This window comes from Oceanobacillus kimchii X50 (assembly GCF_000340475.1).
Lineage (GTDB): Bacteria > Bacillota > Bacilli > Bacillales > Amphibacillaceae > Oceanobacillus > Oceanobacillus kimchii.
In genome coordinates, this window is the sequence record NZ_CM001792.1 from 1,254,001 (window position 1) to 1,311,671 (window position 57,671).

At 33.5% G+C, this 57,671-nt stretch carries 62 protein-coding genes, 1 tRNA gene, 1 pseudogene, 1 riboswitch and 1 other annotated feature (2 of these 66 only partly in view); of the genes and pseudogenes, 39 read left to right on the forward strand and 25 right to left on the reverse strand.

The window, feature by feature from the left end; translation table 11 throughout:
• Positions 1-268 carry the 5' portion of a globin domain-containing protein gene (locus tag C794_RS06660; RefSeq protein WP_017796352.1) on the reverse strand. Its footprint begins 119 nt before the window's first position, so only the first 268 of its 387 coding nucleotides appear in the window; the start codon lies at positions 266-268; its stop codon lies beyond the left edge, outside the window.
• Positions 269-360: 92 nt separating this feature from the next.
• On the reverse strand, positions 361-927 hold the full coding sequence (locus C794_RS06665; protein ID WP_017796353.1) for a CYTH domain-containing protein: 567 nt from the start codon (positions 925-927) through the stop codon (positions 361-363).
• 172 nt (positions 928-1,099) lie between these two features.
• Here C794_RS06665 and yjbM point away from each other — a divergent pair, with 172 nt between their 5' ends.
• From yjbM to C794_RS06680, 3 genes are read left to right on the forward strand one after another with little or no spacing between them, the layout of a single operon-like run.
• Positions 1,100-1,708 carry a GTP diphosphokinase gene (gene yjbM, locus C794_RS06670; protein ID WP_017796354.1) on the forward strand — a complete coding sequence of 203 codons (609 nt, stop codon included), beginning with the start codon at positions 1,100-1,102 and terminating at the stop codon, positions 1,706-1,708.
• Between the two features lie 21 nt (positions 1,709-1,729).
• Positions 1,730-2,533 (forward strand): NAD kinase, encoded by an 804-nt coding sequence (locus tag C794_RS06675; RefSeq protein WP_017796355.1) that lies wholly within the window; start codon positions 1,730-1,732, stop codon positions 2,531-2,533.
• A 1-nt stretch (position 2,534) separates the two neighbouring features.
• On the forward strand, positions 2,535-3,434 hold the full coding sequence (locus C794_RS06680; RefSeq protein ID WP_017796356.1) for an RluA family pseudouridine synthase: 900 nt from the start codon (positions 2,535-2,537) through the stop codon (positions 3,432-3,434).
• On the opposite strand, the gene prpE is transcribed toward C794_RS06680, so the two are convergent.
• Entirely contained in the window at positions 3,426-4,172 is a 747-nt protein-coding gene (gene prpE / locus C794_RS06685) for a bis(5'-nucleosyl)-tetraphosphatase PrpE (protein WP_017796357.1), read from the reverse strand. The two genes, C794_RS06680 and prpE, sit on opposite strands and share 9 nt — an antisense overlap.
• Positions 4,173-4,547: 375 nt before the next feature.
• On the opposite strand from prpE, the gene mgtE reads away from it, so the two are divergent.
• Together mgtE and C794_RS06695 are read left to right on the forward strand one after the other, a co-directional pair.
• A complete protein-coding gene (mgtE, locus tag C794_RS06690) occupies positions 4,548-5,927 on the forward strand; it encodes a magnesium transporter (RefSeq protein ID WP_017796358.1) in 1,380 nt (459 codons plus the stop codon).
• A gap of 185 nt (positions 5,928-6,112) precedes the next feature.
• The gene (locus C794_RS06695; protein WP_017796359.1) at positions 6,113-6,574 is read left to right on the forward strand and encodes a CotO family spore coat protein; all 462 of its coding nucleotides are present in this window, start codon (positions 6,113-6,115) and stop codon (positions 6,572-6,574) included.
• 45 nt (positions 6,575-6,619) lie between these two features.
• Here the strand turns inward: C794_RS06695 and C794_RS06700 are convergent, their stop codons facing one another.
• The gene (locus C794_RS06700) at positions 6,620-7,090 is read right to left on the reverse strand and encodes a CotY/CotZ family spore coat protein (protein ID WP_017796360.1); all 471 of its coding nucleotides are present in this window, start codon (positions 7,088-7,090) and stop codon (positions 6,620-6,622) included.
• 233 nt (positions 7,091-7,323) lie between these two features.
• On the opposite strand from C794_RS06700, the gene C794_RS06705 reads away from it, so the two are divergent.
• Positions 7,324-7,578: a hypothetical protein gene (locus C794_RS06705; protein ID WP_017796361.1), complete on the forward strand. Its 255-nt coding sequence runs from the start codon at positions 7,324-7,326 to the stop codon at positions 7,576-7,578.
• A gap of 64 nt (positions 7,579-7,642) precedes the next feature.
• Here C794_RS06705 and C794_RS06710 read toward each other — a convergent pair whose 3' ends face one another.
• The 6 genes from C794_RS06710 to C794_RS06735 all read right to left on the reverse strand — a co-directional run bounded on the left by C794_RS06710 (position 7,643) and on the right by C794_RS06735 (position 13,846).
• Positions 7,643-8,353, reverse strand: a complete 711-nt coding sequence (locus C794_RS06710; protein WP_017796362.1) for a YetF domain-containing protein — start codon at positions 8,351-8,353, stop codon at positions 7,643-7,645.
• Positions 8,354-8,469: 116 nt separating this feature from the next.
• A complete protein-coding gene (locus C794_RS06715; RefSeq protein WP_017796363.1) occupies positions 8,470-8,895 on the reverse strand; it encodes a GNAT family N-acetyltransferase in 426 nt (141 codons plus the stop codon).
• Between the two features lie 8 nt (positions 8,896-8,903).
• Entirely contained in the window at positions 8,904-9,416 is a 513-nt protein-coding gene (locus C794_RS06720; RefSeq protein ID WP_017796364.1) for a YjcG family protein, read from the reverse strand.
• 88 nt (positions 9,417-9,504) lie between these two features.
• Complete coding sequence (locus tag C794_RS06725) at positions 9,505-10,230, reverse strand: alpha/beta hydrolase (RefSeq protein ID WP_017796365.1); 726 nt, start codon at positions 10,228-10,230, stop codon at positions 9,505-9,507.
• Positions 10,231-10,320: 90 nt separating this feature from the next.
• Positions 10,321-12,126, reverse strand: coding sequence for an ABC transporter ATP-binding protein (locus C794_RS06730; RefSeq protein ID WP_017796366.1), 1,806 nt, complete (start codon positions 12,124-12,126; stop codon positions 10,321-10,323).
• Complete coding sequence (locus C794_RS06735; RefSeq protein WP_017796367.1) at positions 12,116-13,846, reverse strand: ABC transporter ATP-binding protein; 1,731 nt, start codon at positions 13,844-13,846, stop codon at positions 12,116-12,118. The genes C794_RS06730 and C794_RS06735 overlap by 11 nt, the downstream gene beginning before the upstream one ends.
• Before the next feature lie 566 nt (positions 13,847-14,412).
• On the opposite strand from C794_RS06735, the gene C794_RS06740 reads away from it, so the two are divergent.
• Positions 14,413-14,485 (forward strand) — tRNA-Val (locus C794_RS06740).
• Positions 14,486-14,694: 209 nt separating this feature from the next.
• On the opposite strand, the gene C794_RS06745 is transcribed toward C794_RS06740, so the two are convergent.
• Positions 14,695-14,973 carry a YrhK family protein gene (locus C794_RS06745; protein ID WP_017796368.1) on the reverse strand — a complete coding sequence of 93 codons (279 nt, stop codon included), beginning with the start codon at positions 14,971-14,973 and terminating at the stop codon, positions 14,695-14,697.
• Positions 14,974-15,210: 237 nt separating this feature from the next.
• On the opposite strand from C794_RS06745, the gene C794_RS06750 reads away from it, so the two are divergent.
• From C794_RS06750 to C794_RS06800, 9 genes are all read left to right on the forward strand, one after another.
• Complete coding sequence (locus C794_RS06750) at positions 15,211-15,396, forward strand: YjzC family protein (protein ID WP_017796369.1); 186 nt, start codon at positions 15,211-15,213, stop codon at positions 15,394-15,396.
• Between the two features lie 565 nt (positions 15,397-15,961).
• A complete protein-coding gene (locus C794_RS06760) occupies positions 15,962-16,525 on the forward strand; it encodes a GNAT family N-acetyltransferase (protein WP_017796371.1) in 564 nt (187 codons plus the stop codon).
• Positions 16,526-17,694: 1,169 nt separating this feature from the next.
• A complete protein-coding gene (locus tag C794_RS06765) occupies positions 17,695-17,949 on the forward strand; it encodes a hypothetical protein (RefSeq protein ID WP_017796372.1) in 255 nt (84 codons plus the stop codon).
• 50 nt (positions 17,950-17,999) lie between these two features.
• The gene (locus C794_RS06770) at positions 18,000-18,209 is read left to right on the forward strand and encodes a hypothetical protein (protein ID WP_017796373.1); all 210 of its coding nucleotides are present in this window, start codon (positions 18,000-18,002) and stop codon (positions 18,207-18,209) included.
• 225 nt (positions 18,210-18,434) lie between these two features.
• Positions 18,435-20,588 (forward strand): DUF4832 domain-containing protein, encoded by a 2,154-nt coding sequence (locus C794_RS20140; RefSeq protein WP_017796374.1) that lies wholly within the window; start codon positions 18,435-18,437, stop codon positions 20,586-20,588.
• Positions 20,589-20,851: 263 nt separating this feature from the next.
• Positions 20,852-21,181: a YolD-like family protein gene (locus C794_RS20145; protein ID WP_154648775.1), complete on the forward strand. Its 330-nt coding sequence runs from the start codon at positions 20,852-20,854 to the stop codon at positions 21,179-21,181.
• A 477-nt stretch (positions 21,182-21,658) separates the two neighbouring features.
• A complete protein-coding gene (locus C794_RS06785) occupies positions 21,659-23,041 on the forward strand; it encodes an SNIPE associated domain-containing protein (RefSeq protein ID WP_017796376.1) in 1,383 nt (460 codons plus the stop codon).
• Positions 23,042-24,229: 1,188 nt separating this feature from the next.
• Positions 24,230-24,568 carry a YolD-like family protein gene (locus C794_RS19760; RefSeq protein ID WP_017796377.1) on the forward strand — a complete coding sequence of 113 codons (339 nt, stop codon included), beginning with the start codon at positions 24,230-24,232 and terminating at the stop codon, positions 24,566-24,568.
• A gap of 146 nt (positions 24,569-24,714) precedes the next feature.
• Positions 24,715-25,557, forward strand: a complete 843-nt coding sequence (locus tag C794_RS06800) for a TraB/GumN family protein (RefSeq protein WP_017796378.1) — start codon at positions 24,715-24,717, stop codon at positions 25,555-25,557.
• A 629-nt stretch (positions 25,558-26,186) separates the two neighbouring features.
• Here the strand turns inward: C794_RS06800 and C794_RS20665 are convergent.
• The 3 genes and pseudogenes from C794_RS20665 to C794_RS20995 all read right to left on the reverse strand — a co-directional run.
• Positions 26,187-26,342 (reverse strand): hypothetical protein, encoded by a 156-nt coding sequence (locus C794_RS20665; RefSeq protein ID WP_017796379.1) that lies wholly within the window; start codon positions 26,340-26,342, stop codon positions 26,187-26,189.
• Positions 26,333-26,767: a GNAT family N-acetyltransferase gene (locus C794_RS06810; RefSeq protein WP_017796380.1), complete on the reverse strand. Its 435-nt coding sequence runs from the start codon at positions 26,765-26,767 to the stop codon at positions 26,333-26,335. Before C794_RS06810 ends, C794_RS20665 begins: the two co-directional genes overlap by 10 nt.
• Before the next feature lie 267 nt (positions 26,768-27,034).
• Positions 27,035-27,286, reverse strand: a pseudogene (locus C794_RS20995) (MmcQ/YjbR family DNA-binding protein); the annotation flags it as partial.
• A gap of 469 nt (positions 27,287-27,755) precedes the next feature.
• Here C794_RS20995 and C794_RS06820 point away from each other — a divergent pair.
• The gene (locus tag C794_RS06820) at positions 27,756-28,052 is read left to right on the forward strand and encodes a hypothetical protein (RefSeq protein WP_017796382.1); all 297 of its coding nucleotides are present in this window, start codon (positions 27,756-27,758) and stop codon (positions 28,050-28,052) included.
• Between the two features lie 138 nt (positions 28,053-28,190).
• Here C794_RS06820 and C794_RS06825 read toward each other — a convergent pair whose 3' ends face one another.
• The gene (locus C794_RS06825; RefSeq protein WP_017796383.1) at positions 28,191-28,799 is read right to left on the reverse strand and encodes a peptidoglycan-binding domain-containing protein; all 609 of its coding nucleotides are present in this window, start codon (positions 28,797-28,799) and stop codon (positions 28,191-28,193) included.
• A gap of 320 nt (positions 28,800-29,119) precedes the next feature.
• Here C794_RS06825 and C794_RS06830 point away from each other — a divergent pair, with 320 nt between their 5' ends.
• Positions 29,120-30,610, forward strand: coding sequence for a glycine betaine uptake BCCT transporter (locus C794_RS06830; protein ID WP_017796384.1), 1,491 nt, complete (start codon positions 29,120-29,122; stop codon positions 30,608-30,610).
• 102 nt (positions 30,611-30,712) lie between these two features.
• Here C794_RS06830 and C794_RS06835 read toward each other — a convergent pair whose 3' ends face one another.
• The 3 genes from C794_RS06835 to C794_RS06845 all read right to left on the reverse strand — a co-directional run bounded on the left by C794_RS06835 (position 30,713) and on the right by C794_RS06845 (position 34,848).
• Positions 30,713-32,071 (reverse strand): FAD-binding oxidoreductase, encoded by a 1,359-nt coding sequence (locus C794_RS06835; RefSeq protein ID WP_017796385.1) that lies wholly within the window; start codon positions 32,069-32,071, stop codon positions 30,713-30,715.
• Between the two features lie 82 nt (positions 32,072-32,153).
• On the reverse strand, positions 32,154-33,530 hold the full coding sequence (locus C794_RS06840) for a YjiH family protein (protein WP_017796386.1): 1,377 nt from the start codon (positions 33,528-33,530) through the stop codon (positions 32,154-32,156).
• A gap of 13 nt (positions 33,531-33,543) precedes the next feature.
• The gene (locus C794_RS06845; RefSeq protein ID WP_017796387.1) at positions 33,544-34,848 is read right to left on the reverse strand and encodes an aspartate aminotransferase family protein; all 1,305 of its coding nucleotides are present in this window, start codon (positions 34,846-34,848) and stop codon (positions 33,544-33,546) included.
• Between the two features lie 532 nt (positions 34,849-35,380).
• Between C794_RS06845 and C794_RS20825 the strand changes: the two genes are divergently transcribed.
• The 12 genes from C794_RS20825 to C794_RS06910 all read left to right on the forward strand — a co-directional run bounded on the left by C794_RS20825 (position 35,381) and on the right by C794_RS06910 (position 45,976).
• On the forward strand, positions 35,381-35,539 hold the full coding sequence (locus C794_RS20825; RefSeq protein ID WP_017796389.1) for a hypothetical protein: 159 nt from the start codon (positions 35,381-35,383) through the stop codon (positions 35,537-35,539).
• 1 nt (position 35,540) lies between these two features.
• Positions 35,541-35,795 carry a hypothetical protein gene (locus C794_RS06860; RefSeq protein WP_017796390.1) on the forward strand — a complete coding sequence of 85 codons (255 nt, stop codon included), beginning with the start codon at positions 35,541-35,543 and terminating at the stop codon, positions 35,793-35,795.
• 603 nt (positions 35,796-36,398) lie between these two features.
• Entirely contained in the window at positions 36,399-39,230 is a 2,832-nt protein-coding gene (locus tag C794_RS06865; RefSeq protein WP_017796391.1) for a LamG-like jellyroll fold domain-containing protein, read from the forward strand.
• Positions 39,231-39,321: 91 nt separating this feature from the next.
• Positions 39,322-39,747 (forward strand): MaoC family dehydratase, encoded by a 426-nt coding sequence (locus C794_RS06870; RefSeq protein ID WP_017796392.1) that lies wholly within the window; start codon positions 39,322-39,324, stop codon positions 39,745-39,747.
• 31 nt (positions 39,748-39,778) lie between these two features.
• Positions 39,779-40,990, forward strand: a complete 1,212-nt coding sequence (locus C794_RS06875; protein WP_017796393.1) for an amidohydrolase — start codon at positions 39,779-39,781, stop codon at positions 40,988-40,990.
• A 20-nt stretch (positions 40,991-41,010) separates the two neighbouring features.
• A complete protein-coding gene (locus C794_RS20370) occupies positions 41,011-41,148 on the forward strand; it encodes a nucleotidyltransferase domain-containing protein (protein ID WP_017796394.1) in 138 nt (45 codons plus the stop codon).
• A gap of 11 nt (positions 41,149-41,159) precedes the next feature.
• Complete coding sequence (locus tag C794_RS06885) at positions 41,160-42,005, forward strand: DUF2268 domain-containing putative Zn-dependent protease (RefSeq protein ID WP_017796395.1); 846 nt, start codon at positions 41,160-41,162, stop codon at positions 42,003-42,005.
• An 18-nt stretch (positions 42,006-42,023) separates the two neighbouring features.
• Positions 42,024-42,608: a GNAT family N-acetyltransferase gene (locus tag C794_RS06890; RefSeq protein WP_017796396.1), complete on the forward strand. Its 585-nt coding sequence runs from the start codon at positions 42,024-42,026 to the stop codon at positions 42,606-42,608.
• Positions 42,609-42,644: 36 nt separating this feature from the next.
• Positions 42,645-43,394, forward strand: a complete 750-nt coding sequence (locus tag C794_RS06895; RefSeq protein ID WP_017796397.1) for a sugar phosphate isomerase/epimerase family protein — start codon at positions 42,645-42,647, stop codon at positions 43,392-43,394.
• A 105-nt stretch (positions 43,395-43,499) separates the two neighbouring features.
• Positions 43,500-43,712, forward strand: a binding site (T-box leader).
• Positions 43,713-43,755: 43 nt separating this feature from the next.
• Positions 43,756-44,292, forward strand: coding sequence for a GNAT family N-acetyltransferase (locus C794_RS06900; protein ID WP_017796398.1), 537 nt, complete (start codon positions 43,756-43,758; stop codon positions 44,290-44,292).
• Between the two features lie 3 nt (positions 44,293-44,295).
• Positions 44,296-44,853 (forward strand): GNAT family N-acetyltransferase, encoded by a 558-nt coding sequence (locus C794_RS06905; RefSeq protein ID WP_017796399.1) that lies wholly within the window; start codon positions 44,296-44,298, stop codon positions 44,851-44,853.
• A 139-nt stretch (positions 44,854-44,992) separates the two neighbouring features.
• A complete protein-coding gene (locus C794_RS06910; protein WP_017796400.1) occupies positions 44,993-45,976 on the forward strand; it encodes an MFS transporter in 984 nt (327 codons plus the stop codon).
• Positions 45,977-46,286: 310 nt separating this feature from the next.
• Here the strand turns inward: C794_RS06910 and C794_RS06920 are convergent, their stop codons facing one another.
• The 5 genes from C794_RS06920 to C794_RS19770 all read right to left on the reverse strand — a co-directional run bounded on the left by C794_RS06920 (position 46,287) and on the right by C794_RS19770 (position 50,172).
• Complete coding sequence (locus C794_RS06920; protein ID WP_017796402.1) at positions 46,287-47,285, reverse strand: pectate lyase family protein; 999 nt, start codon at positions 47,283-47,285, stop codon at positions 46,287-46,289.
• 411 nt (positions 47,286-47,696) lie between these two features.
• Entirely contained in the window at positions 47,697-47,885 is a 189-nt protein-coding gene (locus tag C794_RS20670) for a hypothetical protein (protein WP_139136357.1), read from the reverse strand.
• Between the two features lie 143 nt (positions 47,886-48,028).
• Positions 48,029-48,154: an IS3 family transposase gene (locus C794_RS20375; RefSeq protein WP_260048392.1), complete on the reverse strand. Its 126-nt coding sequence runs from the start codon at positions 48,152-48,154 to the stop codon at positions 48,029-48,031.
• A gap of 358 nt (positions 48,155-48,512) precedes the next feature.
• Positions 48,513-49,724, reverse strand: coding sequence for a CynX/NimT family MFS transporter (locus C794_RS06925; protein ID WP_017796403.1), 1,212 nt, complete (start codon positions 49,722-49,724; stop codon positions 48,513-48,515).
• 199 nt (positions 49,725-49,923) lie between these two features.
• Positions 49,924-50,172, reverse strand: coding sequence for a hypothetical protein (locus C794_RS19770; protein WP_017796404.1), 249 nt, complete (start codon positions 50,170-50,172; stop codon positions 49,924-49,926).
• Between the two features lie 119 nt (positions 50,173-50,291).
• Here C794_RS19770 and C794_RS06935 point away from each other — a divergent pair, with 119 nt between their 5' ends.
• The 3 genes from C794_RS06935 to C794_RS06945 all read left to right on the forward strand — a co-directional run bounded on the left by C794_RS06935 (position 50,292) and on the right by C794_RS06945 (position 51,605).
• Positions 50,292-50,591 carry a hypothetical protein gene (locus C794_RS06935; RefSeq protein ID WP_017796405.1) on the forward strand — a complete coding sequence of 100 codons (300 nt, stop codon included), beginning with the start codon at positions 50,292-50,294 and terminating at the stop codon, positions 50,589-50,591.
• Positions 50,588-51,127, forward strand: coding sequence for an HAD-IIIA family hydrolase (locus tag C794_RS06940; protein ID WP_017796406.1), 540 nt, complete (start codon positions 50,588-50,590; stop codon positions 51,125-51,127). The genes C794_RS06935 and C794_RS06940 overlap by 4 nt, the downstream gene beginning before the upstream one ends.
• 101 nt (positions 51,128-51,228) lie before the next feature.
• Positions 51,229-51,329: riboswitch (SAM riboswitch) on the forward strand.
• Between the two features lie 75 nt (positions 51,330-51,404).
• Positions 51,405-51,605, forward strand: coding sequence for a Fur-regulated basic protein FbpA (locus tag C794_RS06945; RefSeq protein WP_017796407.1), 201 nt, complete (start codon positions 51,405-51,407; stop codon positions 51,603-51,605).
• Between the two features lie 89 nt (positions 51,606-51,694).
• Here the strand turns inward: C794_RS06945 and C794_RS06950 are convergent, their stop codons facing one another.
• A complete protein-coding gene (locus C794_RS06950; protein WP_154648742.1) occupies positions 51,695-52,024 on the reverse strand; it encodes a hypothetical protein in 330 nt (109 codons plus the stop codon).
• Between the two features lie 126 nt (positions 52,025-52,150).
• Between C794_RS06950 and C794_RS06955 the strand changes: the two genes are divergently transcribed.
• The 6 genes from C794_RS06955 (at position 52,151) to C794_RS06980 (ending at position 56,626) form a co-directional block, all read left to right on the forward strand.
• Complete coding sequence (locus C794_RS06955) at positions 52,151-52,669, forward strand: GNAT family N-acetyltransferase (RefSeq protein ID WP_017796409.1); 519 nt, start codon at positions 52,151-52,153, stop codon at positions 52,667-52,669.
• Between the two features lie 13 nt (positions 52,670-52,682).
• Entirely contained in the window at positions 52,683-53,402 is a 720-nt protein-coding gene (locus C794_RS06960; protein WP_017796410.1) for a class I SAM-dependent methyltransferase, read from the forward strand.
• 27 nt (positions 53,403-53,429) lie between these two features.
• Positions 53,430-53,759, forward strand: a complete 330-nt coding sequence (locus C794_RS06965) for an HIT domain-containing protein (protein WP_026133747.1) — start codon at positions 53,430-53,432, stop codon at positions 53,757-53,759.
• A gap of 155 nt (positions 53,760-53,914) precedes the next feature.
• Positions 53,915-54,916 carry a ZinT family metal-binding protein gene (locus C794_RS06970; protein WP_017796412.1) on the forward strand — a complete coding sequence of 334 codons (1,002 nt, stop codon included), beginning with the start codon at positions 53,915-53,917 and terminating at the stop codon, positions 54,914-54,916.
• 397 nt (positions 54,917-55,313) lie between these two features.
• Positions 55,314-55,940, forward strand: a complete 627-nt coding sequence (locus tag C794_RS06975) for a DUF998 domain-containing protein (RefSeq protein ID WP_017796413.1) — start codon at positions 55,314-55,316, stop codon at positions 55,938-55,940.
• Positions 55,941-56,092: 152 nt separating this feature from the next.
• Positions 56,093-56,626, forward strand: a complete 534-nt coding sequence (locus C794_RS06980; RefSeq protein WP_017796414.1) for a GNAT family N-acetyltransferase — start codon at positions 56,093-56,095, stop codon at positions 56,624-56,626.
• A gap of 47 nt (positions 56,627-56,673) precedes the next feature.
• Here the strand turns inward: C794_RS06980 and C794_RS06985 are convergent, their stop codons facing one another.
• Positions 56,674-57,671: the 3' portion of an MFS transporter gene (locus C794_RS06985; RefSeq protein WP_017796415.1), read on the reverse strand. 190 nt of this gene lie beyond the right edge of the window; the window shows 998 of its 1,188 coding nt (coding positions 191-1,188); its start codon lies off the right edge, out of view — the gene reads right to left on this strand; the stop codon is at positions 56,674-56,676.

Genomic DNA, 57,671 nt, shown 5'->3' on the forward strand with positions numbered 1-57,671 from the left:
CATCTCTTCGTGTTGGTGTAATGGGAAAGGGAAGGTGTCTCCTACGTAACATTGGATGACCTCTTTCTTCTTCATATAGTCTAGGGCCACCGAAAAATTGCGTGAGAAACAGCATTTGTCTCCTGATCGTTTCTGTTAAGTCATCTGGAAATATTGGTTTTAAATCTGGATGATCATTAACTCTTGTATAAAATGCATGAACAATATTATTCATTGTTTTATAGCCACCAATGGCTTCATAGATAGTACGATGTTCAATCTGTTCCATAACAATTCTCCTTGTGTAACTATTGTAGCAACCCAGTTATGGTTGTTCAACCAATCTGATCGAGGAATATTTCTCCATAATTTTTGTCAACGTTACATTTGATGGAAAAAACGCTCTATTTTAGAAGGAGTTTGTCGAATAGGTATATGATATTTATTTAATAATCCATGAAATACTTTTTCCCCATGTTCTTTTGTCGCAGATTCTAATTCTAATTCGAAATCCTCTATACCTAAATAGTTACTATGATCTAAGACCAATTGAGTGCCATTAAATTCAATTTCCATTCGATTTGTAGTAAGATATCCAGCATAATTAAGACTTGTAGGTGAGATATTCATTTCACTTAATTGTTTTGTTGTATGTGGCTTTTGTATTATTTCACCGTGTATCCATTTTTGGAATTCTTGTTCCGTTAAATCATCATGAGTTTCTAATAATCCATCTTCATGTGGTTGTTTTAAGGTTAATTGATACTGCCCTTGCTTCTTTCTAATTCGTAAAGCTGATCCATGTTTCTTTAAATCAAAATTTTTTGTTTCAAAATAATAGTTCGTTTGTTTAACAGATGAGGTTGGGAACGATAAATCCTGCTGCAACTGGATAAATTCATCCTTGGTTAATAAGTTTTTATATTCAATTTCGATTTCTTGTGACATCTTCATTGTTCTCCTATTCGTAGAAAGCTTATATCTATTATGGCTAATAACAGTTTTCAATGCAAAAAATAACTATCATCGTTATTAAATAGCAGGGGATAGTACTTGTTGATTATTTTGATTATGATAAAATAGGATTGGCAATTATTAGAATACGTTTAGGGTGATAACCATGAATTGGGAATCAACACTTGCTCCATATAAGCAAGTAGTCGAGGAATTAAAAGTAAAGTTAAAAGGGATGCGTTCCCAGTATGAAAAAGAGTCAAGTCATTCACCAATTGAATTTGTAACAGCGAGAGTGAAGCCAGTACCAAGTATCATAGAAAAAGCACAAAGCAGAGGTATTGCTATAGAGAATGTGGAAAGAGAAATGCAAGATATTGCTGGTGTAAGGGTTGTTTGTCAATTCGTTGATGATATTTATACGATTGTAGATATGCTACAACATAGAAATGACTTTGAAATTGTTGAAGAGAAAGACTATGTATCCCATAAAAAAGATAGTGGTTACCGGTCATATCATATGATTATTAAGTATCCAGTAGAAACGATACATGGTGAAATGATTGTATTGGCTGAGATACAAATTCGAACGTTAGCAATGAATTTTTGGGCAACGAATGAGCACTCATTAAATTATAAATATGATGGAAAGCTGCCATCTAAGGTTAGATTGCGATTACAAAAGGCGGCTGAAGCAGCCTTTAAATTAGATGAAGAAATGTCTAAAATAAGAAGTGAAATTCATGAGGCACAAAGAGTGTTTCATCGTAAATAATAGTCGAAGGAGAAATAATAAATGAACTTTAAAATTGTCTCAAAAGGTGATGATCGTTCAGAAAAAATAAAAGCAATGATGCGTCAATATTTATCCGATTTTGGATTAGTTTATGATAAGGAAGCCCCCGACTTAGTAATTTCTGTTGGAGGAGACGGTACATTCCTGGAAGCATTTCATCGCTATGTTCATCGATTAGAAGATACAGCTTTTATAGGGATACATACTGGGCATTTAGGTTTTTATACAGATTGGACTCCAAACGATGTGGAAAGACTGATCATAGAGATTGCAAAAACTCCTTTCCAAACAGTGGAGTACCCTTTATTGGAAGTAATTATTAGAGGAAAGTCAGGCGGGAAAGAAGATCGCATTCTTGCTTTAAATGAAGCAATGATTAAAACAGCGGATGGTTCGTCTGTGGTCTTTGATGTGGAGATAAAAGGTGAGCATTTTGAAACATTTCGTGGAGATGGAATCTGTATTTCTACACCCTCTGGAAGCACTGCATACAATAAAGCACTTGGAGGTGCAATTCTGCATCCATCGTTAGAAGCAATCCAAATAACAGAGAATGCATCCATTAATAATCGAGTTTTTCGTACTATCGGTTCACCTCTTATACTGCCAAAACATCATACTTGCTTCTTAAAACCAATGGTAGATAGCAGCTTTCTAATTCAAATTGATCACTTTACAAAGAATTATCAAAATGTAAAATCGATACAATGTAGAGTAGCAAAAGAGAAGGTACGGTTTGCTCGCTTTAAGCAGTTCCCGTTTTGGAATCGGGTTCGAGATTCCTTTGTATCGGAGGAAGATTAACTTGATTTTACGGTGGAAAATCAAGAAGAATGAAGAGGGTATGTTGATTAAAACATATTTACAACAAATCCATCATTTTTCTAGAAGGTTACTTGTTTCTTTGAGGAAGGAACCAGGCAGCATACAAGTAAACGGAACTTCACAATGGGTAACTTATAAATTGCAGAGCGAAGACATTCTAAAAATAGTATTTCCTAATGAAAGACATAGTGATGTGATCACACCGGAAAAATTACCTTTAGACATTATTTATGAGGATGCGTACTGCCTTGTAGTAAATAAACCTGCAGGACAAGCATGTCTACCATCTATGAACCATCATAACAATACGCTAGCAAATGGATTAACTTATCATTATCTAGAAAATTCGATACCTTCTACTGTTCATATTGTTACCAGGTTAGATGTGCAAACGTCTGGCCTGGTTTTAGTAGCAAAGAATCAATATATTCATTCTTTGTTTTCACAAATGCAAAAAGAAGGAAAAATTCAACGTGTATATGAAGCGATTGTTCATGGAGAAATAATCCAAAAGTCAGGCATCATCGATGCTCCTATTGGTAGGAAAGAAGGATCGATTATTGAGCGTACGATTGACGTAATCAATGGCAAACATGCTATAACAAACTATACTGTGGTACGCTCTGATTATAGAGCTTCACGATTAGAAATTAAATTAGAGACAGGGAGAACACACCAAATAAGGGTACATTTTCAATACCTTGGCCATTCTTTATACGGTGATGATATGTATGGAGGAGAAAGAGACATTATACAGCGCCAAGCTTTACATTGTAAGCAAATTACAATGTTGCATCCAATAACAAATGAAAAAATACAGCTTGACGCAAATATTCCACAAGATATGGGAATCTTATTGAAACGATTAAGGTTAGGTTGATTCGCCAAAATGAGTAAATTTGTCACTGATAAACGGTTGTTTAGAGGGGATGGAGACAAATTCATCTTCTGGAAATTGATAAGCCGTCAACTTATTTCCGAATACACAACCAGTATCAATATTTATTGTATGATTTATAATACGTGGTTCAAGTACAGGAGTATGTCCATATACAATCCATATATCACCGTGATAATGTTTGGCCCAATCGCGGCGAATTGGTTTTCCCTTTTGATCGAATTCTCCTGTAATATCCCCGTATAACACAAATGTTTTTGTTTGCTTATCTTCTTTTCCGATTAGATGCTCCGGTATACCTGCGTGTGCGATTATTACATTTATATTTTTAAAGTGAAGGTAAAGGGGAGCATTCTCATAGAGCTCCATAAATTTGATTTTTATGTTGTGTTGTTTTTCTGCTGATAAGCTACGAAATTCTGCTGTTGTTGTCTCCAATCCATGTTTTTCCATTACTTTATTTCCTAGAAAGAAACGGTAGAGCTTGTTGCAATGATTGCCTGGGATGTAATAGGCAAGTTTTTCTTTTACAAGTTGATAAACTAATTCTATTACTTTTATTGAATCTGGACCCCGGTCTGTAATATCTCCTACAAAGGCTATAAGACGATTATCAGCATGCTGATATGTACCATTTTTCTTTCGATATCCTAATTTGTACAGTAATGCTTCTAGTTCTTCTAAACAACCATGTACATCACCAATAATATCAATTTTCATATCACTAATCTCCCTATAAAAAATTTGACGGTAAACGTTACTGTGTTTTAATCTATAAAAGTTGGTATTAATTTCATAATAGCTATTTTTATATTTGAATCAATTTTATAATTAATACATTTGGTATAAAATCCGAATGTTGCGTTGTTTGATTTTCGTTACAGAACATTATTATATAACCATTACAAAATGTTCGTATTTAATAAAACTTAGCGATTATGAAATTGATTCACTTAACTGTTTAAAATTGGTTTATACTATATATTCTTATATTAGCATCGTCAAACTTCTATGTCTTATGCTACTTTCTGTTTGATTTTTAATCAACGGGGAAAAATACACTTATGCAGTGTGAAGGAAACTGGGGGGATAACAATGAAACAAGAGCGTTATGACACTCAATATGAAGAACAATTTCAAGAGCATATTGAAAAAGTGAAAACAGCCCTTCAACAAGGGCAAATTGAAGTTTTTCGTGAAGAATTTTTAGACATTCATCCTTATGATCAAGCAATGTTTTTTAATCAACAGGATGAAGAGGCAAGAGGGCAGATATATACGTATTTATCTCCTGAAGAAATGTCAGAAATACTCATAAATATTGATCTTGAAGATGTAACGGCATTTTTTGAGGAGATGGATCCGAGGTATGCTGCGATGATTTTTGCGGAGATGCCAGCCGATGATGCGGTGGACATTTTAAATGAATTGGATAAAGAAAAAGTAGCGAGTTATCTAACAATTATGGATCAAGAGAGTGCGAATGAGATTAAACAATTACTGCACTATGAGGAAAAAACCGCTGGTAGTATTATGACCACAGAATATGTTTCCATTTACAACGATATGACCGTAGCGGAAACCATGCGTTTATTGAAAACAGAAGCACCAGATGCAGAGACTATTTATTATCTGTTTGTTTTGGATGGAAATAAACGCTTAGTAGGTGTACTTTCCATTCGGGATTTAATTATTGCTGATGATGAAACTAAAATTGAAGAATTAATGAGTACAAAAGTGGTTGCAGTATCTGTTGCTAAAGACCAAGAGGACGTAGCGCAAATGTTTCGTGATTATGACTTTCTTGCACTACCTGTTGTAGATTTTCAAGACCACTTGCTCGGGATAATCACAGTTGATGATATTTTAGATGTTATGGAAGAAGAAGCAAGTGAGGACTACTCGATGCTTGCTGCGATGTCTAATACAGATATAAAAGATGACAATGCATTTCGTTCAGCTAGGAAACGATTACCTTGGTTAGTAATCCTACTGTTTTTAGGAATGCTTACAGCCAGTTTGATTGGAAGGTTTGAAGATACATTAAACCAGGTCGCTGTATTAGCCGTGTTTATTCCATTAATCGCTGGAATGGCTGGTAATTCTGGTACGCAAGCTTTGGCAGTTGCGGTACGCGGTATGGCTACGGGAGATTATGATAGTTCTGTTAAATGGAAGTTGGTAGGTAGAGAAGCAATTACCGGATTAATTACTGGAACAGTGTGTGGAAGTATTTTAGTATTAATTATTTATTTATGGCAAGGGAACTTGTATTTAGGATTTCTAGTGGGATTCTCGATTATGGCATCCTTAGTTGTTGCAACGTTGGCGGGAACGTTAATTCCAATGTTTATGAACCGACTCAATATTGATCCGGCTGTTGCATCAGGACCTTTTATTACGACGATTAATGACTTAATTTCCATTTTGATTTATTTTGGAATGGCAACGACATTTATGAGTTATTTAGTATAATGTTTTTTAAAAAAAGACGAGCACTTCCTTTCCATAAGGGAGTGCTTTTTATAAAGATTGCATATTTAAGGATATTCTCATAATTACATTAAACAGCTCTTGTTTATGTACTATTGGGTATGTGCACACAAATCATTTCTAGGTACATATACTAATTAGAGGATGAATGAAGGGAGTATAAAATAATGTCAAAAAAAGAATATGCAAAAGAGCCGTTGCTTTATATTCATCAGCCAGAATTAAATCAGCCAAAAGCCTCGATGCAACATCATTTTATAGGGAATCGTAGAGAAAGTGTGCAGCCTGCAAATGAGACGAAAGAATCCATTACTCCTAGAAAAACAAGGGGTGGAAGACAAGTAAATGCATCGGCAAATAACGAAAATTTTAATCAAAAAAACCATGAACTGAATAGTGAAAAAAAACAATTTAAAGAAATGTCTATCAGCGAAAAGATTGATTATTTCGTCGGCCGTTCGGAGTACGCACCTCCAATTAATTGTTTGGTAATTACTGATCGAAAAAAATATCGAGGGGTAATTTTAGAAATGACAAATGAAGAAGTGAAATTTCGTCTATCTAATCGAAAAAGTAGCATAAAAATCAATTATGAGGATATAAAGGATATTCAATTAGTAGGATTCTAAAAAAACACCATTCAGATGTTTTCTGAATGGTGTTTTTGCTTCTTATTAACGAAATGCATTGATTGCTGGTAAGCAAGTTACATGACAGAAACAATCTAAATCTACAGTAATACAAATGCCTGTAGCTTCTAAATCATGTGTGCTTTGTTCAGTTGGATCTTTTAAGTGATCATATCCACAGCTTTCTCCGTCACTGAGTAGCAATTCAAGAACTGCGCAATTATCTTTATCTACTTTTTTGACACGGAAGATGAAGCTAGAAAGGATATCGCCAATTTTGCTTCTGTGTTCACGAACAGCACCAAATCCTTTGAATGGTTTACAATCCTTGCAATATAGGATAACTGGAACTGTATCTAAACCGTTAGAGGTATCGTTCTCACCTAGCAAGTCGTTGATGGATTGATCACAGCTCGTATCACAGCAATTTTCTACAATGTCATTTTGAGCGTCAACAATATCTTTTAAAATATCTGCTACGCAACTTCCCGTATCGTAATTTTTTCCACAACCCATGAAAAATATCTCCTTTCGCAATTTGAATTTACTTTCCTTATAGGATATGTGTCATAGCATGGATGGTGTGGGCATATATAAGAAAAACTGTGAGTATGACTAGAAATATAAAAATAAATAATTGATTGGAGTTTGTTTTTTCAGAAAAGAGGGTATATTTTTTATACAACAGTCAATTATTAATGAGTCTATACGTATAATATATATAATTATGCTGAGAAAGGAGACTTGATATGGCTTATATTCTTCCAATCGAACATTACCAATATCAAGATTATCAGCAACGAGTGTCACAGGTGAAAATGAATAGAAATTATATTGAAGGTCCGTTTAAAGTTTTGTTAGATCAAAAACATCAAGAAGTTGCTGCGAGACATGAAGGATTACACCCCTCTGTTGATGATAAACACAAAGTATCACCGTATATTTCCAGTGAAGAAATAAGTCTATATACAGGAAAAGGAAGAAAATTTAACGATTATGTATAGCTATTGATAAATAAAAAAGTACCTTATTCTACTATGAAGATAGAATAAGGTACTTTTTTTGAGGTTAGTCCGCATCCCATTTTTGATGATTACGATTTAAATAGGGAAGAAGGAAAAGAGGTTTGTCCTTGATATACTCTGCATAAAATACATCCTCTATCCGTTCATAACCCTCTTTTTTAATCTGTTCCGATAACCATTCTATACTGAGATTTTTTTCCTTTAAATTATCCATTATTACTTCACCATCATTAATCAATGTTGTTGATAAATCGACTTCTGTTGCACTCAATTTTAAATCTTTTCGAGTAGGCATTTGATAGTCCGATTTTTTTAAAATCGATAATGTGCCATTCGCTTCTAAAACGGCAAATTCAACTTCTTGAATAGAAAATGTATCCTTTGTACGAAGTAAATGCTGTAACTGATTAATATCTAGTTTGTTTTTCTTCATAGTGTCTCGAATTAACTTCCCGTTATAAATTACAATGGAAGGAAAACCCTCTAACATGTGGCGAGTGTGCTTGTATTTTTGTGAGATAATTTCTGAGGTATACATAATTACTGCATAAATGGTAATAACGAATAATATATCAATGATTCCAGCATTTTGATCAAATAGAGCATTTCCTACTAATTCTCCAAGTAATAATGCTGCAATAAAGTCAAAGGGAGTTATTTGTGATATCTGCGTTTTCCCAAGAATTTTAGTAACAAGAAAAAGTGCAACAAAACCAATCACCATCTCAAAAAACATGCTGAAATAACCACTCATAATGAAATCTCCCTTCACATATGCATTCAATGCTTAGTGTTACCGAAAAAGTAATAATCATGTAAGGAAGAATAAAAAAAACAGGGAACCAGTTAAATCACTGATTCCCTGCATTATTATAAGTTTTTTAGCATCGTTACATGCGGAATTCCTGCATCCATAAATTCTTCTGATATCACACGGTAGCCTAATTTCTTATAGAAATTTAGTGCGTGAGTTTGCGCATTTAATTTTGCCTTATGATAATTTTGATGTTTTATTTCTTCTTCCATCGCGTTTATCAATTGTTGGCCAACAGATTTTCCACGATGATCTTTTAAAACACAAATTCTTTCTAATTTGCCATAACCATCATCTGTATACCTTAAGCGACTTGCTGCAATAGCAGTATCATTCTCAAAGGCTAAAAAATGAGTAGCAGTAGCATCATGCTCATCTAACTCTTCTTCAGCTGGTACTTCCTGTTCTTCTACAAATACAACCATTCGAATATGATATGCTTGTTCCAATTCTTCTCTTGATTCTGCAATTTTAACTCTCATGCTGAAAATTAATCCTTTCCTAAAACGAATGTTTGGTACACTGTCCAAGATTCGTTGTCCAATTGATACAGTAGTTGAAAACGGTCAACGTAATCTTCCAAATTAAAACCTTCCATTTGTAATCTTCCTAAGATATCGGAAAACTCATCGTGCTCCAATTCTTGAGCAATTGTGATATGCGGTACAAATGGATGCGTCTGATTATCATCAAATTTACCTTCATGTAATTTTGAATGCAAGTCATTAAGCTCTTGAATTGGTTCTACTTTGAAATAAATGGTATTTGTTACTGGCTCAAATGTACTTACTTTATTAATTTGAATATGAAAAGGCTCTGTTTCTTTTGCAATCTTACGAAGTTCCTCAACTGTTTCATTTAATGTTTCTTCGTCAGCTTCAAAAGATTCTTTTAATGTTAAGTGAGGTGGTATTAATGAATAACGTGGATCATATCGTTTTCTTAAAGCGTTAGCTTGATCTTGGATTGATTTAGATGGAAATATTGCAATACCGTATTTCATAATGTAACCTCCTATAGCAATTCGTTCTTTAATTAATAATCAGAAATTGTTTTTTATAGTATAGCAAAAATATACGATAAATAGAAACTTATTCAAATAAACTCGTTAATAATCGTTTCATGTCTTTTTGCCAATACTTCCAGGTGTGTTCACCTTCATCTAGTTCATGGTAGAGGTAAGTAGCACCTTTTTCTTGCAAAATGTCATGAAGTCTGCGGTTTGGTGTTAAGAAATCAGCCCGGTTTCCATCTGTCATAGAAACATCTGTTTCAGCTGTACCAATAGTATGATATATATCGATAGTTGAAAGATTATCAATTTTATCAACTGCTTCCAGTACTGTATCATCTACATATGGAGACTGCATAGCGATTTTTCCAAACGTATTTGGGTACTGAATAGCAGTCATCAGTGCTAATGTGCCAGCTAGAGAGTCTCCAATTAGACTACGTGATCTACCCATATGATAAGTAGGAATTATTGAATCTAATAAAGGTACTACTTCATGGACAAGAAACTTTATATAAGCTTTATTCTGTTCACCAGAAGGATGATATTTTTTTCTTCGATCATATTTATCCTTGTAATGAATACCAACAAAAACTGTATTATTTATTTCTTTTGATTCATGTAATCGATCACTTAAAGTCGCTACTCTACCCATTTGGAAATAATCATTCCCGTCTTGCATGATACAAATATCATATTTGTATAAGTCAGAAAATGATTCTGGCTGATAAATTTGTATAGACATCGATTCATGTAGATAATCGCTATCCATTCTTTTTTCAATCATTTTCCCTTTTCTTCCCACAATTTCCACCTCTGCCTCAAGATTTTGTTTAGTATATCGATAGTCTATCACCGATGACAAATACTGTCACTTAGAATAAGGTAGAAGGTATTAGCTATGTAGCTCATAGTAATACCCCTTTTGTTTCATTAGACTATTGTGATTTCCTTTTTCAATGATTTTCCCATTCTTCATCATCATGATTATATCTGCTTCGCGGATGGTATTTAAACGATGCGCCACAACAAAACTTGTTCTACCTTCCATAAGTCTTTTTAGAGCTTCTTGAATTTTAATCTCTGTGATTGTATCAATATTACTGGTTGCCTCATCCAAGATCAGAATCTTTGGCTCCGCCAGTAATGCTCTAGCTATAGTAAGTAATTGTTTCTGCCCTTGGCTTATGCCACTTCCATCCTGATCAAGAATCGTATCAAATCCTTTTGGTAAATGAGAAATAAATTCGTAAGCATTGGCGTTTTTTGCTGCTTTTTCAACTTCGTGGTCACTAGCAGTTAACTTTCCATATCGAATATTTTCTCTAATGGTTCCATGGAATAAGAATGCATCCTGTAATACAAAAGCCATATGACTTCGAAGGCTGGAACGCTTAATTTTCTTAATGTCCAAACCATCTAAAGTAATCAATCCACTATCATAATTATAGAAGCGGGAGATAAGGTTTATAATTGTTGTCTTTCCTGCGCCAGTGTGTCCCACTAGAGCGATTGTTTCTCCTGGACTAGCTTCAAATGAAATGTTGTCTAATGTTTTAGTGTTTTCGTATCCGAATGAAACATTGCTAAACACGACATGACCATTGGTGTCATTTATAGTAATGGCATCTTTTTCATCTAATTCTTCTTGTGTTTCATCCATAACGTTAAATACACGCTCTGCACCAGCAATGGCTGATAACAACATATTAAATTGATTTGATAATTCATTAAGCGGACGAGTAAATTGTCTAGCATATTCTGTGAATATTACGATAGTACCAACGGTTACTAAGGAAGTATCTGAAACAATTACCAATATACCGCCTACTAAAGCAATTAAACCAAAGCTTAAGAAGTTTAACATATTCATTACTTTTGGAATAAAACCAGAAATAGTTAGAGCCCAGAAACCAGTATTTTTTAAAGCGTTATTTCTTTTTTCGAATTGATTAGTAACGTAATTTTCTTGAGAATAGGTCTTCACCACGTGTTGTCCTGAAACAATTTCTTCTACATAACCATTTACTTCACCAAGGTGCCTTTGTTGCAACTTATACAATGGACCTGTTCTCCTAGTTATCCAGCGCATCGCAAAATACATTACCGGAATGATTGACATTGCTACTACTGTAAGAATAGCGCTCAAATATAGCATGACAACCAATGTACCTATGAGAGTTAGTACGCTTGAAAAAATCTGAATAACGGATTGGTTTAAGGTATTGTTAATGTTATCTATATCATTTGTTAAGCGACTCATCAATTCTCCGTGTTGGCGTTTATCAAAATAGGAAATTGGTAAGCGGTGAAATTGTTCAAACAAATTTTTTCGTAATGTATGAACTGTATTTTGAGCAATTCCAACCATCCAAAAATTTTGTAGAAACAAGGATACAGAATGAATGATATAAACGGCAATTAGAGCAAGTAATAAATACCCGAGTCCGTTAGCTTCTTGTGTAATAATGAAGTTATCAATTGCTCTTCCTACTAAGAAAGGGCCAAGTAACGCAAATATTGAGCTAATTAGGACCATTAGTATAACGAGCGTAAGCATGCCTTTTTCTATTGCTATATATTGCCAAATTCGTTTAAGCGTCGCGCCCATATTTTTGGCTTTTTTTTGTTGATCTGCATTTACACTCGATATATCAATTCTTTTATACTGAAAAGGTGCCTTTAAGGAACTATTTCGCATGATGAGCCTCCTTTTCAAATTGTGATTCAGCAATGGATTGGTATAGCTCTGATTTATGAAGCAACTGTGCATGAGTACCAATATCTAATACTGAACCGTAATCGAGTAATAAGATTCGATCAGACTTTTTTGCCGTCGATACTTTTTGGGTTATGATAAACACAGTACAATGATAACTCTCCAATGCTTGTAAAAATCGAGCTTCGGTTGCTAAGTCCAGAGCACTTGTACTGTCATCTAACATTAGAATTTTAGGTTTGCGAATTAAAGCTCGTGCGATCGAGATACGTTGTTTCTGACCACCCGAAAGATTTACCCCTTTTTGACCGACACGTGTTTCATATTTTCCTTCTAATTGCATAATGGTGTCATGAATTTGAGCGTCTTTAGCAGCTTGAATTACATCATCCATCGTTGCTTCCCGTTTTCCCCAAGCGATGTTATCAAATATTGTTCCTGTAAATAATAATGGGCTCTGAGGCACATAACCAATGCTGTCACGTAAATTTGCAAAAGAATAATCATCTAATGGTAGATCATCAACATAAATGGTTCCTTTTGTCGGGTCATATAACCTCGGCATTAATTGAAATAATGACGTTTTTCCAGAACCAGTTGCTCCGATAATAGCCATACTTTCTCCAGGATTAACGTTGAAAGAAATATCTTTTAACGAGGGTTGTTTTGCATTAGGATATGTAAATGAAACATGGTCATATGTTACTTTTCCGTATTTGACCACTTCTTTATCATCTGATGAAGCTTGTTGTTCTTGTTCATTACGCAATGTTAACACTTCTTCGATACGATTTGCAGATGCTTTCGTTCGTGAAATCGCCATTATAATGAAAGAGAACATAGAAATTGCCATTGATACTCTTAGTGCATAATTTACCATCGTCACTACTTCACCGACATTAGCTTGACCCGCAATAGTTTGTGCATTCCCAAACCATATAATGAAAATTAAGCTCACATTCATTACAAGTAGAAGTATAGGACCTGTGGATTCAATAATACGAAATGTTTTCTTGGTTGCATCAGCTAGCTCAGTATTCGCAATTCCAAATCTATCCTCTTCAAAGCCTCTGCGTGAAAATGCTTTAATTAATCGCATTCCAGCAAGGTTTTCCTGCATGACTCTATTTACGTTATCTACATTCCCTTGGACTTTCGTAAATAACTTACTCGTAATCTTCAAAACAAATAATAAGAAGATAACAAGCAGGGGAACGGTTACTAAGAATATCGCTGCTAATTGTGCATTTACAATAAAAGCCATGATAACTCCACCAATTACAGTAAGTGGAGCTTTCGCCATAATACGTAATGCCATAAAAATCGTATTTTGAATTTGGCGGATGTCATTAGTGAATCTGGTTACTAAGGCAGATGTCGGATATTGATTTAAATTGGCGAAAGAGAAATCTTGAATCTTTTCAAACAGTTTTTGACGAATATCATATCCATATGCAAAACTGACATGGGAGGAAATAAAGGAATTAATGATTCCAGAAACAAGTGAAAGTAAAGCCAATCCAATCATGATACCGCCCCAAAAACCAATATTGCCTAAATCTTGGTTCTCAATGCCTTGGTTAATCATGAACCCTAAAAATAAAGGAAGCAGCAATTCTACAGCTAACTCAACCAACATTAGTAGAAATGCTACAATAGAAGGAACTTTATAAGGTTTTATAAATGAAAAAACATTTCTCAATAATTATCCACCTTCAATTTCAGATAAAAAACAATTTTTTACTATTATAAGACGATAAAGCTTTATTATCCAGTAATTTATTTCGGTATGCGAAATTTTTATAAATGATCTTGGATATTTTTAATATGATGATATAAGTTGAAATTAGAACAAAAAATAGAGTGCTTGCGAATAGATGAACACGTTCAAATATTTTATAAGCACTTTCTGTATTTACCCAGAAAAAGACTTTTTCAATCCATTATATATTTTGATTCAAATTAGTGATAGGACTTGAGGTTACTGACAGTACTTGATTCGAAAAAATTCATCGGGACTTCGTCCTATGATAATGAAGATGAAATGTATTAAAAATTCTACTTTTTAGAAACACTTGATGAAAGTTGTATAAAAAAATAAAAGTTAGTATTTGTATATGGGAGAATTAAAGAATGTTAGTTATGAATAACACGAGAAATGTATTTGTACAGTAGTCAAAGGTGAAAGTGAACGAATAGGTGTGGAGAAACAAATGCTTGTCATAGGTAGATAGAGCGGGTATAATATTTTGTAGTTACATATTTTATGATTCCGTAGCTCAGCTGGGAGAGCGCCACCTTGACAGGGTGGAGGTCGTTGGTTCGAGCCCAATCGGAATCATCCTTAATAACTATTGATATAAAAGGCTTTCTCTTCTTTATGAAGGAAAGCCTTTCTTCTTTGTATATCCAAAATGCCGACATTTTGCCGACCAATTCCTATATTTTATTGGTTTTTGCTGTTTCCTAAAAGTGCATTATCTAGTTTCTGTTGCAATTTTATCTGCTTCTTCGATAGCATGACCATAAAAATTCATAGTTGTTGAAATATCACTTCCTTCTGTAAATCCAAGTTTTTCTTAGTATTTTCAGTAAAGGTCGAATGGTTAGAGATAGACTTCCTAATAAGTATGCAACATTTCCATAGAAGTCTGTAATAGCGAAAAAGTTTAATATGCTACCTGTAACGAAAAATATTCCTACTAATACATCTCCTATTAATTGTAAGAAATTATATTTTTCTTGAAAGTAAACTTCTAGTGATTGGCTATATATGCTAAAGTCTTGTTTATTTCCTTCTTTATAATTTTTTATTCTTGGTATTTGCATATATGTAATCTTCTCCCAATTTTTGCTATATTAATTCCCTTAAAATTCAAATTTTTACTCTACCTCAAGAAGGAATCATTCTATAGTCATGAACAATTAAGTATGAATAATTAAAGATATTATGACGTACGAACTAATTTTAATTTTTTTAGTTTATTTGAAGAAAATAGTGGAATACATTTTACATAGAAAAGTTAGTTTCATAGCTTTTCTAAATAATTTAGGAGGTGGAGAGACATGGCTAACAATCAAACTTACAAAACAGGAGAAAAAGCACCGGAGAGCGGAACATTTAAAGTTAAAAGTTTAGTGAACGGCGGATCAACTAATCAAGATAATACTGAAATTAGAGTTGAAGAAGGCGAGCAATTTCCTCCTTCTCCATCTAGTAATGAAGCTGCCAATTGGGTAAAAGTATCATAAAAAAGAAAAAGCCCTCCTATGGGGGGCTTAATTTCAAACTTTAAGTCTACGTAGTATTGCACCAATCCCAAACAAAACTAATACCCTAAAACCACGATTAGCTACTTCACTTAAAAAACTATTCCATTGGAGTATTTGATTTACGTTTAGATGAGGATTAGCATTCATAGAAGCAATATACCTATATGTGATATCACCAGTCGAATAAATTAGATATATAAAAGCAAAAATTGTAAAAATGTTCGCTATATTTATTAATCGCTTGTTTTTACTATTATCCATTATTTTTTCCTCTACATTTTCCCAAACTCATTTCATTTTAGCTCATTTTCTCTTATCACACAAATCCAAAGGGGAGCCTACCCTATTAACTGAGTAGGTTATTCACCATAAGATCCCATAAGGTCTGTATTTTCTTCTAAGTTCTTCTTGGTTAATATTATTAAATGAATAGTATCATATACCTACGGCGTCTATTTCTAATAAATCTATTTCATCCCACTCTTTTTTGTGTTAACTTTTATGAAATGTAGTTGTATAATTACTGATAAGAGGAGTATACATAATGGCATTAAGATTAGAAAAAATAACAAAAGATTTCAATGATATCAATAAACTTAAGAGATTATTTATAAAAGCATTTCCGAAGAATGAGAGGTTGCCACTTTGGTTTCTTTTAATGAAAGCTGACAAAGATTTTGTTGATTTTATAGGTTTTTATGATGAAGATGACTTTATTGGGTTTACTTATTTAATAACTAATAAGGATTTGACATTTGTTTTGTATTTGGCAATTGATAGTAGTCAAAGATCAAAAGGGTATGGGGGAGCAGTACTTTCGAAGATTAAAGAACTGTATCCAAATAATCGTCTAATTCTCAATATAGAGGCTATCATTTCTAATTCTCAAAACTATGAACAAAGAGTAAAAAGAAAGAACTTTTATATAAAAAATGGGTACGTCAATTCTGGAATCATGTTAAAAGAAAACAAAGATTATTTTGAAATTATGATTAATCAAAATGAATTAATCGAGAAAGAGTACTCTGAATTAATTCAAAGATATTCGGGTATATTCTTTATGTTTGTTAAGCCTAAGTTTATACCATATATAAATGATGAAAATTAATATCCAAACTTTTTTGAAGCTCAACATATTATCAGAATAGTATTACAATATAATTAATTTCTAATAACCTTTTTCATCCCACTCTTTTTAGTAGGTCTTTTCTGTAACGAAATAATTAAATATGACATATCAATAAAGTATAGGTTTACCCTACCTTAAAAAGTTCTTTAATATGTCACAATAGAATAACTATTGCATATATTGTGTTGTATGGCATAAACCTTTTTTATTATTAAATTCAAAGTTTACTTTGCCCTGGCATATAAAGCTAGGGCTACATATGTTGTATATATTGCTAATTGTTGATGATACTATATACAAAAGAAGAAATAACTTCCAAGTTAGTCCTTTTACTCCGCATATAAAACTTGTGGAGTTTTTTTATAACTAAAAATAAAAAATGATTAAGTATAATTTAGGTAATTTATAAAACAATAGAAAAGAATTATTTTAACCTTTAAAAATTTGCCTCAAACTATTTCTAATGCACTAAATAACCCTATGGCCCAACAAATGACTCAGCCTTTACAAAGCATGACTAACAATCAGAGCGGTCAACAATTGGCAGGTGCAGCTAAAAGTGGGACAAACAGTATGCAACAGCAACAAATGAATAATAACGCTCAATAACATTTTAATGATTTTTTTAACTATAATTTTTTAGCAAATACTTTCAAATGGTGTTCTTCTGATTTCTAGCTTCAGTTTTTCCATTTCTAACTTTTTTTGGGCTGTCAACCAAAAATTGTATGTAGTTAGGATTGAAATTACTGAGGCTATTATTTTAGCTAAGCATTCCAATTTTTTCATGTACACCTTTTTATTTTTTGGTATAATTAGAACAAACGTTTGTAATAAACATATAGATGTAAATAAAAAATCGGCCTAAAAGGCCGATTTAATTTTAAAGAAAAAGAAGATAACTTATATGAATATATTAATAAATAATAGAAAATACAGATTTTTCAAACGTTGAATAAGTTACTGAACTTGTAAATCAGATTCAGGAGTTAGGTTAAAAAAATTGTTAAATACGCAGAGTCACTACTTCCCAAAGATATCACAGCATCGAATTGTGATGTTTTTTTAAACCAGACAGAAGCCAATGTGCTTTCCCTATAAATAATCCTTTTCCACATTCCGTTATAGGAAGTTGGAGGGGGGAAAGCATGGAAATAGCAGCAGTAAAAGATTATATTTTAGCTTCCTTATATCAAGGGAAGAATCCAGCTTTTGTTGATTTTGGTGTAGAAAAAGAAACGTTTGCGGAAGCAGCGGAAGGTTTAGTTGATGACGATTTAATAGAAGATATTACCTTTAACCCATCATGTTTACAACATGATGGGTTGTTTGTATATGTACGTTTTTATGTCGAGACGTTAGGGGGACGAGTATGCCAGAAACCAAGGAGATGGAAGAAATAAAGGAGTTTATAACGTCCGTACAGATGTAAAAGTTTACAAGGTTGAGTTAAATGGAAAATAGATCAATTACGGATATGAAGAAAACCGCAGAGAAAATAAAAAAGAGTGCTGCAGATTATCGTTCCAAGGAGAACGAAAAAGATATCGAAACCATTCAAAATAATAATAGGCGGTTAATGATTGCCCTAATCACCATGATTGGGGCTTTTGTATTTCAAATTTTGTATTTCTTATTATCATTTGTATTGGAGCTTAATTGAAAGGGGGGTGAAAAGTATGGATAAAGCTACAACTATTCGTACTATTGCGCTTACTATTACTTAGGTTAATATGTTGTTTCCAACTATGGATTACAACCAATTCCAGTTGTGAGTGAAGATTACAAAATAGTCTAACGAATTTCTAAATGAACTAAAGATATTGTCCTGTGTTCCGATATTTAAACTATAAGGGTGTATAGTTAAAAAAACTAAATGGAGGTTAAGATGAAACAGAGTACAAAAATTGTGAAATATTTCTTAGTTCTTGCTTTACTAATTACTTTAGCGGTAACACCTACAAATCTAAAAGTAAATGCCGTCCCTTTAGAAACCAATACAGTAATCGATGATTTTGAAAACTATACCTCAGATGATGAGTTAAGAACAGCCTATAAACTTTGGTCATCATCTGAAGGTAGTGGTGTCGATTGGTCTTTAAGCCAAAAACATGCTCATGATGGGGCAAACTCTATGCGTATCGTCCCGATTAAGCCTTTAGATGATTGGGTATCCTTAGCTTACAATTTCCCTGCGCGTGACTGGACAGATTCTGCTGGTATTTCATTTTGGATACATAACGATGCGGACGAGCCATTAGCATTTAACTTGGATGTTAAATCCGAATCAAAGACATATGGTCAAGAAGGAACTTTTAAGGCGTCCCTAAAAGAAGAAGGCGATGCATCATGGGAAGAGCATACTTTTAGCAGTATGTTGTCTGTTCCAGGAAATTTCACTGGACTTGTCCGCATTTCTTGGGATCAATTTACACAGAAAGCGTGGCAATGTCTACAAAGTTGTGAAAATGAGCTTAACCTGGGTTTAGTCAGTGGGTTTGAATTAGGCTATAGTCCACAGGCTAATTCGAAGAATGAAATTTATATAGATTCTATTGGTCTATGGGGTACTTCCGAAGGCGGTGCGGGAGGGATTTTAGCACCTGTATGGGCAACTCCTTCAAATACGTTTAATCTGAATTATACACCGGCACCAATAGATAACCCATTAAAAGGATTTTTACCCTTTAGTGAATCGGCATCATGGCGAACTGACTATAATCAGATACCTTACAGTTTGGAGTATTTCTATATACCTTTGAAGTATATAATGACAAACTTTAATGAATACGATTGGAGCAAGCTAGAGGCTAAAATCGATGATATCGCCTCAAGAGGAAATCAGGCAATTTTTAGAGTATACCTCGATTATCCAAATAAGCCAACAGGAATCCCTTCGTTTTTGCTTGATCTCGGATTGGAGACAAGAGACTACTCTTACTATAGCAATGGGGGATCTAATGGTACGAGTATGGCACCTGATTATAATGATGAGAATCTAATAACCGCCTTGTCACATTTTATTGAAGCCCTTGGAGATAAATATGATGGTGACCCAAGGATTGGTTTTATTCAAGCTGGATTAATTGGATTTTGGGGTGAATGGCATACTTATCCGCAGAATGGTACAACTTCACTTGGAAGTTGGGACGGTGAACTAGCTGAACACGAAAATGGCCGTGCAACTGATTGGATGCCTAGCTTGGCCAATCAAGAAGCTATTATGCAAAAGTTTAATGATTCCTTCGATGAAACAAAAATACTGGCACGCTATCCTAGTGAATTTAATCGTGACCTGAGTATCGGCTATCACGATGATTCTTTTGCTTTTCAGACTTTGCCTTCTAGTCTAGGAGGGGAAGACTGGCACTTTGTCGGGCGACTGGAAGAAAATCAAGTTATGAACAAATGGAAAAAAGAGCCAATCGGCGGAGAAATGCGTCCCGAAATTCAAATGGATATGTGGGATAACGATCCACCTCAATACTTAGGTGATCCAATTGAAGGGGCTCAAGGAGAAGATTATTATAAAAGCGTGGAGCTAACTCACGTTTCCTGGCTGAAAATTCAAAACGTTTTTCAAATACCATTAGAAGAGGATGCACTCGAACGAGCGCGTGAAGGTTCACGTCGTTTAGGTTATGAATATTTTGTACCGAATGCCTATATGAACGTGGCTAATGGTCACTTGCAAGCAGCGATGGAAATTCAAAATACAGGTGTAGCTCCTTTCTATTATGATTGGAAAGTGGAAATCGCAGCAAGAGATGAAAACGGAAAAATTGAAGAGTGGACGACAGATTGGGATATATCATACATCTTACCGAAGGAGGACGGAACAGAAGAAAATAATGGGGTTCTGATGGAGTGGTCTGGTGACATTTCGCAACTAAGTGAAGGCAGCTATGATATTTTAGTTAACGTTGTTAACCCTTTATCAAATATGAACTCGAATGCTAAGACATTCCGTTTCGCTAATGAGGAGCAGGAAGAGAACGGGTGGCTGAACATTGGCCAAATCGAGATAAATGTTTCCCGTTGAAAATTAGGAGAATTGTGTAACCGCGCTGCCATTCTTTTAATAACTACCGAGCGTGGACCTGGATGATAATGTAATATAACTTCAAAAATTCGTTATGTAAAATACGACTTTTAACGAGGTGGTATTTTTAATGGATAAACTTACATTAAAAAATCATGTTTACTTGGAACATTATTTTGGTATAACAAGAACACACGTTCTGTAAGTGGAGTGAAGTATAAAAGGGTAGTGTGAATGATCGAGGTTCAATCAAATGGACTGCTATGATGATGCCAGAACATATAGAAATGCTAAAGGATTTGAAGAAGGAGCAAGTTAAAGTGAAACCCATAATTGATGAGCAAAAACAAGAAGAAATAAATTTTCAATTAAAAATGGGATTTAAGGATAACTTGTTAGTGGAAATTAAATATTATGAGAATGGGCATTTCTTGACATTTAAGGGGTATATTCAAAAAATGAACTATGAGAATAAACTGATTGAAGTAACTGAGGAGATTTATGAAAGGGAATTTATGAGGATAAAATATGAGGATATATTGGATGTTTTTATTATATGGGGTTTTCTTTTTGAGCGGAATATTCTTCTTTAATAGTGAGTGAAAGTATGAATCCTGACAAATTAGAAATGAATGCTGTCGCATACAGTATAGCAGAATACATATTATTAAATTTAATACCAATATATAATGCTAAGATTCCAAGAAAGAGGTAGCTTAATACATAATAAAATCGAAATCTTTTCTTCTTTGATAAGATAGTAATAATTATAATTGTCAAAAGCAGTATAGAAAAAGTAATTAACTCCATTCAACCACTCCTTTATACTGCAATAATAACTTGATATTGATGAATCCACAATATGTATTAAACAATCTTAATCAGTTATTTACAATAACTAAAATTAAAGAAGTAGCTATAAAAATTCCTCTCATGAGTAATTAAGGTAGTCTGACTAGAGGTAACCAACACTGCATAGGTAATAATGATTAGTTATTCACTTGATACTATTTAAATGTTAGGTCAAATGGAATATAATACTAATAAGACTTGAATAGGGAGGGGATTTTTTGAAGTTGAAATGGTATTTGCAAACATGGTTTATTAGTTTATGCTTTACTTTATCAATTTTAATTGTACCACTGATTTTAGGAATCATTCTATTATTATTACATTATAAAGAAGTGAAAAAACAAAGTGAATTTTTTAATAATGATGAAAGATACCAAGCTGCCAATTTAGAAAAAACAGTACAGAAATTAGAAAGAGAAATTGAAAAATTAGAAAAAGAAAAAGAGGATAAAACATTAAAATTTGACAAACAGATGGAAGATAGGAAGTCTGAATTAGAGGTGGTTAAAAAAGAAATTATTGATTATGAAGAAGAAGTTGCTATGCAGTCATTCGGATTTCATGATTATAAATATGTATTTGGTAGTTCAGAACTTTATAAAGCAAAATTAAATGAGATTCGACAAAAACAAAAAGATATGGTAAAAGATGATATCGCAACCGAGTCCAAAACGTGGACTGTAGATGGTAATAAGAGAAAAGGTGAGTCATTGCGAAAAGAAAACGTAAAACTTGTTCTAAGGGCATTTAATCAAGAGTGCGACACGGCAATTTCTAAAGTTAAATTTAATAATTTGGAAATAGTTAAAAAGCAAATATTAAAAGCTTTTGAACAGTTAAATAAAAATAGTAAAAATAAAGGTGTAATGATAAAAGTTGAGTATTTGGATTTAAAATTTGAAGAGTTAATACTATTTCATGAGCACCAAGTTAAAAAAGAAGAGGAAAGAGAAGAGCAGAGACAGATTAGAGAACAAATGCGTGAGGAGAAAAAGGTTCAAGACGAGATTAAAAAAGAGCGCAAAAAGCTAGAAAAAGATGAAAAACATTTTACTAATGCTTTTGAGAAGTATAAAAAGCAACTTGAAGAGGCAAATACAGAAATTCATATTGAAATTGAGAAAAAGATGGCAGAAATTAAATTGCAACTTGAAAAGATAAAAAAGGAAAAAGAAGTAGTTGATTATAGAGAGCAGAATGCAAGAGCGGGGTATGTGTACATAATCTCAAATATTGGCTCTTTTGGTGAAAATATATACAAGATTGGTATGACTAGAAGGCTAGAACCTATGGAAAGAATTAATGAGTTGGGTAGTGCTTCAGTTCCTTTTAATTTTGATGTGCATGCAATGATATTTTCTGACGATGCCCCAGACCTAGAGAATAAACTTCATAAGGCTTTTATTAATAAGCAAGTAAATAAAGTTAACACTAGAAAAGAATTTTTTGATGTCACATTAGAAGAAATTGTTGAGGTAGTTGAGAACAATTTTGATAAAACTGTTGAATTTACGAAAATTGCAGAGGCTGAAGACTATCGCAAATCGTTAAAGATATCTGAGGGGAAAATTGATGAGGGTACAAATGTAATAGCGTCTTAAATTATTGGTAAGCCCCCACAAAAGTGAGGGCTTTTTTGTTTTATTTATTTCAGTCAATGATAACCTGCTAATTTTTTCTTGCTGTTCTTACAGAAAATACCGTCAACTGCATCCTAAAAAAACAATGAAGTATCTTGCGATAAATGAGCTCTATGGATATTTTATTTAAGGATTGTTTAATTATTTAGTGGTTCCTTTTTTACAAAGGAACCACTTCTTATATTGTGAAGTCTTTTTCTGAGTACATGTAAATATATTTTTAAAGCTTTTTTAAGTATATTGTAAAACCGATACTTATGATAAAGTAATACACACCTAGAATACCCAAATTGTCAATTAAAGTTGTTGAAAATGGATTTCCGCTTACAAAGGTTTTCCAAAGTATAGAGACTAAGCTAAACATAATAGGAATGGATAAAAAGAATCCAATAAAATATATCTTTAAGTTAGAGTTCATAATTATCACCTATCTAATAGTATTTATATTTATCTAATACACTTGGCAGAGTAATATGCGAAAGATGCTGTTAAGATCTAAACTTTCAAAGCATCAACCGCCATGCAAGATTTCTAACTAGCCATAAGAATGATTTCTCCATTATAGGAAGATAGTTTCTCGTTCACTATTATTTTTTCTAATTGACAAAAATTTTCACTATCTCAAATCTCTATACATAAAAACTAATAAACTTTTAAACCACTTACTTTCAAAATGCTTCTTTCCCCAAAAAATAGCTAAGGGGAGTTTTATTTTTTATTCTTTTTCTTTGAATCGAATAAACCAAATGCAACTGCAACAGCTATAACAATACCAACCCAACTACCAATACTCATAACTAACCTCTCTTTCTAGTATTCGTTTTTTAGTGAATTTACTTAAAAATCTTTCTGCAGCACGTCCAGTAATTCGTCTGCCAATTCGCTTACCTACTTTCCTTTCTTCACAGCCTCAACATCATTTCAAATACGTAAAAACTTGTATATGTTTGATTTTAAAACCATAATATCCTCTTATATTTTCTTTTCTAATTTAACTTCATTCCTTATATGTTGATTTATTTCCTATTCTAATGAGTTGTTCACATAGGAGCAAGCGAATTTTAACAGGATTTCCACTTTTTTCGTGTTTACACTTGTTATTATATTGATATAATGAGAACAAACGTTCGTTAAAAGGAGAACAGGAACATGAGTATTAATGACAGAGGTAAAATAAAATGGACATCTATGATGATGCCTGAACATACCGAGATGTTAAATCAATTAAAAGTAAAACAAAACAGAAAGAAGAAGCCTATACTTGATGAACAACAATTAGAAGAAAACGGATTTCAATTAATGATGGCACATAAGGACAATCTTTTAATAAATATAAAGTACTATAACAATTATGATTACCATAATACCAAAGGTTACATTGATAAGATCAATTACCAAGATCAATATATTACTGTGGTTGAAAAGGTAGGCTTAGAGCATGAATTAAAAATAAATTTTAATGCGATTTTAAAAGTTACTATTCTATAGAAAAGGCCTTATTCTCGAAGAATGCCTAGTTTCGGCTAGGTTATACATCGATTTATTTGACTTTACTGATTAATTGCACTACGTTGATAATGAGTTATTAAGGATAATATAAGGTTTTGAAGAGTACCAATAGGGATGGTGACAAAATGACGTATGATTATGATGGAAATGGTGGATTGCTATGGAAGATAGTAAATGGTGAGACAACTCTGTATGTACAAGGGATTATTCATGTAGGGCATGAGGATTTCTATCCACTTGCAAATGCAACTGAAGAGGCATATGATAGTGCAAATGTAATCCTTCCTGAAATTAATGTAGTAGAACCTGAAGTCAATGCAGAAGAAATCAATAATTTGGCGTTATTTAGTGAAGGTATGAATTTGGATAAAGTGTTGTCACCGAAGTCTTTAAAAAAACTTTCAAGTATTTTAGAAGCGCAGGAGTTATCTCTAGAGAACTTTAATAAATACCAACCTTGGTATATAGAAAGTATACTAGGGGCATTCATCAGGGAGAAAAGCGATTTAAGACCTGAGTATGGTGTTGATTTATATTTCCTTAAACGAGCCTTAGAAGATGGTAAAGAAATTATTGAATTAGAAACAGTAGAAGATCAATATAATGTTTTTAGTAGCTACAATTTAGATACACAAGTCAAAATGTTAGAACATACGATAGAAACATTTGAACAACAAGCTGATTGGATTAACCAATTAGGATATAGCTGGGTACACAGTAATAGTAGTAGCAGTAAGGAAGAGCTAATTAATATTGTAACGAATGATCTTAATCGTGCTGATGATGAATATCACAAAGAAATGAATGACATTCGTAATATTAATATGGTAAACAAACTAGATGAAATACTACAGAGTGATAGTGGAAAGACCTACTTTGTAATAGTCGGTTCTGGACATACTGTAATTGACCCAAGTTTTCCAAGTATACTTATAGAAAAAGGATATAATGTTAAAAGTATCTATTAACACGATGAAATAGATTAGAAGATATGATACTTAAATATAATTTTGGTGAGCCACTTGAATAAGAGTGGCTAAAAAATGTTCAAATTGAATCTATTGATGTAAATTAAAAAATCGCCCTAAATGGCCAATTTAATTTTAAAGAAAAAGAAGATAACTTATATGAACATATTACCTACAGTCATAGAATTAATAGATAATAATAAGATAATATAACTACTGCAGTAAGAATAATGGCCTTTACTCTTTTTTAGCATAAGTTACTATAATTGTTAATTATTTATTACAATATCAGTCCCATTACTACGATTGTCCACTCTTCGAGTCCAATCGGGATCATCCTTAATATCAAGTGTTTTAGACTCTTGGTATTTTTAATTTGTCTAATGGAAAGGTTATGGAATTTACACCAAAAGTGGATAGTGAAAATAATAAATAATACTCCTTAGCTATATTTGGGGCTAAGGGGGTTTAAAGGGGTAATCTGCAATATACTGATTACATTCTCAATTACCGGATATGCAAAAAGCACCTGCAAAAAAATTCTTTAATTTTTCAACACTACTTATAAACACTACTTACTTGTAGATTGTTTTCTAATGTCAAGAAGATGATTAGTTATCAGGTCCTTTTTAACTCATAAAAATTTTTATAATGGCATTAATAAGTGATTCATGTAAATTAAAATAAGGTGTAAGAAGTCGAATCAGCAAAGGAATAAAAATTGCCACGCTATCGCCAATTAAATATACAGAAAAAAAAATAGAGGTAGCAATTGCTACCCCCATTTTTTAGTCCACTCCATTAAATACTCTTGTTTATTGGTTTGTTCATCTTTTAATTCTTTCTTTATAATGAAACCGTTCTTTTCGTAAAAACGTACTGCCGATAAATTTTCTTTATATACTTTCAACTGAATTTTATTTCTTTGTTTTTTTTCAAAGTTCAATAACTCTTTCCCGGCACCATTATTTTGATATGCTACGTCGATAAAAAGCGCTGCTAAATAGTCATCTACCATCGAAATAAATCCTACAATTTTATTTTGATTAGTTATAACATGCGTTTCCGACATCGGAATATATTTTTCCTTCATCTCTTCAATTCGTGATTTCCAATAAACAGAATCAATAAAGTCGTGTGCTTGTAATGAACCTTTGTACCAAATGTCAATCAAAATATCAATATCATTATCGTTATACGCTCTTATCATAATGTCCCTCTTTTCCGTATGCCTGATACTTCATAATTTGGCCATGGCACATCCAGTAATGTGTCCGACAATTTGCTTGCCTACTTTTCCTTTCTTACAGCATCAACATCGTTCAAATTCTAAACATTTTGTATATCTTTGATTTTAAACTCATAATGCCCCTCTTATAATAAATCATTAATCCAATTTAATTTAAATTCTATGAAGAGAATGATTGGTTATTGTTACTGTTCCAAAGAGAGCTGATGTTTTATAAAATAACGGAATTCAAGAAGTTAATTCATAGCTTTCTTCAATTAGCCCCTTAATATCATCTAAATTTTCTGTGTAATCCAAAACAATACTTACCCAGTTATTTTTATCCATGTGATATGCAGGAAAAACATTTTCTAATTCTCTTAATGATCCTATCATTTCTTTTCTTACTTTGACATTTAATACATTAATTTTTTTATTGGCATTAATTCCTAATTTATCTTCAGTGATATCCATAATTAGGCCAAACCATTTTCCGCTATCCTTATGTCTTAAAGCGGCAAAATTTGAATATTTTTCTCAAGGATAATCTGGTTCAACTTTATACTTATTTTGTGTATATTTGAAAACATCTTCTCTACTTATCATTTTATTAAATCCCTCCAATGAAATTATTCCTATTATCAATTCTTTCTAAACTTAAGGGATATTTATCTATGGCATAGGTATACAAATTAATTTTAGTACAATCTGTGTTTTCACTTAATCATCATCTTTTTGATATCAATGATTTTATTTTCTCAATAAAATAAATGAAAGAGCAGCACTTTGATATGCTGAATATTAAACGCTGGAATATGAATAATGCAGTTAAACTATAATGACAATAAACAGATATTTTTAATCATTTGCTTCGGGAAGTTTAACTCATTATAAAACATTAGATTATTGCCATTTGTGACGAGATAATTAATAATTTTGATGAACAATTTAATGAAAGGGGGAAACATTCTTGAACAAAAAAATTATTCATATCGTTAACATTACGTTAGGTGTTATTATCTTTGGAGGAATAGGTATATTTCTTGCATGGTTATATTTAACCTTTGAGACAACAGATGTTATTCCTATCAATCTCCCGATAATGATTGTTCTCTTTATTTTATGGTTAACTTTTTATATACTTCAGCTTAGATACCCAACAATAAAACTATTTCTCTTTTTCTTCATAATAGAAATTTTACTACTTACATTTATTTATATTCAATTATCAGGTCAAGTTAGTTTTGAAATCTTCGGGAATAACTAAATAATATCAACAGAAACATGTAAGATGAGATAACTGTCATATTCTAATAGGTTATATCCAATATGGATAAAACATCAAATTTTTCAATTGATTTATAAAAAGCAGAGAACACCCACAGATATTCTCTGCTGCACTATCTTATTTACTCATCGGTTCCGATAAGATAACTTCTCCATCACTGTATACATTATAGAAGCCTACCGTTCCAGTACCTCCATCTTCAATCATGGATTTACTAGATGCTTTTAGGTTGTAAAAAGTTCTTCCTTCTTTATCTACATACAGTTCACCATTACTGCTGAAAATTAGGTCGTCATTGTTTAATTCTTCTTCAGCTAGAAAAATCGCGTAATCAACAGTAAACATATCTTGACGCTCTTCAGCTAATAAGGTTGTCCAAGCCTCTTCACCAACAATTCCATCAATCATTAGTTCATGTTCTTTTTGAAAATTCATTACTTGTTGTTCAGTCTTGCTACCAAATATTCCATCGACATCTGTCTCAAATCCGAAATGATTTAACTTCACTTGTACTAATTCTACCTCTAATCCTACACTATCTACTTTGAGTGTGGGTTGATGCTCGGGTGCAATGTCCAAGATTGGTTCAAGCTTTTCAGGTACCTCAGAATTAGACTGCTCCGTTTGCGATGCTGGATGGTCATTAGAGGCCTCTACTTGTTGAAAGTAAAGTGGTGTAAACGTCAAAGCAACAGCTGGCACAATCGTTAACCATTTCTTTTTCATTATGATAGATCCTCCTTTAATTATTTGGTGCATTACTTCAGTTCCACCTCCAAATAAATTTAAACAATTTTTTAAATCTACAGGCAAAGTATATAAATAAGAAAAACGCTAATATACGATGTATAGAAGCGGTTTTTTAATGCTTGCTTCTTTAGTGATCGGTTTATAAACTGACGGTATTTATGACTATTATAGTATTAATTAACCAAGGGGATATTAAAATATCATGCCAAATAATGGTTTGATTGTATAACGGGTCGGGTATTAAATAAGATGCCTATACATAAAAAAAAGAAAAGTAATAAAGAAGAGGTGTATGGATGAAAAGTGTTACGAGTGTTTTTTGGTATTCATTAGCATTGTGTATTATCGTAGTCCTGTGGGGGTCTTATGCTCCAAGCAATCTAGAAGGATTTACGTCAGACGTTACAACATTTATATCGGATACCTTTGGTTGGTATTATTTAATAATAGTCATGCTAATGTTGATATTTTGTGTCTATCTTATATTTTCTAAATATGGAAAAATTAAATTAGGCAAAGAGAATGACAAACCTGAATTTAGTTTATTGTCTTGGTTTGCTATGTTATTTAGTGCTGGAATGGGGATGGGTTTAGTATTTTGGACTACTGCAGAACCTATTTCACATGCATTTACTAGTTCTCCTGGTGCAGAACTAGGATCCGAACAAGCGATTAACGATGGATTAAAGTATTCTTTCTTTCATTGGGGAATACATGCGTGGGCAGTTTATGGAATTGTAGCATTAGTTTTAGCATATTTTAAATTTTATAAAGACACTCCAGGGTTAATAAGTGCGACATTGGTTCCATTATTCGGTAGAAATAGTATGCAAGGACCGGCTGGGAAAATTATTGATACTCTAGCAGTCTTTGCTACAGTTGTCGGTGTTGCAGCAACCCTTGGATTCGGTTCTGCACAAATTAACGGGGGATTATCTTATTTATTTGGTACTCCGAGTACTTTTTGGATGCAGTTACTAATATTAGTGATTGCGACCATTCTATTTATTTGTTCTGCATGGTCAGGAATCGGTCGAGGGATAAAGTATTTAAGTAATATTAATATGGGGCTTGCATTTGTACTTTTACTCATGTTATTTCTAATCGGTCCTACGCTATATATCCTTAATATGTTTACACACACATTAGGAAGTTATGTATCTGATTTCTTTGATATGAGCTTAAGATTAGCTCCTCAAGATGGTGATCAAAGAACTTGGATTAATAATTGGACGGTATTTTATTGGGCATGGTGGATATCTTGGTCACCATTTGTTGGAATTTTTATTGCGCGTATTTCAAAAGGAAGAACAATTAAAGAATTTATGCTTGGGGTGTTATTAGTCCCATCGATTGTATGTTTTATTTTCTTCGCAGTATTTGGAGTCTCTGCACTAAACTTAGAACAGAATGGCATTGCTGAAATATCAAAATTTGCATTAGAAACATCTACGTTTGGTGTATTAAATGAATATCCATTAGGTATGATAATGTCTATCATCACTTTATTTGTTGTAGCGATATTCTTTATTACATCAGCAGATTCAGCGACTTTCGTTCTCGGTATGTTAAGTACTGGAGGAACGATTAACCCACAAAACTCTGTTAAAATTATGTGGGGTCTTATGCAATCTGCAGTTGCAGCGATAATAGTATATTTTGGTGGTACACAAGGTCTGCAAAACATGTTAATTATTGCTGCTCTTCCATTCTCTGTGGTAATTATTCTGATGTGTGTTTCATTCTTTAAATCTGCTCGTAGGGATCAACGTCATTGGAGGAAGTAAAAAATAAGTATAGTGATTTTCATACAATGAAGATCACTATACTTATTTTTTCTTTATAGCTTATTTCATAATAATTTCTATACATCGTAGGTTTGATATTATTTAATCTATAAATATCTTTCCTGGATTAAGGATACCAGCAGGATCAAATAATTGCTTTATATTACGCATAATAGATAGGGAATTGCCGTGTTCTAGATCTTGAAACTTTTGCTTGCCAATTCCCACACCGTGTTCCCCTGTACACGTGCCACCAACCTCTATCGCACGGATTGCTAATGCTTCATTGACGGATTCAGCTAATTGTTTCTGACCATCAATCAGAGGGTCAAATAAAATTAAAGTATGGAAGTTTCCATCACCGACATGACCCCATACGCCGCCTTTCAACCCACTATCATCAATTAACTCTCTCGCATAGGTTATTAGTTCAGGTAAATCTCTAATAGGAACACATACATCTGCTCCTACTTCATCCATTCCGTTTATAGATTGAAAAGAATAGGATAGGTCATATCTTGCTTTCCAAAGTTCTTGTTGTTCAGCAGGATCTAATGCTACAGCCCAATTTTCACAACTTAAATCATTTAGAATAGATTGAGCAAGCTCTACTTCAGCTTCCACTGCTCGCTTTGCACCTGCAAACTCAAAGAAAAGCGAAGGGCGTACCGGGAATCTATATCCATTTTGGCGATTAACTTCAGCAACACTTGCTGCGTCCATTAATTCTATGCGCTTTAATGGGATACCACTTAATAATAATTGCTGACTGGCTGTAGCACATTCATTAATGGTTTCGAATGTACATCTTGCCATAATTGTATGTTCGGGAATAGGGTGAAGCTTTAATGTTACTTCTGTTATTATTCCTAAAGTACCTTCTGATCCTGCAAAAAGATTTGTTATTAAATACCCGGAAGAAGATTTTTTTGCTTTTGAAGCTGTATGAATAATCGTTCCATCAGCCATCACTACTTCTAAATCTACCAATTGATCTTTCATTGCTCCATAACGAACTGCGGTAGTTCCACTTGCGTTAGTTGCTACCATTCCACCAATGGTAGCGTCTACGCCTGGATCTACCGGGAATTGTAGACCGGCTGAGTTAATATAATCATTAAGTCGAAACCGTGTAATACCCGGCTGGACAGTAACAGTCATATTTTCAGGTGAAAATTCCACAACCTTATCCATTTGTTCAAAGTTAATAGATATTCCTTTATTTACAGGAATGGAAGAGCCTTCAAGTCCTGATCCTGTTCCAAAGGGAGTCACTGGAATCTGATTATTTCTTGCGATTTCAAGTATGGCTTGTACTTCTTCTTTGGATGTTGGAAAACAAACAACATCTGGTTCTACCGCTTTATGTGGAGATTCATCATACCCATGGCGGAATAAGATGCTTTCATTTTGTGAGACATTATCAATTCCTAATTTTTCTATAAGTTGTTCTATATACATTGCTGTTCACCTCATAAGAATAAAAATAACTAGGAGCGATTTGGAAATCGCTCCTAGATGAAGACGATATTATACTTTAAATCTAGTAAATCATATGAGCAATTAACACTATAATCGGTAATGAAATAATCGTTCTTTGTAAAAAAATAACAAATAAATGCCATGCTTTCACAGGAATTTTAGAAATAAGTAATAGTGTACCCATTTCTGTTAAATAGATAATCTGCACAAGTGAAAGAGCTCCTATTACAAATCTAGTAATTTCAGCTTCAATGCCAGATGCTAGTACAGCTGGCAAGAACATATCAATGAAACCAATTATTGTAGCAGGTGCTGCCGCAGCTGCCTCTGGTAGTTGCATCAGTTCGAGTAAAGGAACAATCGGTTGAGAAATCACTTGGAAAAATGAAGTGAATTCTGCAACCATAAGCGCAAGTGTACCAATTGCCATTACTTGAGGAAGCAAAACAAATGCGATTCCTAAAAATATTTCGTTTCCTTGTTTTAATTGATCTTTAAATGATCCGGCACTTTTTGCACGCTTTACAGCTTGTAGTAATCCCCATTTAAACTTATTCATATTTTCAGGAACATCTTCTTGAAAATGATTTTCTGTATAGTATCTATTAGGAATTTTAGAAATTGGCGGTATTCTCGGTATAATCATCGCACTTACCACACCTGCAATAACGATGGTTAGATAAAACACAGGGAACATGTGGTCCACATTTAACATTCCGGCAATTACTAGACAGAAGGGAAGCGAAACAGTTGAAAAACATGTTGCGATTGCTGCAGCTTCTCTTCCAGTATAAAATCCATTTTCATATTGTTCACGAGTAATAACGACACCGACGTTTACATTTCCTATCCAGGAAGCTAATAAGTCGATTGCCGAACGTCCAGGTAATGTAAATAATGGTTTTATAACATTTCTTAAGATAGATCCTATAAATTCCATTACTCCAAAATTAATTAAATAAGGCATCAAGAACGAAGCAACAAAGAACCATACAATTAAGCTTGTTAATAATCCGAACATAACTTGGCCAGTTAGCTCAGAATAGATTCCTTCAATTCCAACATTATAAAAGGTCATGATCGCGAATATTGTTCCAAGCACACGAAGCGTTGTCCAAAATATTGAGACGTCGAAAAGAGATTTAAACAACGCAGATTTTTCAATAAAAGCAGGCTTGAAAATTGCTTGTACCACAGTAAATAATGTGGAGATCACCATAATATACGTAACGATAGCTGGTAACCATGCGGTTAAAGCATCGATGATCAATTCTGTAATAATGCCTAATGGTATATTGAATGTTTCACCATCAAAAATTGGAAATAGGAAAATGAATACTCCAAATAAGGAAGGGAGTAAAAATTTCATTAGACCATTTTTATCTATTTTTTCGGCTTGTGGTGTATTGCCTGATAAATTTTCTGCTTGATTGCTCATTTCAGCACGTCCTTTATATTTGTGCTAGAACTTTGTCTAGTACATCGATTCCTTGATCAATTTGTTTCTTGTTAATGGTTAAAGGTGGAATCATACGGATGACTTCCCCAGCATTTCCACATAGATAGAATAAAACTCCTTCATCTAAACAACCGTTTAAAGCTTCCATTACAGCATCACCGTCTGGTTTACCAGTCGGAGGGTCTCTCAGTTCTATCCCTAACATTAGGCCAATTCCACGTACTTCGTGGACAATCTCATATTTTTCTTTTAGATTGTTAAGCTTTGTTAATGCATAATCTCCCATTGTCTTGGCATTGTTAAGGAGTTTTTCTTCTTTCATTACGGAAAGAGAAGCGCGTGCTGCTGCACAGGCAATCGGGTTACCACCAAAAGTTGTTCCATGTGAACCTAATGGCCATTGATCCATTAGTTCTTTGGATGCAACAGTGGCACTTAATGGCATTCCTGCTGCGATTCCTTTTGCAATGGCCATAATGTCAGGTGTAACACTAAAAGTTTGTGCAGCAAACCAATCGCCGGTACGACCAAATCCAGTCTGAACTTCGTCAAAAATTAATAAAATTCCATGACGATCACAGATCTCACGTACTTTTTGTAACCAAGATTTAGGAGGGATGATATAGCCGCCTTCTCCCATAATTGGCTCTAATATCATACATGCCACTTCTTCAGGGTCTACCTGATGTTTGAAAAGGGATTCTGCATCCTTCTCTAACTTCTCTGCAAAGAATATTTCTGGGTCTTGTCCTTCTGGTAAGTATTCTGGAAGAGCATATGGTAATTGATAGGTTAACCAAGATGGTTGTTGATACTTACGATATTTACTTTTTGAGGTAGAAACACTCAATGAACCAATCGAACGACCATGGAAGTTCCCCGTAAATGAAATGACATATGGACGTTTCGTCACATGCTTAGCTAACTTTAATCCACCTTCAATTGCTTCTGTACCACTATTAGCAAAGAAGAAATTATCTAGTTTTGGAGGCATAATTTCTTGAAGTTCTTGTGCTAATTTCAAGATAGATTCATAGATAATAACGCCTGATGGTCCGTGTACAAGATGATCTGCACTATCTTTTATCGCTTGTACTACTTTAGGATGACGATGTCCGACATTTTCTACTGCAATTCCAGAAGTGAAATCTAAATACTCTTTTCCATCCGTTCCGTAGTAGTAACAACCTTCTGCTTTAATAACAGGTAGATTCGGGTGATCTTTTGCCATGCTAGGTGCTAAGAAATTTCCGATTGAGTTTACAAGTTCTTGCCAATGTTGATCTGATTTATTCATAGAAAAAAGCTCCTTTATTGTCATGAAAGTATAATAATTGTATAAATATAAATTTGATTGCATAAAAATTATATAATAAATTTGTCGATTTATGAAGGGGGAATTTTTAATTTTTATAGTAAAAAACTATTGGTATTATATTCCTGCGTGTTTGTTGTGTAATTTACTTAGTAATTAGACTTTTCAGTTAATTAATTTATAACCTAAGAATTGGAGGTTATTTAATTGGAAAGAGTAGATGTTGTTTACGAATTAATACAGGATAAAATCTCATATATTTCAAGGGTAGTGAGGAAATGTATATAATCATCATTAATTAATGTGCATATTATAAAAAATTGTAGATAGGGGTTGTACAATGGGTCCTTTGTTGCCAACAATTGTATGGATTGTATATTATATCTTCTTTCTTATTCTATTAATTGTTAGTATGTATAATATGAAAAGAGATTTTATAAGAGTACAATCATCGCAAAATTTATTGTTAATTCCGTTATTGCTTATCATTAGCTTATTTTATTCAGAGGTGTAAATGAAATCGAATATTTATGGCTGCAACTCGTTTGATTTATTTGCTATAGCTATTGCAGTAATTTATATCTACTTTCTATTTTTTCGTTTCTTCTATTTATTAATCTATTTAGACGAAGATGAAAGATATACAAATTTTGAAGTATGGAGTGTTATGTAACTTGGAACATGTATTAAAACAAAAATGGATTATACTTTCAATGATTAGTTTTATTATAAGTTTAATATTATGGCTGCCTAATTTTATCGACGAATATGGATATGGTTATTGGTTATGGACATTCTTGATAGGTCCAATTGGTATCGTACTTGGATATATAGGTAGGAGTAAGTTAGCTGTCGTGTTGAATATTCTTATAACCTTTAGTTTTTTTATCTTTATGTTTATTGGGTTTTTATGGGAAAGTATTTATTAAGTTAGATTTAATGATTTAGTTGATTATATGAGAAAATGTCTGAAAAAAGAAGTAACACAGATAGAGGGGGTATTTTTTGAAATTTTATCAAAGGTGGGAAGGGAAGCCTGTGTGTGTTACTCATTATTATTCCCCTTAAAATAATACTAAACAAATACCGTATACTTAGTTAAATTAAGAGATACCGGCAACTCAGACATAGCCAGACAGCCACATCAATGAAGCATGTAGGAATCAGTTCTAGAAAGATTTTAAAGAAAAACGGGTTCAATAAATTAAGATTCATGACGTTAAGGATGGTTATGATAAAGGAGCATCTTTTCGAGTGTTTGAGTGTTCGCTATAGATTTAACCGAATATCGTGAGTTGAGAATAATTAAAAGCGAAATTCTTAAAGTTTTATCAGACTAGTATTATGATACTATTTTACCTTGAATAAATTTTAGATTAATATTAATATTTAATAAATTATGTATTATGGTAATCTATTTTTGAACAATGTTTTTCACGTAATTTAATAACCTTTTTGTTAAAAAGGGGAAATAGCTTAAAGTAAGAATGAATGCGCTATCAAAAAGGAAAAGGTGAAAGGAGAAAAAAACTATGCTTACTTTCTTAAAAAGAGTGTCAGTATTTGGTGTTTTATTGATCTGCCTCGCACCTATAACCGTATTAGGCAATGAGCAAACACATCCCGAATCTATAGCTTTTGATCGGGCTTCTGTACATGATCCATCGATAATTAAAGCGAAAGATGGAACGTACTATGTGTTTGGTTCACTTATAGCGGTTGCTAAATCAAATGATTTAAGTAACTGGAATTCTATAGTGGACAGTGAATATCAAACTCCTGAAAATAACCCTATCTATGGTGACTTATCTGCTAATCTAGCAGAATCATTTGAATGGGCTGGGGAAGATGATGCGGATAGTACAGGAGGCTTTGCTGTATGGGCTCCAGATATATTCTGGAACAAAGACTATGTCTGGGAAGATGGTTCAACCGGTGCTTATATGCTGTATTATAGCGTTTCTTCTACTTATATCCGCTCGGCTATTGGTATAGCGGTATCAAAAGATATAGAAGGTCACTATGAATATTCGGACACGATTATGTACTCTGGTTTTACGAACAACGAAAGTTATGATGATAATAGTGATGTGAATAAACATTGGGAAAATACAAATATCTCTAATCTTATAGATGAGGGGATTATTGGTGATGTAAATCCAGATTGGTTTACCGAAGAAAGCAATTTCAACAACGCTCTTTATACGAATGCGATCGACGCCAATATTCTCTATGATGAGAATGGTGACTTGTTTATGACTTACGGATCTTGGTCAGGTGGTACTTTTATTTTAGAATTGGATAAAGTAACAGGTACACCGATTTACCCAGGGGAAGATGGAGAAACTTCTGATGGTAGAATGATTGATCGATATTTTGGTACAAAAATTGCTGGTGGATTTGGAAGATCTGGTGAAGGAACCTATGCAGTCTATGATAAAGAAACAGGTTATTATTATCTCTACATTACATATGGTGGACTAGCCTCTGATGGTGGTTATCAAATGCGCCAATTCCGATCAGAAAATATTGAAGGTCCTTATGTAGATGCTGCTGGAAATGAAGCAGTATTTCCTGATAGCTTTGATATTGGTGTAGGTAATTTTCCTGGTAATGATGATCATAAAGAAATTGGTAATAAAATGATGGGAAACTTTCTGTTTAAGAGAGACTACGGTGAAGAAGGTGCAGGAATAGGGACAGGATATATGGCGCCGGGGCATAATTCATATTTAATCGATGAGAAACTTGGAAAAGAGTTCATTGTGACACATACTCGATTTCCTCAGGAAGGAGAAATGCATCAGGTTCGTGTGCACCAAATGTTTAAAAATAGTGATGATTGGCCAGTACCGGCACCATATCACTATGCAGGAGAAGGGATTGAAGCGGTAGCGGAACCTGATGTAATTGGTAACTATAAATTTGTGAACCATGGTAAAGAAATTACCGGTGAGTTAACCGAATCAACATGGGTTAAATTAAATGATGACCATTCTATTTCTGGAGCTGTATCAGGGACATGGGAACTCTATGATGATTACCGTGTGGAGTTAACAGTGGAGGATAAAAAATACGATGGTGTGTTCATTCGTCAGTATGATCCTACATCTGAAAAATGGGTGATGACATTTAGTGCGATGTCAAATGAAGGTGTAGTAGTCTGGGGAAGTCGTACAGAAACTAGAGATGATCAAGAAATTGTAGATAGCATAAAACAAGAATTAAGTGAAAGCCTACCTGAACGTGCCATTTCCGACTTAGACTTACCGACCTTGGGAACACAAGGGGCAGAAATTTCATGGGAATCCTCCCATCCAGAAGTTATTTCACCAGAAGGCGATGTTAATCGGCCACCCTTTGAATCCGATGATGCGAGGGTTGAATTGACAGCAATAATTACATTAGGAGAAGTAACGGAAACGCTCACTCTAACCATAACTGTACCTGCACGTGAACAAGGTGGATTGACAGCGTATTATGATTTTAGTGATGGTTTTTCAGATCGTTCCGGAAATCACGAGGATGCTACTATCACTGGGGATCGGATAAATAATACAGGTGGAGAGATTACTTTTGCGGATGGTATTGTTGGTCAGGCAGCCAAATTTAATGGTCAATCTGGATTAAAGCTGGCTGATGGTTTAATTGCTAGTAATCAATATTCTATATCGTTATGGATGAAACCTGAGGAGATAACTGAATTTACTACTACATTTTTTGGGACTAGAACAGAAAATAATTGGATAAGCCTTGTACCAAACGCTCAGAATGTCACCAAAGTATGGGCGCATAATGGAGATGACTGGTACGATGCGACATCAGATTCCATTATTCCAACAGGAGAATGGACACATTTCGCGTTTACTGTTGATGAAGGAAAAGCAACTGTATATATTAATGGAGAAGAAAAGTTTTCCAATGATAATTTTCCGAATATCTTTACAACAGAAGATGCTCAATTTAGTTTAGGTGTTAACTTTTGGGATACACCATTTAAAGGATTAATGGATGAAGTTCGTGTTTATGATGGTTTCGTACTTGCAGTCGAAGAAGTGCATTCACTGTACGAAAATCCTGCATTAGAAGAAGAGAATGATACGCCAGGAAATGAAGATGAAACTGACGACGGAACAGACGGTGATGGTTCCAAAGAAGGAGAAAAGGGAAACGATGTTGAAGACCCGAAGTCTAACGTTGATAAGGCGGGGGACGATGGTAATGTATCAGATAATGAAAAGCAAGGAGGAACACTACCGGAGACTGCAACCAACAGATATAATTGGCTATTATTGGGACTGGTATTATCCACAATTGGTGGTAGTGTATTATTACTTAAGAAGAGGAGCAACACTATTAATTAAGGAATTTTAATTATACTTTAAAATGGAACTTATCAGATAAAAACTGACCATTAAAAATAAGTAAAAAAGTGAGCTCGATAAGAGGTGTTATATGAAGTTTGATGAACTTTCAGTAGGACAGGTTTTTACAACAAAATCACTAAAGGTTTCGAAAGAAGATATAACTAAATTTGCAAGTGAATTTGATCCGCAATATATGCACTTAGATGAAAAGAAAGCAAAAGAAGGAATGTTTAATGGTATCATAGCTTCTGGAATGCATACACTTGCGCTGTCTTTCAAACTATGGGTGGAAGAAGAAGTGTACGGTCAAGATATAATTGCTGGGTTACAAATGAACAATATTAAATTTATAAAACCTGTATTCCCAAATGATAAATTATATGCTGTAGTAGAGATTACGGAATTGAGAGTCTTAAAAAAGAAACAAGGTATTCTAACAGTATTGTTAAAGACATTTAATGAGGACGGAGAAAAAGTCTTGCAAGGAGAATTGTCCGCTCTGATGAGGCTATAATTTTCATGTGATTTTTGAGGAGTTTTCGAAAATGAGAGATTCAACGTGGTTACGAAATGTAAGAGTAGAGAATGATTATTTGGAGAAAGAAGGATTTACATATGGTAGTAAATCTGAAACAGTTGATATAGAGATTAAAAATGGGAAAATAAGCGATATTATAGCTCATCAAAATTTCCGCCCAGATGGGAATAATGAGATAGATGGAAAAAATTATCTTATTTTACCGACATTAAGAGAAATGCATTGTCATTTGGATAAAAGTAAGCTCGGTGTTCCTTGGAAACCGATTACTCCGGCAAATAATATTGTAGAACGGTTTACGAGTGAAATAGATGAATTAGATAATCTAACTCTTTCTTTAAAAGATAGAGCGAAAAACCTAATTGAAACGGAGATTTCTAATGGGGTTACATTTTTCCGATCACATATTGATGTTCATCCGAAAGTAGGGCAGCGATATCTTGAAGGCGTATTAGAAACCTTAGAAGAATACCAAGGACAGCTAGATTACGAACTTGTCGCATTTCCACAGCACGGTATGCTTCGTTCAAATGCATATGATGATGTGAAAAAAGCATTGGAATCCGGAGTGCAAATCATTGGTGGTGTGGACCCCTCTTCATTAGATGGTGACCTAGAAAGGTCGTTGAGTCAGACATTCGAGCTTGCAATACAATTCAATGTTCCTATTGATATTCATGTACATGATCGGGGGGAGCACGGAACAGAAACAGTTAAAAAATTAATAGAGTATACAAAGCAAAGTAATTGGCAGGGAAAAGTGGCAATTAGTCATGCCTTTGGATTGAATGACTTTGTGGGAGAAGAAAGGGAAATGGTATTTAGTGAATTAGCAGAACTTGGTATTTCTGTTATATCTAGTGTTCCAATTAATGGGAGGATTCCTCCATTAGAAGAATTAAGAACAGCAGGTGTTAACGTGAATTTAGGATGTGATAATGTTTATGATTCTTGGTCGCCTTTTGGTACTGGAAATATCTTAGAAAAATTAAATCGTTATGCTGAAATTCATCGTTTAATGACTCAGGAAGCGCTAACGGACTCTTTAGCTCTTATAACTGGAAAACCACTTAATTTAGAGAAAGGGAAAACATGGCTAAAAAAAGATATGGATGCGAGTTTCCTATTAGTAGATAGTTCATCAGCAGCAGAATTTGTGGCAAGACAAAGTCCAGTTAAATTTAGTTTCTATAAAGGGACAGTTGTGCATAGTTTGTAATGATTAAGAGGAGCAAAGAAATGGATGGAGGGAAGGAACAGCTTATTATATTGAAAGATATAACAATAATATCGGATAGTTTAAATATTGATATTTGGCTTAAAGGTGGTTGGGCTATAGACTTTCTGTTAAAAAAAATTACTACGAAAGATTATTGAGGTGTGATTTTTTGAAATTAATTGATACGGTACCTTACTTTTTAAATAACTATGAATCGTCCATCTCCTTTCTAAAAAAATATTATAGTCAATACTCTACTAGTTTTGAAGAATATTTTGCCTATCATTGCAAAGGTACAGAAGAAAGACATCTTCAGTCCATACGTAAATATCCTTCATCTTTACCAGTTATTACGGAAGTTCATCGAAATATTAAGCCAGTTATTAAAAAGGTTACAGAGAAATATAAAGTGGTTTATGACATAGAATTTCCTAATAATGTTAATTTAATTGTTGGTGGATTTAGCTCAAATGCATTTACACATAGGCAAGTTATTCCTGACGTTACTTTTTCACTTGAAAAACTTTCACCGAATCCGGATCATTTACATGTAATCGTGGCACATGAATTTGGACATGCTGCACATAACATTTTGACAGACACTACAGATGTCAATTGGAATCAGATGAGATGGGAGAATGCACTCCTTTCGTTGTATCGTGAAGGAGCGGCGACTTATTTTTCCAAAAGAATTGTCCCAAATCTTAACTCTTCTATCTACTTTTCTTATAATGACGAAGGAGAAGAATGGATGGAGTTTTGCAAAAAGGACGAAAAGAAAATAATAGCTGCTTTTCTAGATGATTACAGTAAACTGTCATCTGAAGATATGTATAAAGAGTGGTTTTCAATTAATGGTGGAACTCATTTTGGCTTCAATCGTCTTGCCTACTATATAGGATACATCTTCTTTGAAACACAAGTTAATGAATGGGGAGAAATGAATGCCATTTTAGCATGGAAAAACTCAGATTTTATAGAAACGATTCATTCATGGCTGCAAAGTAATGGTTAATAGAGAGGAAGGTTTTATTTGAAAATTAGAGAATACGAAGCTAAAGATGAAGTTGGTTGGGTACGTTGCAGAGTACTGGCTTTTCTAGATACTGCATACTACGATAACATCGTACCACATAAAGAAAAGTATGATAATCCCTCGATTGAGTTAATAGCAGAAATAGATAATGAAATTGTTGGATTAATAGACGTGGAATATGAACAACAAGAAAGAACAGTTTGTTCGCGAGGAAGTGGGTTAGGAGGAATGATTTGGCATATAGCTGTTCATCCTGACTATCAGCGAATGAAGATTGGAACGGCTTTGCTTGCAGAAGCAGAGGAACGTGCTAGAAGAGTAGGATTGAATCGATTAGAAGCTTGGACGAGAGACGATCTGTCCGTCAATATTTGGTATGAAACACAACAGTTTTTAAAAGTTGATAGTTATTTACATGTGTATATGGAGGGAGACGAGATAAAAGAAACTTTATCAAGTAAAATTCCTCATATTTTTCCTATCAAGGTATTCGCGCACTATGTTGGAAATAAGCACGAAGAAGTGAAAAATAAGTATAGACGTATACATGAATGTAATTGCTATGAGAAACGATTAGATTAGTTTGTTATGATGCATGATAGGGAGGGGAAAAGTTTTATGAGTAAAATAGGCTTACAGTTATATACTTTAAGAGAAGCTGCTACCAGTAATTTCCATAATTTATTGATAGATGTTGGGGCAATTGGATATGAAGGGGTTCAGTTCGCAGGTTTTTATGATACTCCCGCTGAGAAGGTGAATTCAACTTTAGTAAGATCAGAAATGATTCCAGCAGGTGCGCATGTTCCCATTGATCAACTTCAAGAAAATCTTGATAGCGTTAAACAATTCCACGAATCTATCAATAATTCATTAATTATCTGTCCCTATCTTCCAGAAGAAATGAGACAGACTAAAGAGGACTATCTTAAGAGCGCTGAACTTTTTAATCAAATTGGAAAGAAACTGAAAGATTCAGGGTTTCAGTTTGCCTATCATAATCACGCATTTGAATTTGAGGAAATGGAAAATGAAACCGGTTTTTCATTGTTGTTTGGAAATACGGATTCAGAATTGGTAAAGATGGAACTAGACTGTTATTGGGCCACTTACGCAAAATATGATCCTATAAAAATTATTAACAAATATAAGGATCGTTGCATATCACTTCATATAAAAGATATTAAGTTAGAGAATGGAGAAAAAGTGTCTACGGAGATTGGAAATGGTACGCTTGACGTTCGTTCTCTCATCCAAACAGGGATAAAGAACAATGTAGAATGGTTTATTGTAGAACAAGAACATTTTACGGGAGACCCGTTAAAGAGTGCCGAAAAAAATTTAAGCGCTTTAAAAGATATGTTATAAGAGACTTAGTAAACATACTCTAATTAAATGTAAAAAACCATCTCACTAAAAATGTTCAGAACTTATTGACATTTAGAATGGCTGTGGTAAGCTAATTGAAATACAATATGTGCAATGAAGAGGAGTAGTAAGGATTACTTGTTTATTAAGAGAACTGTCGGCTGGTGCAAGACAGTAAATGAGTTCCTGAACTCGCCTTGGAGCTTTAAGATTAACAAATAAATCTTAACGGGTTGCGCCGTTACACGTGTAGAGTGAGTTCGTTATCAATGAACTAACAAGAGTGGTAACGCGTAGGTAAAGCCTGTCGTCTCTTAGAGATGATGGGCTTTTTTTAGTTCTATAATAAGGAGGAGATTCAATGAGGGTTAGGAAGGCTTTGTTAGAAGATGTTCGAGGAATTGCAATCGTTCATGTAGATAGCTGGAAGGACACTTACAAGGGTATTATTCCAGATAGTTATTTAGAAAAGTTGACCTATCAACAACGAGAACAAATATGGGAATCGAATATTTCAGAAGATAAAAGTATTATATTGGTGGCGGAAAATGAACAAGGAAAAATTATTGGATTTGCCAGTGGAGGAAAAAGGTCGACCAATACTTATGAAAATGCTGGTGATTTAACTTCTTTATATTTGCTAGAAACCTATCAAGGGACAGGGATTGGAAAACAGTTACTTCGAGAGGTGTTATTACATCTTGAAGAATTAGGATATCGTAAAGTGTTTGTAGAAGTGCTTGAGGATAATCGAACGCGTTACTTTTATGAATATTATGGGGCAACATTAATTTCTTCATCCTCAATTACAATCGGAGGTAAAGTATTATCTTTACTGATATATGAATGGAATCATGTGAGTGATGTACTTCATTCACTAAGTGGTGAGGAGGAATAAAAATTGATAAAGGTACAGTTAGTTATTCCAGACATTAGATATGCAGCTACATTATCAAAGCAATCATCAGATCCAAGGATTAGAGACACGTTAGGATTAACAAAAGCACAGTCTTCTGTTCAAGGAACGATCGATTTTATTCATTTTGTAATAGAAGCAGAAAGACAAGGAAACTTATGTTCAAGAATTATTCTCAATGAGATTGACGAACCAATAGGTGTTATTACACTGAAAGAAATAGATGAAAAGAATAGTACGAGTGAAATTGGAACATGGTTAGGAGTAGAGCATTGGGGAAAAGGGTATAACGAGCTAGCGAAAAATGAAATTCTTTATCATGCTTTTGAAAATATGAAATTAGAAAGAGTATTTGCAGGGGCGAAGAAAACAAATATACGGTCTCAGAAATCTCAAGAGAAACTCCCCTATATAAAAATAGACGAAGGAGTAAATTTTCCAGAGCAACATGCTAAGATGGAGAGTGAAGCAAGAGAACCGTGTATTTTAAATGTAATTGAAAGAAATTGTTTTTTAGATTGGCATAAGAAGAATATACTCTAATACCATCTTTTTTCTGAATCTTCTATGTATAATAGTATTAGATCAATGATGAGGAGGATTTACTTTGTTCGTAACGGATTAACTACTCAAATTTCAATAAAAGGAAGGTGATTCATTAACTTTAAATAGAGGTGTTAAATTGAATAAATGGCTGATTAATACCGATTTTGCAAAGTTGTGGCTCCACAGTATATCCAATATATTAAGCAATCGTTTTCGAGAACTGATATTACCGATAATTGTACTCGGTCTTTCTGGTTCGCCGCTGTTAACATCTTTTGTACTTTTATCTCAACGAATTAGTTCCATACTCTTTTCAATTCCTCTAGGTACATGGGTTGAAAAAAGGAATCTGGTGCTAATTTCAACTATATGTAACCTGATATATGCCATGTTATTATTTCTATTAGCATGTTTGATCACTATTGAAGACTCTAGTTTGGGCATCATTGGAATCATACTTTTCCTTATGGGGTTTGTAGAACTGATGTTGCGTATTACATTGGCAGCAATGGTCCCCAAAATTGTTAGTAGGGACCGATTATTAAGTGCAAATAATTTATTAGAGGCTGCTGATGCTATCGTTACATTTATTGGTCCTGCACTAGGTGGGGTGATTTTAGCTACATATGGACCGAGCATTACTTTAGTTATTTGTGGAATTTTAATTCTTTTTTGTATGATTATTATTTCTTTAGTGAAATATCGTAATGAAAATATCAACCAAAAAGTTATTATGAATAGAAAAGAGAAGCTCAAAAACTTTATAAACGAAGCTAGAGAAGGTGTCGATTATCTTTATGCGAATGATTCACAGATCGTTTCCACTATTTCTGCTGTCGTACTTGGATTTACAACTGTATTTATAGAGCTGACGATTATTATACATGCAAAAACAGCACTTCATTTTACGGAAACTTCAATAGGTATATTGCTTTCGTGCGCGGGAATAGGGAATATTATAGGTGTACTAATCATGCCAAGATTTAAAAGAATCAATTGGTTGTACCTATTAAGTAGTCTGCTGATGATTTCATCGTTAGGAATATTATTATTAACTTCAGTGCAATCATTGTACTTAGTGGAGTTGCTACAATTATGGGTACGCTTTTATCAGGTTTAATTTCAGAATGGGATTCTAACTTAGCCTTAATTTTAGGATTTATTGTTTTGTTATTGTGCGGGATATTCATTTTAAAATATAAACAACAAGGCGTTACGATGAACAAAATTCAACCAATCTATCATAGAGTTAAAGAGTGAGTCAATTGATTTTCTAACTGCCCTGGATAGTTACACTTAGTTGTACAGATTAGTTAAGGTCAGTTTAAAGAACAAATTGTCCAGTTACACCTTTACAATAAACACCCCAAAAGTTAGATTTTCACTCTAACTTTTGGGGTGCACTACATAACTGGACCTTTTTTGTATCCTTAAGGCTGAACTATTCCAACACCCGCAAACTGAGAAACCATTGCTTTGACATCTTGTACAGGAGTTAAATTGTAATTATAGGATACAGTGTAAGTGGTTGTTGAAGTAGTTGGCTGACTTCCTGTGCTATTTATATACAAGTTGTTGGAAACATTCCAATAGCCAGGTTCGTCGCTGTACCAATAACCTAAAGGATCCTTAGAATTTTCGAAGACATTATTTTCTACAAGCAATTCTGCACCCATCCGTGCATTAATACCGGTATCAATGATCCCTTCGAAATAATTATTGTAAAGGTGCCCTTCTCCATAACGGAAAGCAGGAACACGTGAATTCAAATTTTGAAAATGGTTATGATGGAAAGTGATGTTACGATCTCCATCATCACTATCGGAAGAGCCCATTAACATCGCTTTCCAGCTGTCATGGACATAGTTCCAGGAGAAGGTAATATTATGTGCATTTTTCTTTACATCAAATAACCCGTCATAATAATCTTTGTCCACATTTAAATCTGCATATAGCTCATTATGGTCTACCCAGATATTATTAGATGGTCCTTCAATACTAATAGCGTCTTTATCACCAGCTCTTACTTCGTGAATTGTGAGATTTCGAATGATCACATTATCTGCCCGCCATACTTTAATGCCGATACCGTCAAATTCGCCATTCGTTCCAACTCCAACAATCGATACATCGGAAACATCTTTGATATTGATTTTACTATCCGAAGTATTATCAGGTGTGATCGTTCCATCTACATAAATTTTTAATGGAGTGTTATCGTCTTTATCCTTTAAGGCTTGAATGATTTGGTCACCAGTGGAAACAGTTACAGTATCTCCTCCTTCACCGCCGGTTGTGCCACCATCAAATGTAGCAAACCCGGTCATACTGAAATCAGGAGTACTCGCAGAGACAGACTGAAAAGACAAACCTAAAGACAATATAACAATAAGACTTAATAAAAAGATTTTTACATTTTTTCTAATCAATTCTTCCACACCCTTTTAAGATTTTATATTTAGTCTGCTTATCCACAAAGTCCTACATCATCCCTCCTTTTTAAAATAATATCTAAACCTTATCACGAAAACGCTTACTTAAAAATAATCATTTATTCATATATTAAACATTCTGGTTAGTTTATACTAAATAAAATCCAATAAATACAGACTATATTTACTATAAAAAATAGCTAATTACCTCGTTTTTTAAAATTTATTATTTGTTATAGAAAGTATATTTTTAGAGAATCTAATACAATGATTATAGATTTTGTCTTTGATTAATATTTTTTTTCACAGTAATTTACTAATTATAAAAATGAGAGAATAAATTAACTCTGGACACAGTCTCATTGGGTTTTACACCCGCTATTTTAATTGGCCAATAAGAGAGAAAAATTAAAAGAATCGTTGATTACGGTCATTGAAGAAGTCGTTATTCAAGAAGTATTTAAAATAATATTGACCATCTGTACTAAGTAATGCTACTGCATTAGTGGATGATTTGTAAGTTACACCTGTAAAATCAGTAATTTCTTCACCTTTAACATTTGTCCCCCTTTGACAACGCGGTGGCTGAAGCGACATTCAAAAAGATCAAAACAGAATTTGTATATATACAGTTAAGATAGTAAGAAACATACTAGGTATTTTTCAAAGAAAAAATAAGCATTGGTATGTCAACACTAAAATGGACAAAAAATTATAGGGGTAGATGAGATGTTTAAATTTCACTTTAAATAACCTAGCGTTCCATGAATTCGAATGTTATTACACCAATGAAAATAATCATTAAGTTCAAGAACAAGATGTTCAAGAGAAGTGAAATGAGCTCCGTCCATAGTAGTATGCTTCAGTTATTAATATAAGTTTACAAGCCCTCATTTTATCTGTCCGATTTAGTGTAGCTTATCCAAAGGTACCTCATAGGCGAGATGAGTGCCCGGAATTAGAGGGTGCAGGAAAGTATGGTAACTCATAGGCGAGATGAACGCCCAGAATCAGAAGGAATAGAGAAATAAGGTACCTCATAAGCGAGATGAGTGCCCGAAATCAGAAGGGTCAAAGCAGAATGGTAGCTAATAGACAAGATGAGCGCCCGGAATTAGACGTTACATGGAAATCTGGTAGCTCATTGATTGGTAGGGTGATAATCCGTTTGCTTAAGTAAAAGAACTACCTTCCGCTTCAAAGGAAGGTAGTTCCATTCATTATTTATTCAAATTTAATCTTTTCGTTTTTCCCCGCGATGGTTCCGAGTATTGCTATACATAAAGCAACAATCATTAAAATAACCAAAGGAATAGTCCATCCATTGGTCCATTCTGAGATGAAACCAAGTAGTAATGGTCCAAGTGCAGCGACCATATAGCCGACCGATTGTGCCATACTTGATAGTTGTGAAGATTGAGCCACTGTTTCTGTACGAAGAACAAAAAACATCATCGCTAAACTAAATGCTGTCCCGGCACCGACTCCAGTTAACAATAAGAAAGCTATAATTAAGTTAGTTGATGATGTAAATGTTATTCCAAACAGTCCACTAAAAAATAGAAGTCCTGCGATACATCCAATTATTCGTTGATCATTCATTTTCCCTGCAATGATTGGCGCGACAAATGTCGTTGGAATAATTCCCATCTGTAAAATTGCAATAAACCAACCTGCGTCACTTTCAGAAAATCCTTTTGCTAATAAGATATCTGGAAGCCAAGTAAACAGACTATACGGAATGAATGATTGAAAACCCATAAAGAATGTTACTGCCCAAGCTATTTTCGACTTGAATAATGCAGTAGGAGGTTGGCTCTTTACATCTACAAACACCTTTTTCCGTGATGAACGAATCATGGGTAGTCGTAATAATAATATAATTACGGCAATCAAGGAAATGACGCTCCATACTTGCATTGCGTTGCGCCAATCCAATGAAGGAAAGGAAGTAATAGGGACAGATATTCCTGAAGCCAGCGCTCCAAATAAATTCATGGTTACAGAATAAATACCAGTCATAAGTCCGATACGATATGGGAAGCTTGATTTGATTAGTCCTGGCATTAGTACATTTCCCACCGATATTGCTATCCCCAGAAGCAGTGTGCCGAATAGCAACATGGATATATCACCAATTGATCGAATATATATACCTATGGATAATACTACCATTGCCATTAATAACGTAATTTCCATTCCTAGTTTTCTAGATAGAGTAGGAACAAATGAAGAAAAAATTCCAAATGCTATTAAAGGTAATGTGTTAATTAAACCGATCATGGCATTTGTTACCTCTAATTCATTTCTAAATATTGGAATTAATGGGCCAACGGAAGTGATGGGGGACCGTAGTGTTGAAGCTATGAAAAGAATCGCTAAAATTAATAGAAATGTATAATAACGCTGTTTTGTCGAATTTGAAATACGTTGCATGGTGTTTCTCCTTATGATTAATCTTCGTTAGCTAATATATCAAAGGTTAATTATACATAAATTGATCATAAGGAGAAAGATAATAATTATTGATTATTTATTCTGAGTTTTAAAGGATTTAATCCAAAAGGTAACCAAACACATATTACAACTTATGGTAAGTATGGGGCAATGACTAACATGATGATAGAAATTGATATTAAAAAAGTACTAACTGTTTTTGAAAATTTAAATTTTTATCACTTTTATAAAATCCAGAGAATTGTAATTTGTTCCGATATAATACAAAAATAGAAATAATGATACCAATACCAGCAATTAATCCTCCATAATAATTATCTAATTGAATACCGATGGATGAATAGATAAACATAATAGCTTTATTGAAAATAAATCCCAATAGACCAAAAATTATGAGTATCCGGATGATTTCTAAAGTGAATTTCATTTTCGGCTCTCCTTAAATAGCTATAAAGTTCTACAATAATCTAAATTGAGTATTTATTAAAATTTTGCGTCTATTATAAATAAATCTACGTCTATTTAATAAAAGGGGGAAAACTAGCAATGGCACTATTGAATCTAGCAAGTGTAATATTAGGGATAATAGCATTAATTCTTCCCGTTATCAATCTATTATCCACACATAAACATAAATTGAAAAAAATTATTCTAATGTTAGTAAGTCTAAGTGCATGTTCTATTGCAATATGTTTTCAGTTATTTTATCAGCATCACCTCGTGAAAATTCAGGATTGGTCAGCTTTAATGGATGTTTCAGGTAGCACAGTTTTGATATCTGCAATACTATTGGCTTTAACGGTTACTTTAAATATTTCTTCCATTTTTGGGATGAGGGAGTCATGATAAACAAAAAGCTTGAAGCAGTGTTTTTAGATAGGGATGGAACCATTGGTGGAGATGATAAGGTACATTATCCAGATGACTTTAAGTTGTTTACGAATTCGAAAAAGAATATAGATTATCTTAAACAATTTGTTCAAGTGTTTTCATTTACCAATCAACCAGGTATTTCATTGGGAGAGGCGAGTAAAGAAGATTTCTATAAAGAATTAATGGGATTTGGTTTTGATGATGTATTTCTATGTCCACATCATCATAAAGAAGGCTGTAAATGCCGAAAACCTAGTACTGGTATGTTAAAAGAAGCTACTTATAAATATCAGTTAAATTTAAATAACTGTGTTGTAATTGGCGATAGATGGAGTGATATGGTAGCAGCTTCCAAAACAAATTCAGTAAAGATATTAGTAAAAACAGGGGCAGGAATGTCAACGCTTCATGACCATTTTGAAAAACTAAAAGAAATTGAACTTGATTTTGTTGCAGAGAATCTTACAGAAGCAGTAAACTGGATTAGTAATCGATATCACCTATCATAGAAAAATGAATGAAACAAATCAATTTATGATATATAGATTGCAGAATTAAATCGCAGTAGACAAATCGGATTAATGAGTTTATAATTAAGTTTATAAAAATATACTTATCAAGAGAGGTGGAGGGACTGGCCCGTTGAAACCTCAGCAACAGAGTGCATCTGTCTGTGCTAAATCCTGCAAGCATTAGCTTGAAAGATAAGTTGAGGTTATCGTAATATACAAATTCTCTCTTCTTATCTTTGCCATGATCATACTTATAGAAGAGGAGGATTTAAATATGGCTTTCTGGAATGAAGATGAATCAGAAAGAAGAAAAAACGAATTAATTGAGAAATTAATTGCATCTAATCATTTTAAAAAAGGGAACAAACATCTTTATGAGCTTACTACCGCAGAGTTAGAATACGAATACTTTAAGCTTCAATTTAATGATCACCCACATGCTGGTAAAAGTGCCATTCATTGGGAGAATTTTTAACTTTATATTTTGATACAAACTTTATCCTCGCATTTGCGAGGTTTTTTTATTCCATTTTTACATCAAATGTATTACTCATAGCAAATTACTTAATTATCAATTACTTTTACATAGATAGTGTCTATTCCGACTGGCGGACCAATCTCTCTGACTTCTCCAGTAAATCCGACTTCAACTTTATCACTTACTTCAAAAGTAATTTCTTCTTCTACAGATAAATCAACAGTTACTTGATTTCCAGAATTTAAAATTGACCCTTTAGTTACTTTAACAATAGCAATATCATTGTTTATCGTCTGTATATTTCCAATAAGGCTATCCTGAGTTTTAAATTTGGCATTTCGAATGTTATTAATAGAAGTGCTATCACAAGAACTGGAAAATACTAACATAAATATTATACTGATGTAATTTATCATTATTCTAAAAATCTTCATATACAATCACACCCCTAATTGATATTATATATTATTAAATGAATGAGAATTATGTATTTTTCTGAATTGAATGATAAAATGGAGTGTAGTCTGTTGGAGGTGACTGGTATGCAAATAAACTTTAAATCAATACATAGTGAAGAGGATGTTAACTTAATTTCCACATTATATAGTAAAGTTTGGAGACAAGATTCTGAAGGGATATTCCAACGAATAAAGAAACATATGGACTATGATGGTTTTCAAGGGCATATGATTCTATCGGAAGAAAATAAGTTAATTGGTTTTGCTTATGGTTATTTTTCATTGAAAGGTCAATATTACCATGATCTTATTGCTAATCATCTGAATCAACAGGAGTATCAAGATTGGTTCTCCAACTGCTATGAAGTTGTTGAAATAATCGTGGACTCATATTATCGAAAGTTAGGATATGGAAGAGAATTATTAGACAGTCTGTTAAAAGGTGCCAAAACAACTACAGCAATTTTGACAACACAACAAGATAATATGACTGCTATACAATTTTATAAGAACCAGCATTGGGAACTAGTAAAAGAGCAATTTTATCCAAATGAAGATGGAAAAGCATTTGTGATTTTCGGTAAGAGACTAAAAAGACAGTAAAGCGAGGTAATATATGATTCCGCTAGTTTATGATCAATTAAATAGGTTTGGTGAAGACGATACATTTTTTCTTTCCCTATTAAAAGAGATAAAAGGGAAAAATCTAGCTGATCTAGGTTGTGGAACAGGAAGGCTCACCTTACATTTTGCTAAAGCAGGATTTGATATAACCGCAATCGATCCAAATAAAGAAGCAATTGAGCTTGCTAAGACGAAACAAACATCCAATCAAGTTGAATGGATTATTGGAGATAGTGGGGATCTAAAGACAAACACATATGATGTGGTGATTATGACTGCAAATGTTGCGCAAGTGTTTCTTACAGATGTGGATTGGGAGCAAGTAACAAGTGATGTTTTTCGTTCATTGAAAGAAGGCGGTTCTTTCATATTTGATACACGTAATCCAAAGGCTGAAGTGTGGAAAAAATGGATGGCAGATAAAACACCCGATGTTGCAACACATCCTAAGACAGGAGAAGAATTAGAAATTTGGACCGAATACGATGGAATGGACGAAAAACAAATATTTACGTTCTATGAAACTGTAAAAAGTGTTAAGTCTGGAGAGGTTATCCAACGTGAAAAACTGCAATTGCGATTTCGTAATCAAAAAGAAGTAAAGGTTGCCTTAGAAAAATCAGGATTTTCTGATGTTAAATGTTATGGAGATTGGGAATTAAAAGAGGCAAGTGAAGAATCATCATCATTTATCTTCTATGGTACAAAATAATGATCAGAAAATATGGAGGGGGAGTATATGATGGAAGATTTTTATTGTGATGAAGTTTTAAGTGGTAATACGTTAGTGGAGAAGGTCGTGGAAACAGAAAATGTATTAGCGTACCATCATACAAATCCATATTGGCCCACTCATATAGTTGCCATCCCGAAAGTTCATATTGACTCTCTTCTTTCTTTGGAAGAAAAAGATAATGATTTATTATTGGAGTTGTTTTTTGTAATCAAGCAGGTTGCAACTATGGTAAAGGAAGAAGATGGCGCGTGTCGTGTCATTACAAACCTAGGTAATTATCAAGATTCAAAACACCTTCATTGGCATATAATATCTGGAAAGAAATTTAGATAATAATTGTTTAGTTTAAAAAAAACGAAAGTCTCAGGTAGAGACTTTTTTTATTTTATTTAAAAATTATCTTGACGGTCATATAACTGCTATGTATAATTTAAATCGTAATCATTACGAGTCGTAACTGTTACGATTTAATAAAGGAGAGAATCATTATGAGAAAAATATGGGGAAAGAGATTTAGTGTTCTATTACTAAGTCTACTATTTATAATGGGCTGTCAATCAGCAGATGATAATTCCGAAGAAGGAGCAAATGCTGAAGAAGAAAATGATCATAATCATGAGGTAGAGATTGGAGATGCACCAGAAAAAGTAAATATTAATGGAGTATCTGATCATTATCATACAGGTGATTTAATCAAATTAACTGCAGAGCTTGAAGAAGATAGTGAATTTGATCATTGGCATTGGTACATAAGAGATTCATCCAGTGATGAATGGGAAGCAGTACCAGAATTAGATGATACGAAATTTTTTGGTGATGCGGAAACTGATGGACAACAAATTATAGCAGTATTGTTTAATGATAATCATGAACCTTATGCTCAATCAGAAGTTATAGAAGTTGTAATAGATGATCACGGGCATGGACATAGTCATGCGCATGATGAAGAATCTGAACAAATTTATAATGGTTATTTTGAAGATGAACAAGTAGAAGATCGTACTTTAGGAGACTGGGAAGGCGATTGGCAATCTGTATATCCATTACATCAAAATGGTACACTAGATGAAGTCTATGCACACAAAGCTGAAGAAAGTGATGACATGACAGAAGAAGAATACAAGGATTATTATGAAACTGGTTATGTAACTGACGTAAATAGAATTGTCATTAATGGTAATGAAGTAACTTTCTTTGAGGGAGAAGAAGAACAAACTGGTGAGTACCAATATGATGGGTATGAAATTTTAAATTATGAAGCAGGAAATCGAGGAGTAAGATTTATATTTAAACTAGATGAAGAGTCTGAAGGCTTACCAACTTATATTCAATTTAGCGATCATTCAATATTCCCAACTGATTCTGGACATTTCCACCTTTATTGGGGGGATGACAGACAAGCGTTGTTAGAAGAAGTCGAACACTGGCCAACATACTATCCATCTGAAATGAGTGAAGAAGATATCGTTCATGAGATGATCGCACACTAATATATTTGCAAGCAAGTAGAGAATCCGATATTAATTGGGTTCTCTTTTTTAATCAATTTCATATTAAATGGTGATCAGTTTAATTTTCTTTGCAGACGGCAGCTTTTTAGCAGGCACGGCTTTAACTAACTAGGTTAAAGAAAACCACTTTTCCTACTGGATTTTCAAGCTCTTTTTTTCTGACCACGAGTCGTCGTCTTCCAATACAATCAAAGCCAAGTATTTCCTATAATCCATACTAAATTTATTCATATGAAAATATAAAAGGAAAATAGGATATGAATATAGAAATAATACTTAGTACCGATTAACAACAAACAGATCTCTTTAATTTTATTAAGTAAAACTTAGGATATTCTGCTTGTAACAAACGGGATAAATATAAGGAGTAATTGGAATGAAAATCTCTAAAAATGTTGGTATAACAAGTTGGATTCTTACTTGTATGTATTTTGTAATTGAACCTTTTTTTGTGATGTCTTCCATCGCTCCGTATAATTTGATGGATCATGCAATGAGTGATTTGGGAGTTACGAGTTGTGGCGAATATACCTATCCTTTAGCAGCTTATGATATTTGCTCTCCTTATCATTTTTGGATGAATATATTATTTATTGTTAACGGGATTACATTTTCAATAGGGATACTATATCTTTCTCAACAGCTAGAACAAAATAAAAAGAATCGGATAGGTACTATTTGTTTATTGTTATTAGCATTAGGAAATATTGTTTCTGGATTTATTCCTGCAGATGTAAATTTATTCTGGCATTCTATTTTTGCACAGTTAGGAATGGTAACTTTTTTAATTGGGTTATGGTTATTTGGAAAATTATTAGTCAGAGGGAAATGGTGGACTTATTGCATATTGGTTTCTCTCATCATTTTAGTAGTTTTTATTGTGCTACTTATCTTTATCTCTTTACCAGCAGGACTACTTCAACGTATGTTTTATGGTGTTACATTTCTGTGGGGTACTGTCTTAGCAGTTATTTTAGCTAATAATAAAGGTGCGTATAGGTGAATATTTAAAGGAAAGATGTTTTACTTAAATTTTGAAAGGTGTGATAGCAATGAACCAGATTTCAGTTAAAAAGGTGATTGAAAAGTAGTTTGATTCTTTTAATCTTCTTTTCAATCGTTGGTAGTATAAATTTTAATGAAAAGAGGATTCACATGTATAAAGATCGAGAGTTGACAATACGGCCAATTAAAGAAAAAGATTTGAAACGTCTATGGGAATTAATTTACAAAGAAGATAAACCCGAGTGGAAGCAATGGGATGCTCCATACTTCTCCCATAAAAGTATTTCTTATGAACGTTTCTTGAAAGAATCTGACTCATGGATTGATACTAAATCTAGATGGGTAATTTGTGTAGATAATGATGTATATGGTACAGTTTCTTACTATTATGAAGATGAACAAAAGAATTGGCTAGAGATGGGGATTATCTTTTATGAAGGCAATAATTGGGGTAAAGGCTATGGAACAAGAGCTTTAAAGTTATGGATAAACCATCTATTTGATCAATTGCCTGTAGTTAGAGTAGGTTTGACTACATGGTCTGGAAATAAGAGGATGATTCGTGTTGCTGAAAAGTTAGGAATGATGATGGAAGGAAAAATACGTAAAGTCCGTTATTATAATGGAGAGTATTACGACTCTATACGTATGGGGATTTTACGGGAAGAGTGGAATTATAAATAATATTAAAGAGGAGACTCTATTCCGAAGAGTCTCCTCTTTTGTAAAACCTATTTATCAGTAGCAATAGAGAATAATGATTTATCTTCTATCTTATGCGTTATTATCATCAATAGCATACCGAATAATATCATTCCAGCTGCAACAAATGTGATTTGTGAAAAAGAAAAACCAGAATTTAATAGTAAACTTCCTAATGTTGCACCAATAGAATTTGCCAGATTAAAAACGGAAGCGGCAATGGTACCAGATAGAGCTGGTGCTTCTGTAGCAGCTAGAATAATTTTTGAGTTTAGAATTGGAGTGGTTCCGAATGTTCCTGCTCCAAATAGAAAACATGCAACATAAGCAAGAAATGGTACAGATAATAAAAATGTAAATAAAAATAGCACTGCACCAAGTATTGCTAAGGTAACGATTAAACGTTCGGTTAACTTTGAAGGATGAATTCTTCCCGAGACAAAATTGCCAATAACGGCTCCTAGCCCAAATAAAAACAGCCCGATTGTGACACCTGTCACGCCAAAACCAGCAATTTCTCTTAACATAGGTTCTTTAAACGTATATGCAGTGAAAACACCAGAAAAACCAAAGACAATAACCGCAATGATCATTAGTATATTTTTATTTTTTAATACGGTTAATTCTTTTCTAAGTTTCGGTTGTTCTGCTGGCCTAATGTTCGGAGTAACTAAAAGTAAACCAATTAAAGTAATCGCACCTAATAAGGCTATAATCCAAAAAACAAGTCTCCAATCAAAAAAACCACCAACAAACGATCCGAATGGAACACCAAGCATAACAGCAATAGTTAACCCACCTTGAACAGCAGCTATGGCACTAGTTCTTTTTTCTGGTTTAGAAATTTCAACAGCAAGACTCATGGTTAAACCAAAGAAAGGTGCATGCATCGTTGCTGACAGCAATCTTGATAATAGAAGCACTTCAAAATTTGGAGCTAGTGCTGCAACGATATTACTTATAATAAATATAGATATTAATCCAATTAATAAGGGTTTAGGTGAGTACTTTACTGTAACCATCCGTA

Bases quoted from the DNA above. Each gene is read 5' to 3' on its own strand.
- C794_RS06665 (WP_017796353.1), bottom strand. From the start codon at position 927: ATGTCACAAGAAATCGAAATTGAATATAAAAACTTATTAACCAAGGAT.
- yjbM (WP_017796354.1), top strand. From the start codon at position 1,100: ATGAATTGGGAATCAACACTTGCTCCATATAAGCAAGTAGTCGAGGAA.
- C794_RS06675 (WP_017796355.1), top strand. From the start codon at position 1,730: ATGAACTTTAAAATTGTCTCAAAAGGTGATGATCGTTCAGAAAAAATA.
- prpE (WP_017796357.1), bottom strand. From the start codon at position 4,172: ATGAAAATTGATATTATTGGTGATGTACATGGTTGTTTAGAAGAACTA.
- mgtE (WP_017796358.1), top strand. From the start codon at position 4,548: ATGAAACAAGAGCGTTATGACACTCAATATGAAGAACAATTTCAAGAG.
- C794_RS06695 (WP_017796359.1), top strand. From the start codon at position 6,113: ATGTCAAAAAAAGAATATGCAAAAGAGCCGTTGCTTTATATTCATCAG.
- C794_RS06700 (WP_017796360.1), bottom strand. From the start codon at position 7,090: ATGGGTTGTGGAAAAAATTACGATACGGGAAGTTGCGTAGCAGATATT.
- C794_RS06705 (WP_017796361.1), top strand. From the start codon at position 7,324: ATGGCTTATATTCTTCCAATCGAACATTACCAATATCAAGATTATCAG.
- C794_RS06710 (WP_017796362.1), bottom strand. From the start codon at position 8,353: ATGAGTGGTTATTTCAGCATGTTTTTTGAGATGGTGATTGGTTTTGTT.
- C794_RS06715 (WP_017796363.1), bottom strand. From the start codon at position 8,895: ATGAGAGTTAAAATTGCAGAATCAAGAGAAGAATTGGAACAAGCATAT.
- C794_RS06720 (WP_017796364.1), bottom strand. From the start codon at position 9,416: ATGAAATACGGTATTGCAATATTTCCATCTAAATCAATCCAAGATCAA.
- C794_RS06730 (WP_017796366.1), bottom strand. From the start codon at position 12,126: ATGCGAAATAGTTCCTTAAAGGCACCTTTTCAGTATAAAAGAATTGAT.
- C794_RS06745 (WP_017796368.1), bottom strand. From the start codon at position 14,973: ATGCAAATACCAAGAATAAAAAATTATAAAGAAGGAAATAAACAAGAC.
- C794_RS06750 (WP_017796369.1), top strand. From the start codon at position 15,211: ATGGCTAACAATCAAACTTACAAAACAGGAGAAAAAGCACCGGAGAGC.
- C794_RS06760 (WP_017796371.1), top strand. From the start codon at position 15,962: ATGGCATTAAGATTAGAAAAAATAACAAAAGATTTCAATGATATCAAT.
- C794_RS06765 (WP_017796372.1), top strand. From the start codon at position 17,695: ATGGAAATAGCAGCAGTAAAAGATTATATTTTAGCTTCCTTATATCAA.
- C794_RS06770 (WP_017796373.1), top strand. From the start codon at position 18,000: ATGGAAAATAGATCAATTACGGATATGAAGAAAACCGCAGAGAAAATA.
- C794_RS20140 (WP_017796374.1), top strand. From the start codon at position 18,435: ATGAAACAGAGTACAAAAATTGTGAAATATTTCTTAGTTCTTGCTTTA.
- C794_RS20145 (WP_154648775.1), top strand. From the start codon at position 20,852: ATGATGATGCCAGAACATATAGAAATGCTAAAGGATTTGAAGAAGGAG.
- C794_RS19760 (WP_017796377.1), top strand. From the start codon at position 24,230: ATGAGTATTAATGACAGAGGTAAAATAAAATGGACATCTATGATGATG.
- C794_RS06800 (WP_017796378.1), top strand. From the start codon at position 24,715: ATGACGTATGATTATGATGGAAATGGTGGATTGCTATGGAAGATAGTA.
- C794_RS20665 (WP_017796379.1), bottom strand. From the start codon at position 26,342: ATGGGGGTAGCAATTGCTACCTCTATTTTTTTTTCTGTATATTTAATT.
- C794_RS06810 (WP_017796380.1), bottom strand. From the start codon at position 26,767: ATGATAAGAGCGTATAACGATAATGATATTGATATTTTGATTGACATT.
- C794_RS06825 (WP_017796383.1), bottom strand. From the start codon at position 28,799: ATGAAAAAGAAATGGTTAACGATTGTGCCAGCTGTTGCTTTGACGTTT.
- C794_RS06830 (WP_017796384.1), top strand. From the start codon at position 29,120: ATGAAAAGTGTTACGAGTGTTTTTTGGTATTCATTAGCATTGTGTATT.
- C794_RS06835 (WP_017796385.1), bottom strand. From the start codon at position 32,071: ATGTATATAGAACAACTTATAGAAAAATTAGGAATTGATAATGTCTCA.
- C794_RS06840 (WP_017796386.1), bottom strand. From the start codon at position 33,530: ATGAGCAATCAAGCAGAAAATTTATCAGGCAATACACCACAAGCCGAA.
- C794_RS06845 (WP_017796387.1), bottom strand. From the start codon at position 34,848: ATGAATAAATCAGATCAACATTGGCAAGAACTTGTAAACTCAATCGGA.
- C794_RS20825 (WP_017796389.1), top strand. From the start codon at position 35,381: ATGAAATCGAATATTTATGGCTGCAACTCGTTTGATTTATTTGCTATA.
- C794_RS06865 (WP_017796391.1), top strand. From the start codon at position 36,399: ATGCTTACTTTCTTAAAAAGAGTGTCAGTATTTGGTGTTTTATTGATC.
- C794_RS06870 (WP_017796392.1), top strand. From the start codon at position 39,322: ATGAAGTTTGATGAACTTTCAGTAGGACAGGTTTTTACAACAAAATCA.
- C794_RS06875 (WP_017796393.1), top strand. From the start codon at position 39,779: ATGAGAGATTCAACGTGGTTACGAAATGTAAGAGTAGAGAATGATTAT.
- C794_RS20370 (WP_017796394.1), top strand. From the start codon at position 41,011: ATGGATGGAGGGAAGGAACAGCTTATTATATTGAAAGATATAACAATA.
- C794_RS06895 (WP_017796397.1), top strand. From the start codon at position 42,645: ATGAGTAAAATAGGCTTACAGTTATATACTTTAAGAGAAGCTGCTACC.
- C794_RS06900 (WP_017796398.1), top strand. From the start codon at position 43,756: ATGAGGGTTAGGAAGGCTTTGTTAGAAGATGTTCGAGGAATTGCAATC.
- C794_RS20670 (WP_139136357.1), bottom strand. From the start codon at position 47,885: ATGTCGCTTCAGCCACCGCGTTGTCAAAGGGGGACAAATGTTAAAGGT.
- C794_RS06925 (WP_017796403.1), bottom strand. From the start codon at position 49,724: ATGCAACGTATTTCAAATTCGACAAAACAGCGTTATTATACATTTCTA.
- C794_RS19770 (WP_017796404.1), bottom strand. From the start codon at position 50,172: ATGAAATTCACTTTAGAAATCATCCGGATACTCATAATTTTTGGTCTA.
- C794_RS06935 (WP_017796405.1), top strand. From the start codon at position 50,292: ATGGCACTATTGAATCTAGCAAGTGTAATATTAGGGATAATAGCATTA.
- C794_RS06940 (WP_017796406.1), top strand. From the start codon at position 50,588: ATGATAAACAAAAAGCTTGAAGCAGTGTTTTTAGATAGGGATGGAACC.
- C794_RS06945 (WP_017796407.1), top strand. From the start codon at position 51,405: ATGGCTTTCTGGAATGAAGATGAATCAGAAAGAAGAAAAAACGAATTA.
- C794_RS06950 (WP_154648742.1), bottom strand. From the start codon at position 52,024: ATGATAAATTACATCAGTATAATATTTATGTTAGTATTTTCCAGTTCT.
- C794_RS06955 (WP_017796409.1), top strand. From the start codon at position 52,151: ATGCAAATAAACTTTAAATCAATACATAGTGAAGAGGATGTTAACTTA.
- C794_RS06960 (WP_017796410.1), top strand. From the start codon at position 52,683: ATGATTCCGCTAGTTTATGATCAATTAAATAGGTTTGGTGAAGACGAT.
- C794_RS06965 (WP_026133747.1), top strand. From the start codon at position 53,430: ATGATGGAAGATTTTTATTGTGATGAAGTTTTAAGTGGTAATACGTTA.
- C794_RS06970 (WP_017796412.1), top strand. From the start codon at position 53,915: ATGAGAAAAATATGGGGAAAGAGATTTAGTGTTCTATTACTAAGTCTA.
- C794_RS06975 (WP_017796413.1), top strand. From the start codon at position 55,314: ATGAAAATCTCTAAAAATGTTGGTATAACAAGTTGGATTCTTACTTGT.
- C794_RS06980 (WP_017796414.1), top strand. From the start codon at position 56,093: ATGTATAAAGATCGAGAGTTGACAATACGGCCAATTAAAGAAAAAGAT.